The sequence below is a fragment of the Niveispirillum sp. genome (assembly GCF_017996735.1).
GTDB lineage: Bacteria > Pseudomonadota > Alphaproteobacteria > Azospirillales > Azospirillaceae > Niveispirillum.
Window position 1 is genome coordinate 57,672 of record NZ_JAGOGJ010000002.1, and the last position, 57,671, is coordinate 115,342.

Annotated in this window: 43 protein-coding genes (2 of these 43 cut by a window edge); 19 read left to right on the plus strand and 24 right to left on the minus strand. The window is 65.8% G+C overall.

Annotated features, from left to right (window positions below):
* On the minus strand, positions 1 to 95 hold the start of the coding sequence (gene greB / locus KBA48_RS01215) for a transcription elongation factor GreB (RefSeq protein ID WP_292902955.1). 496 nt of this gene lie to the left of the window's left edge; the window shows 95 of its 591 coding nt (coding positions 1-95); it begins with the start codon at positions 93 to 95; the stop codon falls past the left edge of the window.
* Between the two features lie 73 nt (positions 96 to 168).
* The gene (locus KBA48_RS01220; protein WP_292902957.1) at positions 169 to 666 is read right to left on the minus strand and encodes an arsenate reductase ArsC; all 498 of its coding nucleotides are present in this window, start codon (positions 664 to 666) and stop codon (positions 169 to 171) included.
* Between the two features lie 476 nt (positions 667 to 1,142).
* Between KBA48_RS01220 and KBA48_RS01225 the strand changes: the two genes are divergently transcribed.
* Positions 1,143 to 3,395: a TonB-dependent receptor gene (locus tag KBA48_RS01225; RefSeq protein WP_292902959.1), complete on the plus strand. Its 2,253-nt coding sequence runs from the start codon at positions 1,143 to 1,145 to the stop codon at positions 3,393 to 3,395.
* 204 nt (positions 3,396 to 3,599) lie between these two features.
* Here the strand turns inward: KBA48_RS01225 and KBA48_RS01230 are convergent, their stop codons facing one another.
* Both KBA48_RS01230 and KBA48_RS01235 read right to left on the minus strand, forming a co-directional pair.
* Complete coding sequence (locus KBA48_RS01230; protein WP_292902961.1) at positions 3,600 to 4,229, minus strand: hydrolase; 630 nt, start codon at positions 4,227 to 4,229, stop codon at positions 3,600 to 3,602.
* Positions 4,230 to 4,288: 59 nt separating this feature from the next.
* Positions 4,289 to 5,341 (minus strand): LacI family DNA-binding transcriptional regulator, encoded by a 1,053-nt coding sequence (locus KBA48_RS01235; protein ID WP_292902963.1) that lies wholly within the window; start codon positions 5,339 to 5,341, stop codon positions 4,289 to 4,291.
* 255 nt (positions 5,342 to 5,596) lie between these two features.
* Between KBA48_RS01235 and KBA48_RS01240 the strand changes: the two genes are divergently transcribed.
* Positions 5,597 to 7,195, plus strand: coding sequence for a carboxylesterase/lipase family protein (locus tag KBA48_RS01240; protein WP_292902965.1), 1,599 nt, complete (start codon positions 5,597 to 5,599; stop codon positions 7,193 to 7,195).
* Positions 7,196 to 7,237: 42 nt separating this feature from the next.
* Here the strand turns inward: KBA48_RS01240 and KBA48_RS01245 are convergent, their stop codons facing one another.
* The gene (locus KBA48_RS01245) at positions 7,238 to 7,645 is read right to left on the minus strand and encodes a response regulator (RefSeq protein WP_292902967.1); all 408 of its coding nucleotides are present in this window, start codon (positions 7,643 to 7,645) and stop codon (positions 7,238 to 7,240) included.
* Between the two features lie 112 nt (positions 7,646 to 7,757).
* On the opposite strand from KBA48_RS01245, the gene KBA48_RS01250 reads away from it, so the two are divergent.
* On the plus strand, positions 7,758 to 9,383 hold the full coding sequence (locus tag KBA48_RS01250; RefSeq protein WP_292902969.1) for a diguanylate cyclase: 1,626 nt from the start codon (positions 7,758 to 7,760) through the stop codon (positions 9,381 to 9,383).
* 729 nt (positions 9,384 to 10,112) lie between these two features.
* Complete coding sequence (locus KBA48_RS01255) at positions 10,113 to 11,420, plus strand: replication initiation protein (RefSeq protein ID WP_292902971.1); 1,308 nt, start codon at positions 10,113 to 10,115, stop codon at positions 11,418 to 11,420.
* Between the two features lie 59 nt (positions 11,421 to 11,479).
* On the opposite strand, the gene KBA48_RS01260 is transcribed toward KBA48_RS01255, so the two are convergent.
* Complete coding sequence (locus KBA48_RS01260; protein WP_292902972.1) at positions 11,480 to 12,418, minus strand: ParB/RepB/Spo0J family partition protein; 939 nt, start codon at positions 12,416 to 12,418, stop codon at positions 11,480 to 11,482.
* Positions 12,411 to 13,361, minus strand: a complete 951-nt coding sequence (locus KBA48_RS01265; RefSeq protein WP_292902974.1) for an AAA family ATPase — start codon at positions 13,359 to 13,361, stop codon at positions 12,411 to 12,413. Before KBA48_RS01265 ends, KBA48_RS01260 begins: the two co-directional genes overlap by 8 nt.
* Before the next feature lie 357 nt (positions 13,362 to 13,718).
* On the opposite strand from KBA48_RS01265, the gene rocD reads away from it, so the two are divergent.
* From rocD to KBA48_RS01285, 4 genes are all read left to right on the plus strand, one after another.
* Positions 13,719 to 14,945 (plus strand): ornithine--oxo-acid transaminase, encoded by a 1,227-nt coding sequence (gene rocD / locus KBA48_RS01270; protein ID WP_292902976.1) that lies wholly within the window; start codon positions 13,719 to 13,721, stop codon positions 14,943 to 14,945.
* A gap of 26 nt (positions 14,946 to 14,971) precedes the next feature.
* The gene (locus tag KBA48_RS01275; protein ID WP_292902978.1) at positions 14,972 to 15,886 is read left to right on the plus strand and encodes an arginase; all 915 of its coding nucleotides are present in this window, start codon (positions 14,972 to 14,974) and stop codon (positions 15,884 to 15,886) included.
* A 168-nt stretch (positions 15,887 to 16,054) separates the two neighbouring features.
* Positions 16,055 to 16,543 (plus strand): Lrp/AsnC family transcriptional regulator, encoded by a 489-nt coding sequence (locus KBA48_RS01280; RefSeq protein WP_292902980.1) that lies wholly within the window; start codon positions 16,055 to 16,057, stop codon positions 16,541 to 16,543.
* A 250-nt stretch (positions 16,544 to 16,793) separates the two neighbouring features.
* Positions 16,794 to 17,477: a TorF family putative porin gene (locus KBA48_RS01285; protein ID WP_292902982.1), complete on the plus strand. Its 684-nt coding sequence runs from the start codon at positions 16,794 to 16,796 to the stop codon at positions 17,475 to 17,477.
* A gap of 71 nt (positions 17,478 to 17,548) precedes the next feature.
* Here KBA48_RS01285 and KBA48_RS01290 read toward each other — a convergent pair whose 3' ends face one another.
* Entirely contained in the window at positions 17,549 to 18,946 is a 1,398-nt protein-coding gene (locus KBA48_RS01290; protein WP_292902984.1) for an META domain-containing protein, read from the minus strand.
* Between the two features lie 611 nt (positions 18,947 to 19,557).
* Between KBA48_RS01290 and KBA48_RS01295 the strand changes: the two genes are divergently transcribed.
* The 3 genes from KBA48_RS01295 (at position 19,558) to KBA48_RS01305 (ending at position 26,118) form a co-directional block, all read left to right on the plus strand.
* Complete coding sequence (locus tag KBA48_RS01295; protein WP_292902986.1) at positions 19,558 to 22,401, plus strand: TonB-dependent receptor; 2,844 nt, start codon at positions 19,558 to 19,560, stop codon at positions 22,399 to 22,401.
* A 116-nt stretch (positions 22,402 to 22,517) separates the two neighbouring features.
* Positions 22,518 to 24,023, plus strand: coding sequence for a tryptophan halogenase family protein (locus KBA48_RS01300; protein WP_292902988.1), 1,506 nt, complete (start codon positions 22,518 to 22,520; stop codon positions 24,021 to 24,023).
* A gap of 283 nt (positions 24,024 to 24,306) precedes the next feature.
* The gene (locus KBA48_RS01305; protein ID WP_292902990.1) at positions 24,307 to 26,118 is read left to right on the plus strand and encodes an alpha-amylase family glycosyl hydrolase; all 1,812 of its coding nucleotides are present in this window, start codon (positions 24,307 to 24,309) and stop codon (positions 26,116 to 26,118) included.
* A gap of 9 nt (positions 26,119 to 26,127) precedes the next feature.
* Here KBA48_RS01305 and KBA48_RS01310 read toward each other — a convergent pair whose 3' ends face one another.
* Positions 26,128 to 28,383, minus strand: a complete 2,256-nt coding sequence (locus KBA48_RS01310; protein WP_292902992.1) for a helicase-related protein — start codon at positions 28,381 to 28,383, stop codon at positions 26,128 to 26,130.
* 129 nt (positions 28,384 to 28,512) lie between these two features.
* Positions 28,513 to 30,099 (minus strand): ABC transporter substrate-binding protein, encoded by a 1,587-nt coding sequence (locus KBA48_RS01315; RefSeq protein WP_292902993.1) that lies wholly within the window; start codon positions 30,097 to 30,099, stop codon positions 28,513 to 28,515.
* 161 nt (positions 30,100 to 30,260) lie between these two features.
* Here KBA48_RS01315 and KBA48_RS01320 point away from each other — a divergent pair, with 161 nt between their 5' ends.
* From KBA48_RS01320 to KBA48_RS01330, 3 genes are all read left to right on the plus strand, one after another.
* On the plus strand, positions 30,261 to 30,668 hold the full coding sequence (locus tag KBA48_RS01320; RefSeq protein ID WP_292902994.1) for a DUF983 domain-containing protein: 408 nt from the start codon (positions 30,261 to 30,263) through the stop codon (positions 30,666 to 30,668).
* A 6-nt stretch (positions 30,669 to 30,674) separates the two neighbouring features.
* A complete protein-coding gene (locus tag KBA48_RS01325; protein WP_292902996.1) occupies positions 30,675 to 32,051 on the plus strand; it encodes a PLP-dependent aminotransferase family protein in 1,377 nt (458 codons plus the stop codon).
* Positions 32,052 to 32,168: 117 nt separating this feature from the next.
* The gene (locus tag KBA48_RS01330) at positions 32,169 to 34,187 is read left to right on the plus strand and encodes a methyl-accepting chemotaxis protein (protein WP_292902997.1); all 2,019 of its coding nucleotides are present in this window, start codon (positions 32,169 to 32,171) and stop codon (positions 34,185 to 34,187) included.
* 3 nt (positions 34,188 to 34,190) lie between these two features.
* Here KBA48_RS01330 and KBA48_RS01335 read toward each other — a convergent pair whose 3' ends face one another.
* The 6 genes from KBA48_RS01335 to uraD all read right to left on the minus strand — a co-directional run bounded on the left by KBA48_RS01335 (position 34,191) and on the right by uraD (position 39,954).
* Positions 34,191 to 35,315, minus strand: a complete 1,125-nt coding sequence (locus KBA48_RS01335; RefSeq protein WP_292902998.1) for an ABC transporter permease — start codon at positions 35,313 to 35,315, stop codon at positions 34,191 to 34,193.
* Positions 35,312 to 36,538 (minus strand): ABC transporter permease, encoded by a 1,227-nt coding sequence (locus tag KBA48_RS01340; protein ID WP_292902999.1) that lies wholly within the window; start codon positions 36,536 to 36,538, stop codon positions 35,312 to 35,314. Before KBA48_RS01340 ends, KBA48_RS01335 begins: the two co-directional genes overlap by 4 nt.
* Before the next feature lies 1 nt (position 36,539).
* On the minus strand, positions 36,540 to 37,523 hold the full coding sequence (locus tag KBA48_RS01345) for an HlyD family secretion protein (RefSeq protein WP_292903001.1): 984 nt from the start codon (positions 37,521 to 37,523) through the stop codon (positions 36,540 to 36,542).
* Positions 37,524 to 37,652: 129 nt separating this feature from the next.
* Positions 37,653 to 38,006, minus strand: coding sequence for a hydroxyisourate hydrolase (gene uraH, locus KBA48_RS01350; protein WP_292903003.1), 354 nt, complete (start codon positions 38,004 to 38,006; stop codon positions 37,653 to 37,655).
* Complete coding sequence (locus KBA48_RS01355; protein ID WP_292903005.1) at positions 37,994 to 39,418, minus strand: FAD-dependent oxidoreductase; 1,425 nt, start codon at positions 39,416 to 39,418, stop codon at positions 37,994 to 37,996. The genes uraH and KBA48_RS01355 overlap by 13 nt, the downstream gene beginning before the upstream one ends.
* Complete coding sequence (gene uraD, locus KBA48_RS01360; RefSeq protein ID WP_292903006.1) at positions 39,415 to 39,954, minus strand: 2-oxo-4-hydroxy-4-carboxy-5-ureidoimidazoline decarboxylase; 540 nt, start codon at positions 39,952 to 39,954, stop codon at positions 39,415 to 39,417. Before uraD ends, KBA48_RS01355 begins: the two co-directional genes overlap by 4 nt.
* 98 nt (positions 39,955 to 40,052) lie before the next feature.
* Here uraD and puuE point away from each other — a divergent pair, with 98 nt between their 5' ends.
* From puuE to vapC, 3 genes are all read left to right on the plus strand, one after another.
* Positions 40,053 to 40,979, plus strand: coding sequence for an allantoinase PuuE (gene puuE, locus KBA48_RS01365; protein WP_292903007.1), 927 nt, complete (start codon positions 40,053 to 40,055; stop codon positions 40,977 to 40,979).
* Positions 40,980 to 41,126: 147 nt separating this feature from the next.
* The gene (gene vapB / locus KBA48_RS01370) at positions 41,127 to 41,351 is read left to right on the plus strand and encodes a type II toxin-antitoxin system VapB family antitoxin (protein WP_292903138.1); all 225 of its coding nucleotides are present in this window, start codon (positions 41,127 to 41,129) and stop codon (positions 41,349 to 41,351) included.
* Positions 41,351 to 41,755: a tRNA(fMet)-specific endonuclease VapC gene (gene vapC / locus KBA48_RS01375; RefSeq protein WP_292903009.1), complete on the plus strand. Its 405-nt coding sequence runs from the start codon at positions 41,351 to 41,353 to the stop codon at positions 41,753 to 41,755. The genes vapB and vapC overlap by 1 nt, the downstream gene beginning before the upstream one ends.
* Positions 41,756 to 41,791: 36 nt before the next feature.
* On the opposite strand, the gene KBA48_RS01380 is transcribed toward vapC, so the two are convergent.
* Positions 41,792 to 43,090: a cation:proton antiporter gene (locus KBA48_RS01380; RefSeq protein WP_292903011.1), complete on the minus strand. Its 1,299-nt coding sequence runs from the start codon at positions 43,088 to 43,090 to the stop codon at positions 41,792 to 41,794.
* Positions 43,091 to 43,369: 279 nt separating this feature from the next.
* Here KBA48_RS01380 and KBA48_RS01385 point away from each other — a divergent pair, with 279 nt between their 5' ends.
* On the plus strand, positions 43,370 to 44,734 hold the full coding sequence (locus KBA48_RS01385; RefSeq protein ID WP_292903012.1) for an MFS transporter: 1,365 nt from the start codon (positions 43,370 to 43,372) through the stop codon (positions 44,732 to 44,734).
* Between the two features lie 278 nt (positions 44,735 to 45,012).
* Here the strand turns inward: KBA48_RS01385 and KBA48_RS01390 are convergent, their stop codons facing one another.
* From KBA48_RS01390 to KBA48_RS01420, 7 genes are all read right to left on the minus strand, one after another.
* Positions 45,013 to 47,907 (minus strand): response regulator, encoded by a 2,895-nt coding sequence (locus KBA48_RS01390; protein WP_292903014.1) that lies wholly within the window; start codon positions 47,905 to 47,907, stop codon positions 45,013 to 45,015.
* 253 nt (positions 47,908 to 48,160) lie between these two features.
* Complete coding sequence (gene cheB, locus KBA48_RS01395; protein WP_292903016.1) at positions 48,161 to 49,195, minus strand: chemotaxis-specific protein-glutamate methyltransferase CheB; 1,035 nt, start codon at positions 49,193 to 49,195, stop codon at positions 48,161 to 48,163.
* A 10-nt stretch (positions 49,196 to 49,205) separates the two neighbouring features.
* Positions 49,206 to 51,446 (minus strand): response regulator, encoded by a 2,241-nt coding sequence (locus tag KBA48_RS01400; protein WP_292903018.1) that lies wholly within the window; start codon positions 51,444 to 51,446, stop codon positions 49,206 to 49,208.
* Positions 51,447 to 51,465: 19 nt separating this feature from the next.
* Positions 51,466 to 53,076 (minus strand): CHASE3 domain-containing protein, encoded by a 1,611-nt coding sequence (locus KBA48_RS01405; RefSeq protein WP_292903020.1) that lies wholly within the window; start codon positions 53,074 to 53,076, stop codon positions 51,466 to 51,468.
* A gap of 1 nt (position 53,077) precedes the next feature.
* The gene (locus KBA48_RS01410) at positions 53,078 to 53,713 is read right to left on the minus strand and encodes a chemotaxis protein CheW (protein WP_292903022.1); all 636 of its coding nucleotides are present in this window, start codon (positions 53,711 to 53,713) and stop codon (positions 53,078 to 53,080) included.
* On the minus strand, positions 53,710 to 55,173 hold the full coding sequence (locus tag KBA48_RS01415; protein WP_292903023.1) for a CheR family methyltransferase: 1,464 nt from the start codon (positions 55,171 to 55,173) through the stop codon (positions 53,710 to 53,712). The genes KBA48_RS01410 and KBA48_RS01415 overlap by 4 nt, the downstream gene beginning before the upstream one ends.
* Entirely contained in the window at positions 55,173 to 55,673 is a 501-nt protein-coding gene (locus KBA48_RS01420; RefSeq protein ID WP_292903024.1) for a chemotaxis protein CheW, read from the minus strand. The genes KBA48_RS01415 and KBA48_RS01420 overlap by 1 nt, the downstream gene beginning before the upstream one ends.
* Before the next feature lie 160 nt (positions 55,674 to 55,833).
* On the opposite strand from KBA48_RS01420, the gene KBA48_RS01425 reads away from it, so the two are divergent.
* Positions 55,834 to 57,671, plus strand: the 5' portion of a protein-coding gene (locus tag KBA48_RS01425) for a S9 family peptidase (RefSeq protein WP_292903025.1). Its footprint extends 379 nt past the window's final position; 1,838 of the gene's 2,217 nt are visible here — the first part of the coding sequence; it begins with the start codon at positions 55,834 to 55,836; the stop codon falls past the right edge of the window.

Below are 57,671 nucleotides of genomic sequence, written 5' to 3' on the forward strand. Positions count from 1 at the left end.
TTCTGGCCGGGCGGCAGCGGACGGGGATCGTCGGGCCCGTCATCATCATCCGCCGCCGCATCACGCGCGTTCTCGTTCACCCAGGCCTTGCTCATCCCCGCACCACCGAACACCTGCAACAGGGTAGGTTTAGCGCGTCCGGCATTGGAAGGGGAAGGGTGGAACAGCCTATCCGGCCATGGCGATGTCGGAGACGTCGGACGCGGTCAGCCGGGCCAGACGGTGGTCCGGCAAGGCGCAGAGCAGCTTCACCCGCCGTTCCACCATGCCGAACACAAGGTTCAGCAAGGCCCGCCGCTCCGTCTCCGAGCCTTCCAGCGCCAGCGGATCGGGAAAGCGCCAGGTGACGATCATGGGATTGCCGGTCCAGGCCGGCTGTTTCAGGGCCGCCGACTGTTCACAGACATGGAAGACAAAATCCAGGTCGGGCGCATCCGGACCGGTGAACAGGTCCCAGTTCTTGGGACGCAGATTCTCCGTGTCGATCCCCACCTTGCTCAGCAGATCCAGGGTGATCGGATCGGCGTCCTCCCGCGGTTCCGGACCGGCGGAGAAGGTGTCGAACCGGCCCGCCCCCCATTTGCGCAGCAGACCTTCGGCCATCAGGCTGCGTGAGGCGTTGCGGCGGCAGATGAACAGCACGTTGAACGGACGGTCAGGCGACATGGGATCGGCCCCGTTGCGGTATGGAAACCGCGCGGGACTATCCGCATGATCGGCGACAGGATTGTCGCGGTTTGATGTCGTTTGCATGAAAGCAGGGAACCGCACGTGCCCCCTGCCCTTTCCCGTCCTCATGGAGGGTGTTCATGGAAACAACTGCATCGCAGCATGCGGCCCACGCATGTCATTAAACTGTAACAAATCTGTTTTTACTTGTTCTGGTGTTGTGAAACTGCATCACCGTCATGCCAACGTCACACCACCCCTTGCACGCCATCTTGAAAGCCGTGGCGGCCCTCTCCATGCTGTAGCGCAACAAACTGTTGAAACACCCGGCCGGGGCGACCTGGGCGGGTATTTCTATGTGGAGATGGGCGAACGTCCCTCGGGCAGTCAGGGAAGGGGCGGCGCCTTCGTAACGGAATCGACGCTGGCGGCACGAACCGCCGCACATATGGCTCTGAAGGGGGCATTCAATAATGCGTAAAGGCAATCCGTCATTTAACCGTCTGCTGGCCGGTGCCGCCAGCCTTCTGGCCCTGTCCATCGCGGCGCCCGCCGCCGTGCAGGCCCAGGCCGTGCTGGACGAGATCATCGTGACCGCGACCAAGCGCGCGGAAAACCAGCAGCAGGTCCCCATCTCCGTCGGCACTGTCGCCCCGGAGAAGCTGGCTGCCGTGATGTCGGGCGGTGTCGACCTGCTGGCCCTGTCGGCCCAGGTGCCCAGCCTGTATGTCGAATCCACCTTCGCCCGCACCTTCCCGCGCTTCTATATCCGCGGCCTGGGCAACAGCGATTTCGACCTGACCTCGACCCAGCCCGTGGGGCTGGTGATCGACGAGGTGGTGCAGGAAAACCCGATGCTGCGCGGTTTCCCGCTGTTCGACGTGGAACGGGTGGAAGTGCTGCGCGGTCCGCAGGGCACGCTGTTCGGCCGCAACACGCCGGCCGGCACCGTCAATTTTATCTCCAAGAAGCCGACACAGGACACGGAAGGGTATCTGTCGGCCTCCTACGGCTCAAAGAACACGATCGGGGCAGAGGGCGCCATCGGTGGCGCCCTGGTCGACGGCATCCTGTCGGCCCGCCTGTCGATGAAGTATGACCGCAAGGACGATTTCATCGACAACACCTATACGGGTGAAAACAACGCCATCGGCGGCCATAACGAGGTCGCGGCACGTCTGCAGCTCGCCTATGAAAAGGGTCCCCTGTCGGCCCTGTTCAATGTCCATGCGCGCGATCTGGACGGCTCGGCCCGTGTCTTCGTGGCCAATGCCATCAAGAAGGGCAGCAACGACCTGTCTTCCACCTTCTCCCGCAATTCCGTATTCCAGAATGGCCAGAACGACCTGTCGGTCTCCAGCCAGGGCGGCAGCCTGAAGCTGGAATATGATCTCGACGGCATCATCCTGACCTCGATCACCGGGTACGAGACGGTGGACGTCTATACGCGCGGCGACATTGATGGCGGCGTGGCGGGGGTCGGCCCCGGCTTCATTCCGTTCGACAGCGAAACGGCCGACGCCGTGCCCGACCATGCGCAATGGACGCAGGAACTGCGCCTGTCCAACGCCGAGGGCGAGCGTTTCCGCTGGCAGACGGGCCTGTTCTATTTCAACGAGGATGTGACCGCCTATGGTTACTCCTACGGCAATGCCGCCGATCCGCGCGGCATCGCGGTGTTCACCGACAGCCGGCAGGAGACAAAGACCTGGGCGCTGTTCGGCCAGGCCAGCTATGACCTGACGGAGCAGGTGACCCTGACCGGCGGCATCCGGTACAATGACGAGGAGAAGGATTTCTCCGTCGCCCGTATCCTGAAGCCCGGCGCGCCGCCCTTCCTGGGCGTGGGTGGCACCGGCGGGGCCAACGTGTCGGACGGTCAGGTGACCTGGGACGCCAGCCTGACCTACAAGGCCACGGATGATGTCAACCTGTTCGCCCGCGTCGCCAACGGCTATCGCGCGCCCTCGATCCAGAGCCGCCCGCTTTTCTATGGCGACGGCAACATCAACCGCGACGCCCTGTCCATCGCCAAGGCCGAGACGCTGATGTCGTATGAGGCCGGGGTGAAGTCGAACCTCTGGGAACGCAAGGCCCGCCTGAACGTCACCGCCTTCTATACCGATATCGAGGACCAGCAGTTCACGGCCGTCGGCGGCGCGTCCAACAACAATACCCTGATCAATGCCAAGGGCGGCGAAGGCTACGGGTTCGAGGCGGAGCTGGAACTGCTGCCCGTCGAAAACCTGATGCTGACCGGTGGCCTGTCCTACAACCACACGGAAATCAAGGACAGCACGCTGAGCATCCCCATCTGCGCCGGCGGCTGCACGGTGACCGATCCGACCAAGCAGGTCCCGGTCCTGGGCACCGTTGCCCTGGTGGATGGCAACTCCTTCCCCAACGCGCCCAAATGGATCTTCTCCGCCAGTGCGCGCTACGGCATTCCCGTGGAGAGCGGCGAGATCTATGTCTTCACCGACTGGAACTACCGCTCCAAGGTCAATTTCTTCCTGTACACGTCGAAGGAATTCTATTCCGACAGCAAGCTGGAAGGCGGCCTGAAGCTGGGTTACGTGTCGGATGATGAAAAGCTGGGCATTGCCGTGTTCGGCCGCAACATCACCAACGAAAAGTCGCTGGAAGGCGCCATCGACTTCAACAACCTGACCGGCATCGTCAACCAGGCCCCGTTCTACGGCGTGGAACTGACGTCGAAGTTCTAAACCTGCCTTCGTCAGGTTTGGGGTGTTTTGTGTTCCTTCAGGTGCCGGGCGCCGCCATCCGGCGGCTTGGCTTACGCGGCACGTGCCGCACGGCGGCGATCGCCGCCGGAGTGGTTTGCGAGAACACGCAAACCACTCTGTCCGAGATTTACGTATGATCGTTTAACGGGTCGTACCGGGTGACCGGTGCGGCCCTTTTTTCGTTCAGGCGGCGGGCACCAGCGCCCTGTACCGGTTCCACCACAGGGTCCTCGCCGCCGCCTCATCCACCACGATGATCGGGTCGGTCCACAGCTTGCCGCGATAACCGCCGCCGATGTCGCGGCGGGCCAGTTTTTCCGGCCAGCCCATCAACTGGACCGCCTCCGACACCGCGATGATGCGGTCGGCCTTCTTGATCAGGTCGGTATCGGCGGTCGACAGGGGCCAGGGCAGGCCGGCAGCCAGGAACAGCGCCCGGTCCAGTCGCGCCTTCACCTCCTTCAGGCCCGCCGTCGCGAACAGCTTGCCATAGGGGGTCACCACATCGCCCAGGCCCCCGCCCTCGTGCAGATCATGCATCAGGGCCGCCCGGCGCAGGGTGTGGCCGGCATCGGGGAGCAGCAGCGTCAGCAGCACCTGTTCCAGCAGCACCGAATGCTGCAGGACATTGTAGGCGCAGTCCCCCCGCGTCTGACCGCCCCAGCGCGCCACGCGTGAGGCGCCGGTGACCCAATCCTCCAGCACGATATCGGCAGGTGAAGGGTCGTACAGGTTGACCCAGCGCCCCGACCGCATCAGCAGGTTGGTGCGCGGTGCGTCAAGGTGGGTGGGAACGGGGCTGGGTCTGGTCATGGGGGCTCGGGGCCAGGAGCGGGATCGGCCCCTATGGCAGCATCACGGTCCCGCCGCCGTCAACCGGGAACCGGCCCCGTCGATTGCCGCACCATCAGTTCGAAGCCCAATTGCCGCACCGGCTCCCGCTCCCCGTCGCCGATCAGCAGGTCCACCGCCGCCGCCGCCATGGCCATGGTGGGCTGGCGGATGGTGGTCAGGGGCGGCCAGATGACCTGGGCGATGGGGCTGTCATCGAAACCCACGACGGACAAGTCGCGCGGCACCTGCAGCCCGTGCTTGTTGGCGGCCGCCACCGTGGCCGCCGCCATGTCGTCATTGCCGGCAAAGATGGCCGTGGGCCGGTCGGGCAGCGACAGCAGCCGTTCCGCCGCCGCGAAGCCGCCGGCAAAGCTGAAATCGCCCGGCACGATATGGTGGGGCAGCGGGGTCAGACCCCGATCGGCCGCTGCCTGCAGAAAACCGCGCTGGCGCAGTTCTGCGGCCCCATGGTCGGGATGGCCCAGGATCATGCCCAGGCGCCGATGGCCAAGATCGGCCAGATGGTCAGCCGCCAGCCGGGCCGCCGCCTGATCATCCATGCAGACATGGGCCGTACGGTCGGGATGGGTGCGGGGCGCAATGCGCACCAGCGGCACATTGGCGGCGGCCACCGCGTCCAGCACATCCTGCCGGTCGACCAGCGGTGGCGTCAGGATCAGCCCGTCCAGGCGAAAGCGCGTGGCCACGCCCACCATCAGGCGCGGCAGATTGGGATCATCCGCCTCGCACGGTTCGGTCAGCAGGTGATAGCCTTTTTCCTGACAACGCCGGATGGCCCCGCCCTTGATATCGGCCATATAATTGCTGGACGGGTTGTCATAGAACAGGCCGATCAGATAGGACCGGCGCCCGGCCAGGGAGCGTGCATTGGGATTGGGCCGGTAATCCAGGTCGGCCACGGCCGCCCGCACCCGCGCCAGCGTATCCTCCGCCACCCGCGCCTCGTTGTTCAGCACGCGCGACACGGTCTTTGTCGACACGCCCGCCCGCCGCGCCACATCGAAGATGGTGGCGGCCCGCGACGGGACCGGCGCCCGGCCATTGCCGGCGTGAAGCTGGATATCGGTCAAGGAACGCTCCCTCCTGCCCGGGCTTTCGCGCCCGGTGCCGGTTGGATGTAACATACCCGCCCGCATCTGACAACGTTGTCCAATCCAGACAGGGGCAAGACAGGGTTCCTGTCACCACACTTCTTGTGGACCGGCGATAAATACGGGCGGCAATGTTGGTACCTTGCGGTTGACACCGGTAGCAATTACTCTTTCCCGCCGAAAGCCGGGCCGTGAACCCGGTCATGGTTAAGCCGGGGGACGGAAATGCGGGCGATGGATGTAACGCGGCGGTCGCTGCTGCTGACAGCGGCGTCGGGGCTGGTGCTGGCCACGGGCGCGCAGGCGGCAACGGTGAAGGGGCCGGTGGTGAAGACCGGGGCCGGCAAGGTGCGGGGCCGCACCATCAATGGTGTCCATGTCTTCAAGGGCGTGCGCTATGGCGCCGATACGGCTGGCCGCCGTTTCCAGGCCCCGCTGCCGCCAGCCCCCTGGAAAGGGGTGGTGGAGGCCGCCGAGTATGGTCATGCCAGCCCGCAGGGATCGAACGAGGCGGACCAGTCGGAAGATTGCCTGTTCCTGAATGTCTGGACCCGGGGATTGAACGACGGGGTCAGGCGACCGGTCATGGTCTATATCCATGGCGGCGCCTATGCCAACGGCTCCGGGTCCGACCCGCTTTATGACGGCACGCGGCTGGCATTGCGCGGGGATGTGGTGGTGGTGACGGTGAACCACCGTCTGAACCTGTTCGGTTATCTCTATCTGGCCCGGCTGGCGGGGATGGAGGATGAACGGTTCGCCGACAGCGGCAATGCAGGCCAACTGGACCTGATCCTGGCGCTGCGCTGGGTGCGCGACAATATCGCGGCGTTCGGCGGCGATCCCGGCAATGTCATGTTGTTCGGGCAGTCGGGCGGCGGGGCCAAGATCGCCACCCTGATGGCCATGCCCGCCGCGCGCGGCCTGTTCCACAAGGTGGCGACCATGAGCGGGCAGCAGGTGACGGCCGGCGGCCCCCGCAATGCCACCGCGCGGGCCGTGGCGGTGCTGAAACAGTTGGACCTGTCCCTCGACCGCGCAGGGGCGCAGGGGCTGCTGTCGCTGCCCGTGGACCGGCTGAAGGCAGGGTTGAAGGCCATCGACCCCATTGCGGGATCGGGCGGGGTCTATGCCGGCCCGGTGCTGGATACAATCAACCTGCCGCGCCATCCCTTTTTCCCCGATGCCCCTGCCCTGTCGGCCGATATCCCGATGATCATCGGCAATACGCATGACGAGACGCGCAACCTGATCGGCGGCGGCGATCCCGGCACCTTCGCCCTGACCTGGGAGACGCTGCCCGAGAAGCTGTTCCCCGCCATGCGGGTGGATATCGCACCGGAGGTGGTGATCGCCGAATATCGCCGCCTCTACCCCCATTACAGCGCCAGCGACGTGTTCTTTGCCGCCACCACGGCGGGCCGGTCCTGGCGCGGGGCGGTGGAGGAACTGGAAGCCCGCGCCAGACAGCCGGCAGGTTCCGCCCCCACCTGGGCCTATCAGTTGGATTTCCGGTCGCCGCGCGACGGCGGCAAATGGGGCGCGCACCATATGCTGGATATCCCGCTGGCCTTCGACAATGCCGAAATGGCGGGCAGCCCCACGGGCGACGGGGCGGAAGCCCGCCGGATGGCCGGCCGCCTGGCCGATGCCTTCATCGCCCTGGCCCGCACCGGCACCCCCAACCATCCCGGCCTGCCGGAATGGGACCCCTATGAACTGACACCGCGGCGGACCATGGTGCTGAACACGGAATGCCGGGTGGAGGATGATCCACGCGGGGCCGAACGCCGCCTGTTCGCGCGGGTGCCATTCATCCAGTTCGGGACGTGACCTCCGGGCCGCCGAAGCCGATAAGTTAAGATGGGTCGGAACTTATCGGCACTGGTATGAAACATGCCGGAGCATCGCCCAGGCCGCGCGTACCTGCTGTGCCATGGCCATCAGGTTCAGCGGTTTGGGGATGATGCCGGCAGCCCCCAGCGCCAGCAGAGCGGCCCTGTCGTCGGCCCCGTCCAGGGCCGTCACGAAAAGGACGGGCAGGGCCCGCGTATCCGGATCGGCGCGCAGGGCCGATAATGCCGCGGGACCGTCCATACCGGGCATCAGCACATCCAGCAACACAAGCTGCGCGCCCGTCCGGCGGGCTGTTTCCACGGCCATTTCCCCATCGGCGCAAAGGGCAACCTGAAGGCCACCGACCGCGCCCAAGGCCAGTTCCGCCAGGGCCCGCAGGTCGGCATCGTCATCGACGTAAAGGACGCGGCTAAGCCCCTCCATCATCCTTTTCCTGGTTTGCCGACCTAACCATTCTGGCAGGTTCACCGCCTCGACAGAGTCGTTGCAGACAGCATAGAATGCAAATGCAATTCGCCCCAAATATCCGGTTCCGTGGATGACCGACCAGCACCCCGCCGTTTCCGTTGCCGCACGGCACCGCGAAATCCGTGAACAATATCTGCTGCTCCTGCCCGAAAGATTGGCCATCCTTGCCCAATCGGCACAGGATGCGGACGAGATGCTGCGTCTGGCCCATGGTCTTGTCGGATCGGCCAGCACCTTTGGTTATTCACAATTGGCCTGTGCTGCCCGGGACCTGGAACAGTCTCTGCGCGACCAGCGGACCAGCACGGCGGGCACGAATGACACGCTGGACACGGCTTTGGCTGCCGTCCTGCGCGCGGGTGAACTTGCGATTGCCATTCCCCTGCCCTTCAGCGAATACGAGGAAACAATATCCCGGGCTGAGGAGGTGTCGGTCTATCTGCTGGAGGATGACGGCGAACAGGCTGATGAGCTTGTCGCGCAGATGCGGCCCTATGGTTATCGGCTGCAACCCTTCGCCCATCCCGTCGGTTTCGCCGCCGCCGTGCGCGGCGCGCATCCGGCGGCCATGGTGATCGATGTCATTTGCGGCGACGATCAGGATGCCGGCAGCACGGTTCTGGCCGCCCTGACGGAAGATGGCCGGCCGCTGCCCCCCGCCATCTTCCTGTCGGGCAGGGACGATTTCCAGGCACGGCTGGATGCGGTGCGCGCCGGCGGGTCCGGCTATTTGACCAAGCCCGTGGACCCCGCCACGCTTGCCGAGCGGCTGGATCAGGTGATCGGGCGGGAAACCGTGCGCCCATACCGCGTGTTGCTGATCGACGATGATCCGCTGGTGGCGGCGGAATGCGCCAGGGCGCTGGGTACCGCTGGGATGGAGGTGGAGGTGCTGGAGGAGCCGGCCTATGCTATCGGCCATATCCGCCGTTTCCTGCCGGATCTGGTGGTGCTGGACCAGATGATGCCAGGCTGCACGGGGCTGGAACTGGCCGCGGTGCTGCGTCAGCAGGAAGGGATGCTCTCCCTGCCCATCCTGTTCCTGACCGCCGACCACGGTCTTGGCGACAAGAACCTCATCCTGGAATTGGGGGCGGAGGACCTGTTGCTGAAGCCGGTCAGCCCGACCCAGTTGGTCACGCAGGTGCGGGCGCGGGTGCGGCGTGCCCGGCAACTACAGGCCATGATGGCGCGCGACAGCCTGACCGGCGCCCTGAACCATGCCATGGTTCAGGAACATCTGGCGACGGAGGTCGCCCGCGCCCGCCGTGACGGCACGTCCCTGTCCTTTGTCATGATCGATCTGGACCGGTTCAAGCGGGTGAATGACGATCACGGGCACGCGGCCGGTGACCGTGTGCTTCGTTCGCTGTCCCGCCTCCTGCGCCAACGGCTGCGGCGCAGCGATATTGTCGGCCGTTATGGTGGGGAGGAGTTTGCCGTCATCCTGCCGCGCACGGACCCGGGCGAAGCCCTTGTGATCCTGGATGCCTTGCGCAAGGATTTTAACGCCGTCAGCTTCCGTGGAGCCAATGACGGCCTGTTCCATGTCAGTTTCAGCGCTGGCATCGCTGGCCTGCCGGAAGTCGGTGATGTTGCCGCCCTCAATCTTGCCGCTGACGCAGCGCTTTATTATGCCAAACGTGCCGGCCGTGATCGGGTGCATCTGGCGGGATCGCTGTCAAAGCAGGGCTAAGGCTGTCTATAGCGGCCTTGTCCTGGTTTTTCCATCATTGCCTCAAATTACCCTCAACCTCTCTGTTCGTTAGATTCCATCCTTTCAGGATTCTATGTTCATCCCCCATTTTCCTTAGTGATAACAAGCTATTGACCCGCGTCTCTGTGCCATGGTGTACGGCTTTCTGTGCCAGTTTATGCGAGTCCTTGTGCCGGTTGGCCCGGCTTCTTGTGCCAAGATGGCCGGGTCCATGCGCCAAATCTCACGCATCCTGTCCGATCCTGTGCCGGAATGCACGGATACGTTCTCAAGTTTCTTTGATAATCAAGTCATTATAGGGTGTTGCGGGTCACTCTGTGCCATATCTCACGGCATCCACCCCCATCCCGCCCCCGCTGCCGGGCGGGTGTATGGTTCCATGTGCCGGATATCACGGGTGCCGTTTGATACTGTGCCGGATGTCACGGTTCCGAGTCCTGGCCGATTCTGTGCCTTGAAGCCTTGTTGAGCCGGAAAGGACGGTTGCCTCCACCCTCAACCCCTGTCAATGTGCCAAAATGCACGGATGGGAATCGGTGTTTGCGCCCGTCTCTATGCCATCTTGCACGGGTCGGGTGATTCCCGCTTGATCTGTGTGCCCCCCTGGTGATGCTGTGTCACAGTGACATGGGTTGCAGGCACTTTGGCACTGAAACAGGGCCAGCGGGGGGATTGATGGCGGCGCAGGCGAACGCGGTTAAACCGGACATGATCCGGCCGCGCATCACGGGCAATGTCCTGGACCTTTCGACCGACCCGACCCTGCCCAAGCCGCGCACCCAGATTGAGGTGATGGAGACCGGAAACGGCCTGACCCTTGCCGATCGCAAACTTTTCAACGTCTTGCTGGCCTATAGCTGGGACAAGCTGGCCGATCCCGACGCGCCGCTCCCCCCCTTCCGGGCCTCCACGGCGGATTTGCGGCGTGCCATTGGCGATGATACCGAAAGCAACAATGTCCGTCTGCGACAATCCTTTGACCGGCTGATGCAGACCCTGGTGCGTTTCCCTTATTGGAGCGAGGCGGACCAGCAATTGAAGGAGGGCGGTTCGCCGCTTCTGTCGTTCCGGGCGCTGCCGCGCGGCTCCGGCTATGCCGAATGGGAGTTTCCGCCGAAGCTGCGGCCGCTGTTGGCTAAACCGGGGGCCTGGGCGCGCATCCATCTGGCCATCTGTGCGCAATTTTCCTCCAAATACTCCCTGGCGCTGTATGAATTGCTGAGCCTGCGGGCCAACCTGCGGGAACCCCGGTGGGAAGTGGCGCTGGATGATCTGCGGGAAAGCCTGGGCTGTTCGGACAAGATGCCGAACTATGCGCATTTCCAGCGCCGGGTGCTTGATCCCGCCGTGGGGGAGATCAACGAACTGTCCGGCCTTGTCATCGCCTATCAGGAACTCCGGTCCAACGGGCGCGGACGCAAGGTGGAAAAGCTGCTGTTCGATGTGAAGAAGAAGTCGAACAGCGAACTGGTTGCCACGGCCCGCATCACTGAATTCGCCAAGGCGCCGGTTGGACGGGGGGCCTCGGCCGCGACGGGCCGCGATCGGGATACGCCCGATCTGGAGGATGGCCGCACCGACCGCGAACGTGGGCCCGCCGGCACTCTGGGGCTGATTCAGCGTGTGTCACTGGCCGTGATCGAGGAACTGGTGGCGCAGTATCCCGACATGGATATGCAGGCCGCCATCTTTAGCTGGGCTGAATGGGCGATGCGCCAGAAGGAGCCTTGCCGAAACCCATCGGCGGCCTTCCGGGCTTGGCTGGAAAAGCTGCACCCTGCGGCGTCCGCACCCGTAAGGCTGACGCCGGAGGGGGCGGAGCCCCCTGCCCTCACCCAGACGGCCCAACGGGCGCTGCAGTTCCTGACGGGTGAACCCTATGCCGTGCGGGCCAAATGGTTCCGGCGGGCGCAGGCGGCCGGCGCGGCTGAGATGCGGGCCGCGACGGCGCCGGAAAATATCGTCCGCTGGATTTCGCTGGTCGCCGACGATGTGGTGAAGGCACTGCGGGCCTGACCGCCTGACCCCGCCAACCGGCGGGAATGGGGCCTCTCAGCCCCACTCTGTGCCAAATCTCACGCTTCCAAAATCCCGTCCAGCCGACCGGTCATCTGGCTCAATGTCTCGCGCAGGGCGATGAGGCGCGCCCGTTCTTCGGGCTTCAATTTGGCTGTTCCCTTCTCCGCAACCGCATCAAGGCCGACGGAAAGGCTCTCTTCCAGCTTGCCGAGGCTGGCGATGAACTTTCTTGCTGTGACAGGCTTCACGGGGGGAACGCCCTTGGCGTCCATTGCGGGACGCTGCAATCGGGCGCGATATTCGCGTGCCTCCCGCGCGGTCAGCTCCCCCTTCTTGACCTTGAGCCATAGGCTCAATTGGTCAACCTCCTCCATGCGCGCCAGTTCCAGCAGGACGGCCTTGGGCACGTCATTGTGTGACGTCACACATTCATTGCGGATGGTCGGGTGCAGTTTCAACAGCGTCAGGGTTGTATTCACCTCCGTCCGCGACCGGCCCAGCAGGTCGCCCACGGCTTCCTGATTATAATCGTGGGTTTCGATAAGACGGCGGATGCCCTCGGCCTCTTCCACGGGCGACAGGTCCACGCGCTGCAAATTCTCGATCAGGGCGATCTGATCGGTATTGGCATCGGTGGGCAGGATATGGGCCATGATCTTGGTCAGGCCAGCCATGCCGGCGGCCCGCCAGCGCCGCTCGCCGGCCACCAGCATGAACCGCTTCGGCTCGGTCGGATGGGCCTGCACCAGAATGGGCGATAGCTGACCCACCTCGCGCAGGGAGAAGGACAGGGCCTGCAGCTCCTCCTCGTCAAAATGGCGGCGCGGTTGGTTGGGGTTTGGCTCAACGTCCGTCAGACGCAGCAGCACGGTATCCCGCAGCCCGTCCGCCGTACCGAAAATCAGATCGGCGCCCGGCCGTTCCAGGCTTTCTCCGATGGATTTTGCCACCACCGCCGGCGGCTGGCCGGCCGGCTTGCGCCAATTCTTAACCATTGACGATCTCCTTCGCCAGGGTGCGGTAAACCCCGATCGGGTGGTTCTTGGGCAGCATCTTCAACGGCACGGCCCCGGCATAGGTGGCCTGGTCGATCTCCGTCGATCGCGGTACGGGCTGGAAGATGCGCGACTTGTCACCCAGGCTTTCCTGCAGGTCGGACAAGACCTGCTGTTCCACAGCGAAGTTACGGTTGAACATGGTGGGCAGAACGCCCAGCACTTTCAGGCTGGGATTCTGCCGGCGCTGGATTTTCGACACTGTGTCAAAAATCAAGGGGATGCCGCGAACATCGTAGCGGCTGGCCTTGGTGGGGATCAGCAGATAGTCAGCGGCAATCAGGGCGGTGACGGTGATCAGTGCCAGTTCGGGCGGGCAGTCGATGACGATGAAATCGTAATCCCGCAGCACCTCCGACAACCGCTCCCGCAGCACATAGCGCCCGTCATCGGGGTCCAGCAGGATCTTGATCTGCGCCTCGGCCAGCGCGATGGTGCAGGGTAGCAGATCGTAACCTTCGCACTTCACGATGGCGTCGTGGATGTCGGTCTGCCCGAACAGCACATCCTCCAGCCCGCCCTTGCGGTCCTGTACCTCCAGCGGGTCGATCCCGGACCCTTCGGTCGCGGTCGCCTGTTGGTCGGCATCGACGATCAGCACCTTCTTGCCCAGTTCACCCAATGCGTAGCCCAGGTTCAGGGTTGTTGTGGTCTTGCCCACCCCGCCCTTCTGGTTGGCGACGGCGATGATGGTGGCCGTGCGCTGGCTGGCCGCGGCCAGGAACTCCGCCACGCGCACGGGCAGGCGTTCCGCACCGGATTCCCAGCGACTGATGGTGGCGTTGTCATATTTCCGGCCCAGCTTGGCATTCACCCAGGTGGCAAAGGCGGCCTGGCTCTCGCCACGGCTTTCACGGAAATTGCGCAGTTCATCGGGCGTCATGGCACCGGTCCGTGGGAGGGGGTATTTGAGGTTTTGAGAATTGTCTCAAATCTCAGCCGGCGTCAATGACGAAGGCGTACAGGCCCGTGAATTCCGTCACTGAGACGCATCGCACGGGATGTGTCCGAGCCTCTCACGGGCGCGCATGAAGCGCACAGGCATGCTGTGTGACATCACACAGTGATCTTATTGTGCCGGATTGCACGCCAACCAACGCGCTGTGTGACGTCACACAGGTTCGGCTGCCCCACCCCCATTGGCCGCCCCATTCCTGTCGTTTGCCGGTCGAACTTCAACCGTTTCGGCTGCTCCCGCCTGCCATGCTGAAGGTGGAACGCGGAAAACGGGGAGACGACCATGGATATGCGGACCAGCATCAACGCCGATGCCATCGCAGTCGAAAAGCGCTGGTGTGCGCAGAACTACAAGCCGCTGCCGGTGGTGATCACCCGGGCCGAGGGTGCCTGGATGTGGGATGGCGATGGCAGACGCTATCTGGACATGATGGCCGCCTATTCCGCCGTGAATACCGGCCATGGGCATCCGCGCATTCTGGCGGCCCTGACGGAACAGGCGTCGAAGGTCGCCGTCATTTCCCGCGCCTTCCATTCGGACAAGCTGGGCCCGTTCCTGGAGCGTCTGTGCCGACTGACCGGGTTGGATGGTGCCTGCCCCATGAATACCGGGGCGGAAGCGGTGGAGACCGCGATCAAGGCGGCCCGCCGCTGGGCCTACCGCGTCAAGGGCGTGACCCCCGACAAGGCGGAGATCCTGGTGGCCGATGGCAATTTCCATGGCCGCACCACCACCATTGTCGGCTTCTCTTCCGAACCGGCCTATCGCGACGGCTTCGGTCCCTTCGCGCCCGGCTTCCGCATCGTGTCCTTCGGCGATGCCGATGCGATGGAAGCGGCCATTACCCCGGACACCGCCGCCATCCTGGTGGAACCGATCCAGGGAGAGGCCGGCATCATCGTGCCACCCGACGGTTATTTGCGACGGCTGCGCAGCATCTGCGACCGTCACAATGTGCTGCTGATCCTGGATGAGATCCAGTCGGGCCTGGGCCGCACGGGCCATTGGTTCGCACACCAGCATGAGGGTATCCGCCCCGACGGGCTGTGCCTGGGCAAGGCGCTGGGGGGCGGTGTCATGCCGGTATCGGCCTTTGTGGCGCGGCGTGACGTCATCGACATGTTCGGTCCCGGCAGCCATGGCTCCACCTTCGGCGGCAGCCCCCTGGCGGCGGCGGTCGGCCTGGCGGCGCTGGATACCATTGCCGATGAGGGGCTGGTGCAGCGCTCGGCCGAGCTGGGCGCCCATATGCTGACGCGTCTGCGGGCCATCGACAGCCCCGCCATCACGGCGGTTCGTGGCCGTGGCCTGTGGGTGGGGGTGGAGATCGACCCGGCCGTGGCCAGCGCCCGGCATGTCTGCGAATTGCTGATGGAACAGGGGGTGTTGTCCAAGGAGACGCACGACACCACCATCCGCTTCGCCCCGCCGCTGGTGATCGACCGCGTGGATCTGGACTGGGCCCTGGATCGGTTCGCCGACACCCTGTCCCGTCTCACCAACCGTTGATAAGAACAAGGCAGCAAGGAGCGCACATGAGCGGCTGGTACGGTTTCATCGGGGTGCCCACGGATGTGGGGAACAAGGCCTGTGGCGCGGCGGAGGGTCCGGCGGCCTTGCGTGCCATCGGTCTGGTGCCCCGCATGGGCATGGTGGATCGCGGCGATGTCCGTGGTCCCACCTATGACGGCGCCCGCGATGACACCGGCAGCCGGTCTGTGCGCGAAACCGCCGCCTGGTGTACCGGCGTGCGCAACGCTGTGGCGGGTGTGCTGGCCGATGGCGGCACGCCCGTGATGGTGGGGGGGGACCATGCCATGGCGCTGGGTTCCGTGGCGGCGGCGGCCGAACATGCCCGTCGTCGGGGGCGCAATTTTTTCGTGCTGTGGTTCGATGCCCACCCCGATTTCAACACGCCGGAAACCTCGCCGTCGGGCAACACCCATGGTTACCCGGCGGCATTGGCCTGTGGCATCGGTCACCCGGCTTTGCTGCGCGTCGGGGCCTTCACGCCACTGCTGCGCCCGGACCGGTTGATCCAGTTTGGCATCCGCGATATCGACGCGGGCGAACGGGACAATCTGCGTCGGTCGGGGATCGAGTTCCACGAGATGCCGGCCGTGCGGGAACGCGGTCTGGCGGCTTTGGTCGCCCATACGATCAACCGGATCCAGGCCGCCGGTGGTGGTCATGTCCATGTCAGCTTCGATATCGACGCCCTGGACCCGTCGGTGGCGCCCGGCGTGGGCACGCCCGTGCCCGATGGCCTGCTGCTGGATGAATGTGTGGATAGCCTGCGCCTGCTGGGGGCGTCCGGTCTGGTCCAGTCGCTGGACATTGTCGAATATGCCGCGACCCGGGATCAGGGCAACCGCACAGCCCATCTGGTCGAGCATCTTCTGGCCGGCTTCATGGCGGGAACGGAAGGGAAGGCGGCCATGGTGGCCTGATGCCAATCCGACAAGGGCGCGGACGCGCCCGCCCGGCCAATAAGGAAACAGGAGTTCCGCCTGGAACTGTCACGGTCATGGCGGATTGGTGTAAGATGCGGCTAACCCCCTCCACCCCGACGCCGGTTTCCTGTTACGCTGGCGACCCCGCCACCAGCCGGACCCATCATGCGTCGCCGTCTTGATCAAATCGATCTGCGTATCCTGGCCGAACTCCAGGCCGATGGCCGGATCACCAATCAGGCCCTTTCGGAGCGTGTGGGCCTTTCGGCACGGCCCTGCCTGGAACGGGTGCGCCGTCTGGAACGCGAAGGCTTGATCACCGGCTATCGGGCCGTACTGGATATCCGCAAGCTGCAAAGCTGCATCACGGTGCTGGCCCAGATCGCCATGGAACATCATGGGCGGCACGGACGGCAATTGTTCGAACGCCGTCTGGCCAACACGCCGGAAGTGGTGGAATGTTTCGAGGTCAGTGGCGAGTTCGATTACATCGCCAAGCTGATCTGTCCCGATGTCGATGCCTATCAGGAACTGACCCAGGGATGGATCGACGATACCGAACTGGGCATCAGCCGCCTCACCTCCAACATCGTCCTGCGCCCCGTCCGTGATCAGGCCCCGACACCACTCTTCGGGGCAGATCAGGATGGGTGAAGGATGATGCCAGGGGCCATGGCAATCCCCCTCGTAGGCCGGCAACAAGTGCATAGGGGAGCAAGCATTACGGGCAGTCATTAACAATGGCTCTGGGTGTTATTATTGATAATCACAATCAATAACGAACTGCCTGCCGATATATCCCAATGAACGGCATGAAATTCTTGGAACACCGCTTATCTTTTATGCGGGTCATCCGTGCCCAAAGCTATGTTATCAGGTGCTCAGAAAGAAAAAGGTTGGCAGGATGGTTGCACGTTTTGCAGCGTTGGCGCTGGTGGCGGGCCTGTGTGCGGCTCCGGCCTGGGCCGATATCGAAGGCTCGGTAAGCCTCATCAGCGACTATATCGACAAGGGCATCTCCCAATCCGACGGCAAGGCCGCCTTTCAGGGCGGGCTGACCTGGACCCAGGAAAGCGGCCTGTTCCTGGGTGTCGATGCGTCCACTGTCGATTTCAACGATAGCACCGACGCAGAGGTGAATCTGGTCGGCGGCTATCAATGGGAATGGGACAAATGGGCCCTGGTGGCGGGTGTCAGCCGCACCCATTATGCCGGCGCGCCCAAGGGCTCCGGCATGGACCTGTGGGAATTCGCCCTGGCGGCGGCGCTGGACCTGGAAACCCATCAGTGGGAAGCCGAATTTGTCTATAGCCCCGATGATGGCGGGGCCGGCGACGCACTGTATCAGCGGTTGGGCGTCACCATCCCGTTTGCGGAGCGTTTTGCCATCGCCCCCCATATCGGTCACCAATGGTATGACCGCCGGGATGTGGGCGGCCCGGCCTTCTGGGAATGGGGGCTGGAACTGTCCTACGCCCTGGCCCCGGCCACTGTCGGCATCGCCTATACCGATACCAGCCTGAAGAACGAATCCGGCTGCAAATGCGGCGGGCGCGTCGCGGCCTTTGTGTCGGTCAGCTTTCCGTAAGGGAAGGGGAGGTGGGTATGCGGCACCCACCCTCATTGGCCCCGCGAAATCCATGAGGGCCTGCCGCCCCCTTATCGCCGCAGCCTGATTTCCGTATCGTCCAGGCCCGTCAGGACTAGGGTGCCGTCTTCCTCGACACTGTGCGTCTGTACGCTGCGCAGGGCCGACAGGAAGGCCTGTTCGCGCAGCATTACCTCACGCGGGCAGGCCATCAGGGTGCTGGCCCCGCTGCGCCCCGCGATGGTCAGGCCGTTGGCATCGGCGCGGTAGCGGGCCATGAAGCGGTTGCAGCCGGCGCTGCCGCTGATCTCCCCCTGGCTGGTGAAGCGCATGGACAGGCCGGCATCGGCCACGGGATCACCATTCAGCATGGTGACCGTCCATTGATCCACCTGTGCCAGGAAAGCCGCCGCCGACCCGCCGCAGCCGGTCAATTCCTGGCTGCCCACCTCCACTGTCACCCGGTCGGGAAAGGGCACGCCGGTGCGTTTATCCAAGCACAGGCCGGGGTTGATGGTCACCCTCAACTCCCCCGTCCCCAGCCGGGCGACATAGCGATGGCCATCGGCCAGCAATTGGCGCTCGGGCACGGGGACCTGCGCGATCTGGGACGTTCCTGTAACAGATCTCACGAGGTCCAGACGCTCCGGACCGATGCGCAGGGTCCAGTCGGGGGCGCGTCCGCGCGCCTCATACTGGCTGGCCGGCGGGGGATCGTCGGGGAATTCCGACTGGGCACAGGAAGCCTCGGCCTCGCCCGTGATGGTCAGGCGGGCATTGCGCCCCTTGTTCCAGAATTCGATATCCCGCCCGTCTGCCATCGCCCCGCCATAGCGGGCGCCGCTGGCGGACAGGCGCTGGTCCAGCCGGTGCGTGACCCCGTCCAGGGTCAGGTCCAGGCTGTCTTCCCCCGCCAGCACCGTCACCTGTCGCTCCCCGCACAGAAACGGGATGCCGGGCGGGCGGGGGGAGGGGAGTTCGGTTGCCGCCGCCGGGGTCGCCGCGCGTGTCAGCCACAGCATGCCCAGATCGTGCAGGGGCTGGTCGGGATCAATGACATGCGCGCTCTGGATGGACCAGAGCGGCTGGCCCGCCTTGTCCTGGATAAGCGCGCGCAGGGCATAGCGTTCCCCTGCCTTCAGCTTGGCCTTGGCGGCGGTCAGGCGGAAATTCAGGGGCACCTGCTGTCCGGCCAGATCGATGCTCTGCCGGGCCAGCGCCGGGCCGGCCGGGTCGCCGCCGCCCGCCTGTTCGGCCAGGGTAACCAGCAGGGTGGCGCCCGGCGGCAGGGCCATGCGCTCGCGATAGCTCAATTCACCGATGATGGTGACAAGGGCGCGGGCGGTCGAGCCATTGGCGGCTCCATTGCTGCCCTGCGGCTGCGGGGCGATGGCCAGACCCGGTCCGGCCGCCGCCAGCAGCGCCAGCCCCGCCGTCAGACATGTCGCCACCCAACCCGTTCTGCGCATCGCGTTCCTTGTTCCCAGGGGTCCTGTCCGGGCGCCGATGATGCCGCCCCCGCGTCGGCGGTGCCAGTTTGAAATGCAGCGGCAGCGCATTTTTCGGGCGGGGCAGGGGGCCGGAACGGGCGGTTCAGTGCGCGCGATCACCCACCCGTCAAGCTTTTGCATCTGAATACGTATGCGTCGCAACGCAGCAATCCACTGCATACGTATTTTCGCGCTCTCTGTTTTCGGGGTTTGTAACTAAATTCGGAATGCAACATGCCGGAACAACGGGCCCTGAAATGGGGTCGGTTGCAAACGCCGCCGGTGGGTACATTGGTTCTGCACAGGAATCGTGCACTCATTTATTTGCCGCCCAAATAATCAAGGGCGACAAGGGCCGGCCAATAAAGATCAGGGCTGTTGCGGGTGAGGGTAGTCGTCGCGTCCGCTTGTTATGGTTGTTGCGCGTTCGGATGAAGCGAAAAGCAGGCTCGTGGCCGTAACCGGCGGCGGGCAATGGGAAATGCTGGGCTGATCCGGACGGAATTCGCTCGCGGTTTGAAACTGCGCCCCGAACGGGGTCAACAAAAAACAATGGCGTCGGTGACGCTAGTCGATGGGGAGTGAGAGGAATGTCCAAGGTTCATCCAATGCGTTTCGCGTTGCTGGCGACGGTTGCCAGCGCCGCCATGCTGCCGGCCGCCGCGTTCGCCGCCGATGACAGCATCGTGACCCAGCGTGGCGAGACCCAGGTGGCGCAGGCCGCCCCGGCCGCCGCCCCCGCCGGTGGCGATGGCATGCTGGAAGAGATCATCGTCTCCGGCTTCCGCCAGTCGATCCAGGCGTCGCTGGAGCAGAAAAAGAACGCCACGCAGGTCGTGGAAGTGATCACCGCGGAAGATATCGGCAAGCTGCCCGATAACTCCATCGCGGAATCGATCGCCCGTCTGCCCGGCATCGCGGCCCAGCGTATCGACGGCCGCGCCCAGTCGATCAGCCTGCGCGGCCTTGGCCCCGACTTCACCACCACGCTGCTGAACGGGCGCGAGCAGGTGACGACGGGCAACAACCGCTCCGTGGAATTCGACCAGTATCCGGCCGAAATCTCCAGCGGCGTCGCCGTCTACAAGACGTCCCAGTCCAACGTCATCGGCCAGGGCCTGGCCGGTACCGTCGACCTGAAGACCATCCGTCCGCTGGATTACAAGGAGCGGGTGCTGTCGGTTTCGGCCCGTACCGAATATGTGACCAACGGCAAGCTGAACAGCGACAGCGACGAATATGGCTATCGCTTCTCCGGCACCTATGTCGATCATTTCGCCAACGATACGATGGGCATCTCCATCGGCGTTTCGCACCTGATGCAGCCGACGCAGATCAAGTCGGCCCGCTTCTGGGGCGATGGCAATTATCCGCGCATCAATGACAGCCAGCCGCTGAGCGATACGGCCCCCTACATCATCGGCGGTGGTGAGTTCCGTTCGAACTCCCAGACCCTGAAGCGCACGGGCGTTGTCGCCACCTGGCAGTGGCAGCCCAGCGACAATTTCACCAGCACGACCGACTTCTATTACTCGAAGTTCGACGATGTGCAGTATCAGCGCGGCGTGGAACTGCCGCTCTGGTGGTCGGGCGCGCAATTGTCGCCGGCCAGCGTGAAGGTGGAAGACGCACTGGTCACGGCCGGCAGCTTCTCTGGCGTGAAGGGTGTGGGCCGTTCGGATATCCGCACCACCAAGGCCGACCTGTACTCCGCCGGCTGGAACGGCCAGTACAACAAGGACGAATGGACGGTCACGGCCGATCTGGGCTACAGCTCGGCCGATCGTAAGTCCTCGCGCTTCGAAGCCTATTTCGGCACGGGCCGCAATGGCGTGGGCGCCACCGACACGGTGGGCTTCACCTCCAAGCCCGACGATTTCGGCTGGCAGTTGACGCACAATCTGAACTATGCCGACCCGAACCTGATGCTGCTGACCGATCCGGGCGGGTGGTCGGGCGGTTCCATCGGTCCGCTGGACCAGAATGGCTATCTGAACACTCCCAGCATCAATGACGAGCTGTACTCGGCCCGTTTCGATGTGCGGCGCGAGATCGAAAGCAACGCGTTCAGCGCCATTGATGTCGGCGTGAACTACACCGACCGCAAGAAGGAATACACGCAGCCGGAATGGTACGTGGTGACCACGGCCAATGTGCAGAACCCGACGGCGCAGCGTTCCATCGCCGTTCCGACCTCCTCGCTGCTGAAGCCAACGGATCTGTCCTGGATCGGGTTGGGCGACACGCTGGCCTTCGATCCGCGTGACCTGCTGGCCAATGGCACCTATTCGCTGGTCAAGTGCCCGCGCGACAATTGCCAGAACGACAGCGGTTACGACATCGTCGAGAAGGTGTGGACTGCCTTTGCCAAGATCGACCTGGATGCACAGCTCGGCTCCGTCGGCCTGACCGGCAATATCGGCGCCCAGTATATCCATACCGACCAGTCTTCCACGGGGCCGGCCATCACCAAGGACCCGGTGACGAACATCCCCAAATTCACGCTGCAGACGGGCGGGGCGAAATATTCCAACTTCCTGCCCAGCGTCAATCTGATCTTCACGATGCCGAACGACGATCACAAGATCCGTCTGTCCGGCTCGCGTCAGATGGCCCGCGCCCGTCCCGACCAGTTGTCGGCCCTGTCGACCTACAATTACAACGCCGCGCGGTACAATCAGACGGACATCGAATTCTCGCCCTGGAGTGCCGGCGGCGACAATAACGGTAATCCGAAGCTGAAGCCCTGGGTCGCCGATGCCCTGGATGCGACGTATGAGTATTACTTCGCTGACGCCGGTTACATGGCCATCAACGGCTATTACAAGTGGCTGAAGACCTATATCTACAAGGAAAAGCAGATCATGGACTTCACCGGCTTCCCGGTGACCGGTCCGCAGCCCACCTTGTGGCAGGGTTATTCCGAGCGTCAGGCCAACGGCAATGGCGGCGACATCTATGGTGCCGAATTTGCCCTGGCGCTGCCATTCGATCTGCTCAGCGAGGCGCTGGACGGGTTCGGCATGACCGGCAATGTCGGCTACACCAAGACCACCATCCAGCCGAACCCCGGCGATCCGGCTCAGCCGATCCCCGGCTTCTCCAAGTACACGGCCGCCGGTACGCTCTATTACGACAAGAACGGCTTCCAGGCCCGTATCTCGGCCAATTACCGCTCCAAGTTCCTGGCGGAGGTCACTGGCTTCGGCCAGGGCCGTGCCCTGCGCATGGGCAAGGGCGAGACCATCTACGACGCCCAGGTGTCGTATGAGTTCCAGGAAGGGTCGCAGCTCCAGGGCCTGACGGTCATGCTCCAGGGCTACAACCTGTCCAACGAGCCCTTCATCGCCTATGGCCGTGGCGACACGCGTCTGGTGGAGCGTTACGAGGATTACGGCAGCCGTTATCTGCTGGGCGTTTCCTACAAGTTCTGATCCTGCCTCCCTCTGCCCCCGCCGGTTTGCTGCCGGCGGGGGTTTTTCTTTCCTGGGGCGGCACATATAACTCGTGCCTGCGCTATCCTTTCTCCCCAAACCAATCGGGGAACGCCATGCACAAACCCATCCGCAGCATCGTGATCGTGGGCGGTGGCACCGCCGGCTGGATGTCGGCGGCGGCCCTGGCCCGTGTGGCCGGCAAGACGCATAAGCTGCATCTGGTGGAATCGGAGGAGATCGGCACCGTCGGGGTGGGTGAGGCGACAATTCCGCCGATCGCCACCTTCAACCGCGTGCTGGGCATCGACGAGGATGAATTCCTGCGGGCCACCAACGGCACCATCAAGCTGGGCATCGAATTCAAGGACTGGTACCGGCCGGGCCACCGCTACATGCATGCTTTCGGTGCCTTGGGCCGTCCGCTGGGCATGACCCAATTCCACCATGTCTGGCGCCGGGCCAACGCGCTGGGGCTGGATGGCGACTGGGAACAGTATGTCTACAATACCGTGGCCGCCCGCGCCCTGCGCTATGGAAGGCCGGGGCCGCAGCGGCGCACGCCGCTGGAACCGCTGACCCATGCCTTCCATTTCGATGCAGGCCTCTATGCCGCCTTCCTGCGCCGCTTCGCCACCGAACGCGGGGTCGTGCGTACCGAAGGCAAGATCCGCCGCACCCTGCTGAACGCCTTCAACGGCCATGTAGAGGCCGTGGAGATGGAGAACGGGACGAAGATCGAGGGCGACCTGTTCATCGATTGCTCGGGCTTCCGGGGCCTGCTGATCGAACAGGCGCTGGGCACGGGGTTCGAGGACTGGTCACACTGGCTGCCCTGCGACCGGGCCTGGGCCGTGCCCTGCGCCAATGGCGGCGAATTCACGCCCTATACCCGTTCCACGGCCCATGGTGCCGGCTGGCAATGGCGCATCCCGTTGCAGCACCGCATCGGCAACGGCCATGTCTTCGCCAGCCGCTACATGGGGGAGGAACAGGCCCGCGACATCCTGATGGCCAATCTGGATGGGCAGCCCCAGGCCGACCCCCGTCTGCTGCGCTTTACGGCCGGGCGTCGCAGGAAGATGTGGAACCGCAACGTCATCGCCGTGGGCCTGTCCAGCGGCTTCCTGGAACCGCTGGAAAGCACCTCCATCCATCTGGTGCAGTCTGCCATCACCCGCATCCTGATGGCCCTGCCAAATGACGGGATCGACGCCGTGGAAGTGGATGATTTTAATGAGAAGGCGCGCGTCGAGTATGAACGCATCCGCGACTTCATCATCCTGCATTACAAGGCCACCGAACGTGACGACAGCCCGTTCTGGCGCGATTGCCGGTCCATGGAGGTTCCGGACGAACTGGCGCGGCGCATGCGCTATTTCGCCTCCCATGGCCGCGTCTCCCGCGTCTATGACGAGCTGTTCCTGGATGTAAGCTGGATCCAGGTGTTTCTGGGCCAGGGCGTGATCCCACGGAGCTGGCATCCGCTGGCCGATCAGTTGAGCGAAACGGAGTTGAGGGAGTTCCTGGACGAGGTGAAGGGCATGATCCGGCATGAAATGGCAGTCCTGCCGACCCATGCCGATTTTATCGCCCGCCACTGTGCCGCCCGCCCCTCCTGACCCCCAAAACCCGGCGGTTCCCATCCGCCGGGCCGGCCCGGTCGCGTTGACCGGGTTCTTGCTCCCTCAAGGGAAACTGCGGCCGGCGGGGCGCCCCGCCGGCCGGACTTTTCCGGGGGGAGATAGAGTTCCCGTCGCTCCCTCACCCTCCCATTGGCTGACGCCAACGGGCCCCTCCCTCTCCCGCAAGCGGGCGAGGGGCAACGTTTCCCGGCCCTCGCCCACGACGGTGGGAGGGTGAGGGAACAACGCCCCCAACCACCCCCACTGACAAGGACCCGCCATGACCCGCCTGCTGACGACCGCCGCCACCCTGCTGGCCCTGGCCGCCCCCGCGCTGGCCGACGGCCCTGCACCTTATCGCGAGCGGCCTTTTACCGATGATGTGGTCTATTTTGTCGTCACCGACCGCATGGCCAATGGCGATGCGTCCAACGACAAGGGCGGGCTTTCCGGCGGGCCGGAGCAGACGGGTTTCGATCCCACCGATATCGGCATGTTCCATGGCGGGGATTTCCAGGGGCTGGCGCAGAAGCTGGACTATATCCAGGGGCTGGGCGTCACGGCCATCTGGGTCACGCCGCCCGTCGTGAACAAGGTGGTACACAAATATGATGGCGGCCTGTCGGCAGGCTATCACGGGTACTGGGGCCTGGATTTCCTGAATGTCGATCCGCATCTGGGAGGCAACGCGGCCTTCAAGGCCTTTGTCCAGGCCGCCCATGCCCGCAATATCAAGGTCATCATGGATATCGTGGTGAACCATACGGGCGACGTGATCCAGTACCGGGAATGCGACGGCACCAGCATGTCCAAGCCCTGTGCCTATCGGTCCAAGGGCGATTATCCCACCGCCCGCCGCGCGTCGGACGGCGCCGCCATCAATCCGGGATTCAAGGGTGACGGCCCGGCCTTCCAGACCGTGCCCAACTATCAGGCGCTGACCGACATTACCTATGCCTACACGCCCTATGTGCCGGCAGCGGAAACAACCGTGAAGAACCCCGCCTGGATGAATGATCCGCGCCATTACCATAATCGCGGTGACAGTCATTTCAGCGGGGAGGACAGCACCTTCGGCGACTTCTCCCGCCTGGACGATCTTTACACCGAACAGCCCGTCGTGGTGGACGGGATGATCGATATCTACAAGCACTGGATCCGGGAATATGGCATCGACGGCTATCGCCTCGACACCGCCAAACATGTGAACCCGGAATTCTGGCACCGTTTCGTGCCAGAGATCACCTCCTTCGCCAAGGCGCAGGGCATCCCCCATTTCATCATTTTCGGGGAGGTGGCGAACGACAAGCCCGCCGATCTGGCCGCCTATACCGATATTCTGGGGCTGCCGTCGGTGCTGGATTTCGGGCTGGCCGCTGCTACGCTGGACACACTGGGCAAGGGCGCGGACCTGGATCAGTGGGACGGCCTGTTCCGCGCCGACCGGCTCTATCCCGGCGGTGACGACACCGCGCGGCAGTTGGCCACCTTCATCTCCAACCATGACCAGGGCCGCCTGGCCTTCAAGATCCGCAGGGCCAACCCGAAGATGAAGGCGGACGAGCTGCAGGCCCGCGTCGCGCTGGGCCATGCCATCATGTTCTTCGCGCGCGGCGTGCCCGTGCTCTATTACGGCGATGAACAGGGGTTCGTGGGGCTGGCCGATGACAAGGCCTCGCGTCAGCCCCTGTTCGCCAGCGCGTCCAGGCAGTTCAACACGGAGGAACGGTTGGGCACTGTCGGCCCCCGCGCCGGCGACGCCTATCAGCCGGCCCACGCCCTGTATCGTGCCTTCGCCGAGATGGCGGCGATCCGTCAGGCCCATCCCGGCCTGCGCCAGGGCCGTACATTGATGCGTTACTTCGAACGCAAGGGGCCGGGCCTGCTGGCCTTTTCCCGCATCGACGACACGCGCGGCGAACAGTTCCTGATCGTTGCCAACACTGACACCAAACCCCGCTCCATCACCGTCGATACAGAAGGCCCCGGCACGGCCTGGACCGCCCTGCGCGGTGCCTGCGGGGCAGGGCAGGGCAGTGCCTACAGCGTCACCGTCCCGGCACTGGATTATGTGGTGTGCCGGCGGTCCTGACGCCTCCTTCTACGCCTTGCGCGGTCCATAACGCTTCTTGGGCGCCCCCCGGAACCCCTGGGGGGGCTTCGGCTTGCCGCCGCCGCCCGGCCGGCCGCCGCCACCGGGCTTGCCCATGCGCTGCCGCCGGGCCGTGCTGGCCAGCAGTTCCGACAGGCGGCCCGCCACCTCGGCCCGGCGTTCCTCCACCGCCTTGCGGTCGGGGAACAGGCGGGGGAATTTGCGGCTGGCCCAGTAATAGAGGTCGCAGGACCGCGACAACTCCTCCAGCCCGTAATCGTCCAGCCGTTCCATGCGCGCCGGCACGACCAGACCCAACGGCACCGGCTCATCCTTCTCCACAGCGCGCAGCATCAGGGTGAAGAAGCGGGAATCCACCTCCTTGTCCGGATCGCAGGGCATGAACAGCAAGGACAGTTTCTGTTCGAAGCCGATATCGCGTTCGTCCAGCGACTGGGCCAGCCGGCGCAGGGCCGACAGGTCGGCCACGCGATAGGGGCTGCCCGTGGTGCGGGCGGCGGCGAAACAATCGACCAGCAGCATCATGCTGTCCCGGCCGATCCGTCCGGCCAGCCGGTCCACCATGGCGCGGGTGGGCCGCACCGTCAGGGCGCGGCGGGGACCGAAGGACGGGTCGGGCCTTGTCCAGATGGTGCGCAACTGCTGCGCCGTGCCCTTGCCGACCACCCCGAATTCGCCCTCCTCGTGATGACCGTAGCGCCCGGCGCGGCCCGCGATCTGTTTCAGTTCGGCGGGCGCCAGCTCGCGCTGTTCGACCCCGTCGAACTTTTCCAGCGTCGTGAACAGCACGCGGCGGATGGGCAGGTTCAGGCCCATGCCGATGGCGTCGGTGGCCACCACCACATCGGCCTCGCCGCCCGTGAAGCGCTCGGCCTCTCTGCGCCGCACCTCCGGCGCCAGGGCGCCATAGATCACGGCCGCCGTCAGGCCCTTGGCCTGCACGATGTCGCGGACCAGATGCACATTGCGCCGGGAAAAGGCGATCAGGGCATCGCCCTTGCGCACATCCTCATATTCCAGCCGCTGGTCGATCATGTGCAGCGGTTGCTTGCGCTCCAGCCGCACCACTTCCAGCGGCTCGTTCAGGTGCGCCGCCACCCGCTCGATCAGGGGCAGCGCCTCCGGCGCGCCCAGCAGATAGACGGTGCGGGCGGCCACGCCCATCAACGCCGCCGTCCAGGCCCAGCCGCGATCCTTGTCGGCCAGCATCTGGATCTCGTCGATGACGGCGACATCCACGATCTGCTCGGGGTCCAGCATCTCGATGGTGGAGGCCAGGTGCCGGGCGCCGGGCACACGGATCTCCTCCTCCCCCGTCAGCAGGGTGGTGGCCGTGCCCTCCCGGTTCAGCCGGTCCATCACTTCCAGGGCCAGCAGCCGCAGGGGGGCCAGATACACGCCCTGTTCGGCCTCGTGCAGGGCCGCCATGGCGCGATGCGTCTTGCCGGAATTGGTGGGGCCGACAATAGCCACCAGCTTGCGTCCCATGGATCGGGCCGTCGGGAACAGCCGTTCGAACTTCGCGAAGTCGAACTCCGTATTCACGAAGGTGCGGCCGCGCGCCACGGCGCGCTCGCGCAGCCAGGTGTCCGCCACCTCTTCCCAACGGCGCAGGATGTCGTTGGGCTGATGGTTGGTGCGGGCGATACGGTGCAGGCGCTGGGCCAGATTCTCGAAGGTCCAGCTATCGTCGGCCTCCCCCACCAGCCCATGCAACTGCCACAGCCGGGCCGCCACATCCTCCATCGCGGCTTCCAGCATCTGGCGAAGCTGCGGGTCTTCCACCAGGCGCTGGCGCAGGGTGGCGTCGTCCAGGCCGGTCAGTTCATCGATATCGAAGCTGCGCGACACTTCCAGCCGGATGGGGCCGGGCATGTCGGGAAAGGACAGTTCGTCATGGGTGCGGGCGCGTACCCGGCTTTTTGCTTCTGCCGCCAGCAGGGCGACAGGGCTGCCCTCCAGTGCGCGGCGCCCCTGTTCCAGCAGTTCGGCGCGCCGGACCAGACGGGCGACCAGCCCCTCGATCTCCAGCGCCACGGCGTCGCGCCGCTCGGCCAGCACCACCAGATCGCGCCGCCCCTGCGGCAGGGGCAGGCCAAGCGGCACCATGCCGTAGGCGGCGGCCTGTTCGACCCGATCCAGGCCCAGGCGACCGGCCGTGGTCACCTCCGGATGGTGACGGGCGACGGAGAAGACGAGGTCCGGATCCATCGGGCTGGACGGTTCCGGGGGTAATGTATCCATGGGGCGGGCAACTCGGTACGGGATGATTTCGCAAGCGCACAATATGCGCTCGAAACGCCCTTTTGCCCAGGGGGCTGGTCATGCCGGGACCAAGGCCCCCCTGTGCGCGCCGTCAGCGGGGCCGCCCCCCTACCTCACATCCACCCCATAGAAATCCAGGCGCGTGGAGGGGGAGGGGCGGAAATCGACCACTTCCGGGCGGGTGGCGGTGAAGACCTGCGGATGGGCCACCGGTATCCAGGGCAGACCCTGTCGGAAGATTGCCTGCGCCTTGAAATAATAGGCTTTCCTTGCCTCCTGGTCCGATGTGCGCCGGGCGGCCGTGATCAGGCGGTCAAGCTCCGGGTCGCACCAGCGGGCAAGATTGCCATTGCCGGGTTTGGCGGCCTCGCAGGACAGAAGGTCGGACCAGAACCGGTCCACCTCGTCATTGGACCAGCCATACTGGGCCATCGGCGCCTCCCCGAACCGCACGCGGCGCACATACTCGCCCCATTCATAGGTGACGATCTTTGCCTTGATCCCCACCTTGGCCAGATCGGCCTGGATCATTTCCGCGATACGCCGGGGCGCCGGGTTGTACGGGCGGACGACCGGCATGGTCCATAATTCCGTCTCGAACCCGTCCTTGAACCCGGCCTCTGCCAGCAGGGCCCGGGCCTTTGCGGGATCGGGGGCCAGGTCGCGGATGCTGTCATCGTGGGCCCAGTGGCCGGGGGGAATGGGGGTCACGGCGGCCCGCCCCGTCCCCATATAGGCCTGATCCAGAATGGATTTCTTATCGACCGCCAGATTGATGGCCAGCCGCACGCGGACATCGTCGAAGGGCTTCCTGGCCATGTTCATGGCGACATAACCCACCGACATGGCGTCCACCCCCAGCAGCCGCACATCCTTGTCCTGGCGCATGCGGTCCAGGTCGGCGGGGTTGGGATAGGTCATGGTGTGGCATTCGCCGGCTTTCAGCTTGGCGTAACGCACCGTCGCGTCGGGCGCGATGACAAAGACCAACTGGTCCAGCGGCGCCACCCCGCGCCAATAATCCTTGTTGGCGCGCATGCGCACCTCGGTATCCAGCAGGTGGCGCACCAGTTGGAAGGGACCGGTCCCGATGGGCTCCAGATCCACCTTTTCCGGCGTGCCGGCCTTCAGCATGGCGGCGCCATAGTCGGCGGACTGGATCGACATGGCGTGGCTGGCCAGCGCATAGAAGATGCCGGCATCCGGTTCCTTCAGGCGGAAGCGGACCTTGTAGGGGTCGAGCTTTTCTACCGCGATCAGGTTGGTGGCTAGGCCCAGATTGTGGAAGGCCGGATAGATCTTGCCTCCCGCCACGGCGAAATAGGGATGGGTCTTTTCCATCTGCCGGGCGAAGGAGAAGACGACATCGTCGGCATTGAAATCGCGGCTGGGTGTGAACAGCTTGGACCGGTGCCATTTCACCCCCTGGCGCAGGGTGAAGATGATGCTCCGCCCCTCATCCGCCAGTTCCCAGCCCGTGGCCAGTTGCGGCTCCAGCTCCAGGGTGCCGCGCTTCACATTCACCAGCTTTTCATAGATCTGCTGGGCGATGTCATAGGAATTGCCGGAGGTGGAATATTGCGGGTTCAGGCTGTCCGGCGCCGCCTCGGCGCAATGGACCAGGGTTTTGGCCGGGGCGGACGCCGCACCCAGGGCCAACGCCGCTCCCAGCAGCCACATGCCCGCAACCCGCATCACCCGCCTCCATTCCGACCCATGACAGATCAACATGGGTGGCATGGGGGCCGCAAGCGGGGCCTGCGACAAGCTGGACCAGGACAAGGGGCGGGCAGCGGTGTATGGACCATACAATCTCCATGCAATGTCATTGTATGGTCCATACAGTGGAGGGCCCCATGGCCGGCAAGCAGAAGATCGATTTTTCGACGACACCCTTCGGGATCGGCATCAAGGGCAAGTGTCCGCGCTGCCGGGAGGGGTCGATCTTTTCGGGCTATCTGGCACTGGCGTCGCACTGCCCGGCCTGCGGGCTGGACCTGTCCTTCGCCGATCCGGCGGACGGCCCGGCCTTCTTCACCATGTCGATCGTCAGCTTCCCGCTGACCGGTTTTGCGGTCTGGCAGGAGATGATGTTCCAGGCGCCTTATTGGGTGCATCTGTTCACGACCCTGCCCGTCACCATCCTGTCCGTCCTGGCCCTGTTGCGGCCGTTGAAGGGCTGGCTGGTCTGTGCCCAGTATATGAACAAGGCAGAGCAGGGGCGGCTGGATGAAGGTGGGGATGAAGGCGGTGGGCAGGGGTAGGCGCGGATGAGCGGCTGGACACCCCCCGCCCTGCCGCCCGGCGTGCCCCTGTACCGGGCCATCGCCGATGCCATGGCAACCGACATCGCATCGGGGGCCCTGCCGCCCGGCGCACGCCTGCCCACGCACCGGGCGCTGGCCGAGGCCATGGGGGTCGACCTGACCACCGTCACCCGCGCCTATGCGGAGGCACGGGCGCGCGGGCTGGTGGAGGCGGCGACGGGGCGCGGCACCTTCGTGGCCGACGATGCACGCCGGCCGCCGCCGCACGTGGAACTGGACCTGTCCATGAACCTGCCACCGCAGCCGGCCAGCGCCAATCTGGCCGCCCGGCTGGGCCGGGCCATGGCGGGGCTGACGCGGCGGCCCGACCTGTCGCGGCTGCTGAACTATCAGCCCAGCGGCGGGGGCGAGGCCGACCGGCGGGCGGGTGCCCGCTGGCTGTCGGGGCGCATCCCCGACCTGGATGCCGGCAGGGTGCTGGTGACGGGCGGGGCGCAGGCCTGTCTGACCTCCCTGCTCAGCCTGCTGGTGGGTTGGGGGGAGGAGGTGCTGACCGATCCCTTCACCTATACCGGCTTCCGCAACGCGGCCAGCATGCGCGGGCTGTACGCCACACCGGTGGAAAATGACGCGCTGGGCATGCGGCCGGACTCGCTGGGGCTGGTGGCCCGCGACACGCGGGCGCGCGTCGTCTATCTGACGCCCACCATCCATAATCCGACCGGCGTCACCATGCCGCTGGACCGGCGGCAGGCCATTGTGGAGGTGGCGCGGCGGGAGAACCTGACCATCATCGAGGATGACGCCTATGGCATGCTGGCCGATCCCGGCCCGCCGCCGCTGGCGGCCCTGGCGCCGGAACGGGTCTGGCACGTCTCCACCCTGTCCAAATGCCTGACGCCGGGCCTGCGCGTTGCCTATCTGGTGGTGCCGCCGGGCAGCGATCTGGTCATGGTGCGCACGCAGCTTCGCGCCACGGCCCAGATGGCCCCGCCCCTGTCGGTGGCCGTGGCCACAGGCTGGATCGAGGATGGCACGGCGCATGAGATCCTGGCCGCCATCCGCCGGGAAGCCATGGAACGGCAGCGGATCGCACAGCGCCTGCTGCCGCTGGGCTCCATGGCGGCGCATCCGCAGGCGCATCATATCTGGCTGACCCTTCCCCCCTCCTGGACCGACCGCAATTTTGCCCAGGCCGCGCGGCGGGCCGGTGCCACCGTCATCCCCGGCTATGCCTTCGCCATGGCCCCGGAACCGCCGCCCAAATATGTGCGCGTCGGCCTGGGGGCGGCGCCGGACCAGCCGGCCCTGATCCATGCGCTGGAAAAGCTGGCGACCCTGATGCGGCATGGCCCGGCGATGGAGGAGGATGTGGTGTAGGGGCCGGCCGGCGCAGGCCTGCATCAACCGACGACGCGCGCCCATTTCTTTCAATCGCAAGACGCTTATGTTACCTCCCCCTTAACCATTTTTTGCAGCGCGACACGGGGGCCTTCCATGCGTCTCAACCTGTCCATGAAAATCCTGCTATCCAACCTGGCCATCCTGGCGCTGCTGTTGATTGCGGCGGTGGTCATGGCGGTGGGGACCAGCCAGCAGCGCGCCCAGGTGGCGGTTGCCCGCACGGCGGCGGAGCGGGCGGCGGACCAGGCTTTGACGCTGGTGACGCTGGTCAAGGATATACGCGGTGACGTGATGCGGGTGCAGCTCTGGCTGACCGACGTATCGGCCACGCGCGGGCTGGAAGGGCTGGATACGGGGTTCGCGGAAGCGGAAAAGGCCATGGCCGATCTGCAGCGCAACATGAAGGCCGCCCGTGCCCATGCCAAGGCCATGGGCCTGCCGGAGGTGGAGGAGGCGCTGGGCCGGGTGGAAGGGTTCTTCGCGAATTTCCACACCAAGGGCACGGCCATGGCCAAGGCCTATGTCAATAGCGGGCCGGAAGTGGGCAACATGCTGATGGGCGCCTTTGTCGGCGAAACCGATGGCATGTCGGCGGAACTGGAGGCCGTGGCGGAGGATGTGCGCAAGGTGGCGGACACGGCCCGGACCCGGATGCAGGCCGAACTGGCCGCCGCCGATGCCATCGCCGCCCGCCTGACCTGGCTGATCCTGGGGCTGGCCGGTGCCGGCGTGGCCATTGCCTTTGTCGTGCTGCTGGTGCTGCGCGGCAATGTGGTGATGCCGCTGTCCAGCCTGACCGGGTCGCTGACCCGGATCGGGCGCGGCGACCTGGACGTCACCGTGCCCGCATTCGCCGACCGGCATGACGAACTGGCCGACATGGCGCATGCCATCGTGGCCCTGCGCGACCGCGCGGCGGAAAATGCCCGCCTGCGCGCCGAACAGCAGGCGGCCGAGGCGGAGGCCGAACAGGGCCGCCGTACCGCGCTGCGCAACATGGCTGAGACGGTGGAGGCCGAAAGCCGAGCCAGTGTCGATGGCATTGCGGTGGAAACCCGCGAGATGGACGAGGCCGCCGCCGCCATGGCCGACAGCGCGTCCCAGGTGCGCGACAGCGCCGCCAACGTGGCCAGTGCCGCCATGCATGCCCTGGCCAATGCCCAGGCCGTGGCCGGCGCCACGGAGCAGCTTACCGCGTCGATCAACGAGATCAGCGCCCAGGTGGCCCATGCCACCAGCCTGTCGGGTCAGGCCGTGGAGCGCAGCCGGCGCACCCGCGGCACCATCGACAGCCTGTCGGAAGTGGTGGAACAGATCGGCGGCGTGGCCAACCTGATCCGCGAGATCGCCGAGCAGACCAACCTTCTGGCATTGAACGCCACCATCGAGGCGGCGCGGGCCGGCGATGCCGGCAAGGGCTTTGCCGTCGTGGCGTCGGAGGTGAAGAACCTGGCGACCCAGACCACACGGTCGACCGAAGAGATCACGGCCAAGATCCAGCTTATCCAGAGCGTGACCGCCGATGCGGTGATGGCCGTGGAGGGCATCGCCGATGCCATCCGCGCCATGGACGAGGTGTCGGCCGGCATCGCGGAGGCCATGGAGGAACAGGCCGCCGCCACCGGCGAAATCTCCCGCAATGTCACCGAAACGGCGGAAGCCGCCCAGGAAGTGGCCAGCCGCATCGACACCGTGTCGCAGGAGGCCGGCAGCACGGGCGAAAAGGCCGCCGCCATGCGGACCGTGGCCATGCGCATCGTGGGATCGGTCAGCGATCTGCGCCAGACCCTGGTGCGTGTGGTGCGCACCGCCACGGCCGACGTGGACCGCCGCCACGGCGCCCGCCATCCGGTGGATATGGAGGCCGCCGTGCAGATCGCCGGTACCACGCGCCAGGGCCGCCTGATCAATATTTCCGCCGGCGGCGCCCTGATGGACGGCCTGGCCCTGACCGAGGGCACCCAGGGCAGCCTGACCGTGCCGGGCCTGGACGGGGTGTTGCCCTTCCGAGTGAAGACCCGCGACGGCACCCAGAACGGCCTAGCCTTCGTGCTTGACGATGGCCAGAAACTGTCGCTGGGCATGAAGCTGGTGGACCGGTTCGCGGCGTGAGCGTCACGGTTGCCGGCGGCGTTCCAGCATGATGGCCAGAAGGCCGTAGAACCCCGCCAGCCCCCAAAGCATCAGGAAGGGCGTGCGCACATCCGTCAGGCCGGCGCCAAGCTGTCCCACCCCCACCAGCGCCTCGATGGCGGAGGTGGAGGGCACCAGTTCGGCCAGCAGGCGCAGCGGCGCCGGCATGGCTTCCGCAGGCCAGGCGAAACCGGCCAGGAAGAAGAAGGGCAGGCCGATGGAGGCCGCGGCGAGCTGTACCAGCAGCGGCTGGCGGAACAGGCCCGCCACCACCTGCCCCAGCGCCCCCACGGCCAGCACGAAGGGCAGGGCAACCGCCAGGATCAGCAGCGGCGAGCCCAGGCGGGGGATGTCATAGATCCAGGGCAGCACCACCAGATAGAAGGGCACGACCAGCACCTGCAGGCACAGATAGGCCAGCAGCCTTCCCCCCACCCGCGTCGCCGGCCCGGCCGCCACCCCGGGGGTCGGACGGGGCAGGGTGCCCAGCAGGCCGGTACCGATCAGCAGCAATTGCTGCAGGATCAGCACCAGGGCCGCCGGTAACAGATAGGTGGCGTAGCCGCTCTGGGGATTGAACAGGGGCACGGCGGTCAGGGGCATGGGATCGACCGCCGCCCCGGCCAGGGCAGGATCGACGCCGATACCGACCAGCCGTGCGGTTTCCACCTCCGCCCCGAAGGCGCGGGCGACGGCGGAAACCCCGCTCGACATGCGCTGATACATCAGGAGGTAGCTGGCATCGGCATAAAGCGCCAGGGGCGAGGCACGGCCATGCAGCAATTCCTGTTCAAAATCGCGGGGGATCAGCAGGATGCCGTAAAGGTCGCGGGCCAGGATGGCGCGTTCCGCACTGGGCACGTCCGGCAGGACGGCGGCCACGGACAGATCGGGCGAGGCATCAAGGCGCCGGGCGAATTCCAGGCTGGATGTCGATCCGTCCTGGTCGACCAGGGCGATGGGCACATCGTGCAGCGCTTCGTTCAGATAGGGCTGCGGATAGAAGGCGGCGTAGAGCAGCATGCCCATGATCAGCACGGACCGGGCCGGCTTCAGCGTCAGGATGCGGCCCAGTTCTTCCGCGCAGACGGCCAGTATGGGGGTCATGGCACGGCCTCAGCTGTCACCGGCAGTCGGGGGGCACGGGCAGCATCCGTGCGCCGCCGCATGATTTCCAGCCGCGCCGCCGACAGCAATCCCAGGGCCAGCACGAAACCCAACAGCACCAGGCAGGGGCGCCAGGACAGTTCCGGCGGTGTGCCGCGCACGGTCTGATCGATACGGGCCATCAGAAACCAGGTGCCCGGCAGCAGCGCCCCCCAGAACTGAGCGAAGCCGCCCATGGCCAGACGGGGAAAGCCGATGCCCATGAAGCCGAAGGCCGGACCGGTCAGCAGGGACGCGACACTGACCGCCCCGGCCGTGGGCCGCAGCAGCAGGGCCAGCAGCAGGCCCGCCATCTGACAGGCAAGGATGAACAGGATATCGGCCAGCAACAGCAGCCAGGGCATCCCGCGCAGCGGCAGGCCCAGCAGGCCGAACAGCACCGCATCGGCCAGCCCCAGGACCAGCAGGAAGAGCAGCGTATAGGGCAGTACCTTGCCCGCCATCGCCGGCCAGAGCCCGCCGCCCAGGCGGCGCAGGATGCGCAGCCGGTGCGTCGTCTCCACATCCAGGCCCACGGCATAGGCCATGCCCGTCATCATGGTGACCTGCAACAGGGCCGGCAACAATGCCGCCAGCAGGAAATGCGTATAGTTCAGCGTGGGATTGAACAGGGCATGGGTCTGCACGGGCACGGGCACGGGCGCCAGCGAGGACTGGGCGTCGTCCATCGGCTGGCCCCGCGCGGTACGCAGCGACAGGCGGATGCCGGCGGCTGCCGTCTGGACGGCGGCGGCAACCCCGCGCAGCACCAGATTGCCGGTCGTCAGCGTCTGGGCATTGTAGAAGAACACGACCTCCGGCCGGCGCCCCGCCTGTACATCGCGCTCCAGATCGCGCGGCAGCATCAGCAGGCCGTGGATGCGGCCGGACAGGATCAGCCGCCGTCCCTCCGCCAGATCGCCCACGCGCAGCGAAACGGCGGCGTCGGGCGTGGCATCCACCATGCGCACGATGGTGCGCGACAGGTCCGACCCGTCCAGGTCCAGCACGCCGATGGGCAGGCGCGTGGCCAGGCCCGCGCTGAAAATCCCGGTCAGCAGGGCCATCAGGGCCAGCGGCACCAGCGTGGTCAGGGCCAGCAGGAAGGGCCGGCGACGCAGCCGGGCGAATTCGCGCCCGAACACCAGGGGGAAGCCGGGCGTGAAGCCGCCGCGCCGCGTCATCTCAGCGATCCCGCGCGGCCCAGGCGGCGATGGCGCTCATCCCCGGTCGCAGTCCCTGGATGGGTTCAACCGGCTTTGCCCGCACCTCGAAGGTGCGCAGGTCAAAATCGCCCGTGGCGCGTGTGGCGCGCCAGGTGGCGTATTGTCCCTGGACATTGATCAGGGAGACCTGCACGGGCACCTCCCTGCCCTTGAAGGCGGGAATGGTGACCGTGAACCGGTCGCCCACCTTCAGCCCGCCCAGCAGATCCTCGCGCAGGTTGAAGGTGAACCAGACATCGTTCAGGTCGATCAGCGAGAAGATGGGGGCACCGGCGCTGAAATTCTCGCCCACTCCGGCCACGCGCGTCGTGATCTGGCCGCTGATCGGCGCATGCACCGTCAGTTCCGCTACATCCACCTCGCGCTGGTGCAGGGCTGCCTCGGCCTGTTTCACCTGGGCGGCGACCAGGGCCTTCTCCTCGGGGCTTGCACCCTCGGTGGCCAGTTTCAGGGCGGCATTGGCCGTTTCGCGCTTGCGCGTCGCGGCCTCCAGATTGCGGGTGGCCTCGTCCAGGCGGGCCTGGGGGCTGAAGCCGGACTTGATCAGCTTGCTCTGCCGGTCATAGGTTTCGGCATAGAGCCGGACATCGGCGTCGGCCGCCGACAGTTCGGCCCGCCGCGCGGCGATGGTTTCCGGCCTTGTGCTGGAAATGCGGGCCAGATCGGCCTGTGCCACGGCCAGGGCCGCGCGGGCGGCCAGCAGCGACGCCTCCAACTGCGGACTCTCCAGGGTGGCGATGACAGCGCCCTTTTCGACGGTGTCGCCGACATCGGCGGCAAGGCCGACCACGCGGCCGGCGGCACGCGGGCTGATATCGACACGATCGGACGAGACCTCCCCCTGGATGGTCAGCGGCGGCGGTCGTGTCGCCAGCCAGAGCACAAGGGCGAGGGTCAGCGCGACCATGGCGCCAGCGAGCATCCGTGTCCGCTTCACAGCCATGTTCCTTTCTGATCCTGAGGCTTCGTGTTGTTGATGTATTCGTGTTCGCGGTCAAGTAGTGAGAGGAGATATTTCCAATGGAGACAAGGCGGGAATAGCAATGATGCGGATGCAATCGCGGCCGCCAGATCAACTTCCCCGATAGGTCGCATAGCTCCAGGGGCTGAGCAGCAGGGGGACGTGGTAATGGCCGGACGCCTCGGCAATCGCGAAGCGGAGGGGGATCTCGTCGAGGAAGGGCGGGTCCGGCAGGGATACGCTGGTTGCCCGGAAATAATCCCCCGCCTGGAACAGCAGCTCATAGCGGCCGGTGGGGATCGTGTCGCCGGACAGGAGCGGCGTGTCCGTGCGGCCATCGTCGTTGGTCCGGTCGGTGCGGACCAGGGTGCGGTGATCACCGTCGAGCCGGTAGAGGGCCAGCGTCACCCCCGCCGCCGGGCGGCCCGTGCTGGTGTCCAGGACATGGGTGCTCAGGCGGGCCATGTCGTGCTCACCAGTTCGGGTTGGTCATATTCTTTCAGGTCTTTCAGGAACTGATCCTGATCGGCCAGCCAGAGATCGCGGATGATGCCCTGCACCAGCCGCTGCACCCCGTATTTCATGCCGCTGATGGACGCGCCCGACAGGCCCATGGACAGCGTGGCGCCGAAGGTGAAGTTGTGGATATTGGCCAGATGCGGGGCGCTGCCCGGCACGCGTTCGGTGAACTGGAAGGCGTCGCCCAGATAGGGATAGCGGATCAGCAACGGGTTGCCCTCCCCCCGGGGCGGGGTGAAACGGTCGGCCCAGGTGGCGATATCCTTGGCAAAGGCCGCCACTTCCGGCCGGAAGGCGGCTTCCACGATGAAGCCCGTGCCCACCACCAGGAAATCGAATTTCATCACGCCCTTGGGCGTGCCGACATGGATCTCGTCCCCCTCCATCCGCAGCCATTCCCAGGGGCAGGCGGTGTGGAAGGTGAAAGTGGGGTGCATGGCGCAACGGTGGAACGTGTCCTGCGGCGGTGGCTGGTTCAGGTCGAAGATATGGCGCATGTAGCGCCAGCGGTTCAGATCGCCCATCGCCGCGAAATGGCCGAGGAAACCGGAAAATTCCATCCAGCGATACGGGTTGACGCGCGGGATGTCGGGCCGGCGCAGGCAGAGATCGACCGATGCCACGCCGGCCTCCAGCGCCGTGCCGGCATTGTCGAAGGCCGAAGCCCCGGCGCCCAGCACGCCAATGCGCTTGCCCTTCCACTGTGTGAAATCGATGAACTCCGACGTGTGGGCGTAGCGGCTTTCCGGCACGACACCCCGGATGAAGTCCGGCACATGCCAGCGCCCGGCCCCGTCAATGCCCGTGGCCAGCACCAGCTTGCGCGCCAGCAGCAGTTTTTCACCATCGGGCGTGTCGACCGTCAGGCGCAGGATGCCCGTTTCCTCCTCCGGATCGATGCGGATCAGGTCATGGTTGTTGCGCACGGGGATGGCGAGCGTGTGGCGGTACCAGTTCAGGTAATCCTGCCAGATCTCCTTGGGCAGCTTGCCCAGATTGGCCCAGGCGTCCGCCCCGTACTTGGCCTCAAACCAGGCGCGGGGCGTCAGGCTGGGCACACCCAGGTCGGGGCCGGTCAGATGTTTGGGCGTGCGCAGGGTGATCATGCGGGCGAAAGTCACCCACGGCCCTTCCTGTCCGGCCGGGTTGCGGTCGATCACCAGGATATTGCCGACCTTTTCCCGCATCAGGCCAAAGGCGGTCGCCAGCCCCGCCTGACCACCGCCGACGATGACCACGTCAAACACGTGCCCGTCGGCATGGCTGCGCGCCGGCACCCAGGGCCGGGCGGGATAGTCCAGCAGGGTTAGGTCGCGGGCAACCTGGGCAGCCAGCGCTGCCAAACCATCATCACTCATGTCCCAAAAAGCCCCTCCAGGCGGAATTTGGCTATTTTGGCGACTTCTCCCAATGCTGTTTTCATTTCCACGGCGGGATCATTGTCCAGCCGGGTTGCCAGGGCGGCTTTGATACTGTCCCTGGTATGTTCCTTCACCGCGATGATGAAGGGAAATCCAAAACGGTCGCGATAGGCGGCGTTGTGGCGGTCGAACCAGTCGAACTCCCCATCGCTCAACCGGTCCAGGCCCAGACCCGCCTGTTCCGCCGTGCTGTGTGCCGTCAGCCCGCCACCGCGCGCCAGCTTGCCCGCAAGGTCGGGATGGGCGCGCAGCAGGGCAAGCTGGGCCGCGTGGCCGGCATTGCGCACGGCCCGCACCATGGCGTTGTGCAGTGCAACAATATCGGCGAAGGGCCGCGCCTCGAATGCCGCCTCCGCCACCCAGGGGCTGTCCTCCCACACAGCACGCAGCAGATGCACAAAATCGGCGTGCGCCAAGGTGTTCAGCGTGTCGGGCGCGGGACGGGCGGGGGTGGGGTCTTTGTCATCGGCCATGTCTCATGGTGCCACGGATTTTCTTGTGCGCAAGCGAAACGATGCGCAACATCATTGCAACGAGACGCTGGTTTTTGTGGGTGCTCAGGAGGTGAGGCATGCAGCAGGACTATCCCCGCGACCTGATCGGCTATGGCGCCCATCCGCCGCATCCGCACTGGCCCGGCGGCGCCCGCATCGCGGTGCAGATCGTGATGAATTACGAGGAGGGCGGGGAGAATTGCCTGCTGCATGGCGATGGCCAGTCGGAGGCGTATTTGCAGGAGGTGGTGGGGACCCAGCCCCTGGCCGGGCAGCGCAACCTGTCGGTGGAATCGGTGTATGAATATGGCAGCCGCGCCGGCTTCTGGCGGCTGATGCGGCTGTTCGACCGCCATGGGATCAAGATCACCTGCTATGCGGTCGCCATGGCCCTGGCCCGGCATCCTGACGCGGCCCGGGCCATGGTGGCGGCCGGGCATGAGATCGCGTCGCATGGCTGGCGCTGGATCGATTACCAGAACGTGCCGGAGGATGTGGAGCGCGAGCATATGCGGCTTGCCATCGACACGATCCGCAACCTGACGGGGGAACGGCCGCTGGGCTGGTACACGGGCCGGCTGGGGCCCAACACAAGGCGGCTGGTGGTGGAGGAGGGCGGGTTCCTTTATGATGCCGACGCCTATAATGACGATCTGCCTTACTGGCTGCCGCCCGGAACCTATCCGGGGCAGGGAGAGCCGCATCTGGTCATCCCCTATACGCTGGACGTCAATGACATGAAGTTCGGCACGGCCCAGGGCTTCAACCAGGGGGATGATTTCTTCACCTATGCCCGCGATGCCTTCGACGCGCTTTATGCGGAGGGGGAAACGGCGCCAAAGATGATGTCGGTGGGGCTGCACACACGGCTGATCGGCCGGCCGGGGCGGGTGCGGGGACTGGAGAAGTTCCTGGACCATGTCATGGCGCATGACAAGGTCTGGGTGGCGCGGCGCGTGGATATCGCCCGGCACTGGCGGGCGGTGCATCCGTGGCGCGGGTGACAGAAGCCCCAGGATTTTGCAGGATAACCGCAATCCTATGACGAACGATGGCGAGACATGGATTTGAAGCCGTTCATCGTGGGCTTGTGTTGCTACTCACATGTACTGGATATACAATAAGGATATCCAAGAATGAGGTCAGCCCCGATGTCCGCCACGACCACCCTGTTCCTTTCCAATCGCACGCAAGCAGTCCGCCTGCCCAAGGATGTCGCCTTTCCCGATCATGTGCGGGAGGTGGTGATCCTGAAGGAAGGGGATCGCCGCGTGATCGTGCCGCGTGACCGGCTGTGGGATGATTTCTTCGACCAGCCGGGCATCGACTTTCCGGACCGGGAGCAACCGGCGATGCAGGAGCGGGAAAGCTTCTGATGCTTCGCTTCATGCTGGACACAGACACATGCATCCATGTGTTGCGGGACCGCCCGGTCTCGATGCGAGAGCGGTTCCGGTTGGCGGCGGGCGGTTTGTGTATCTCCACCGTCACCCTGTCGGAATTGCTGTTCGGCGCGCTGAATTCAGCGCAGCCGGAGGCAAAGCGGGCCCACGTGGAGGCCTTGGCCGGGCGTCTGGAAATCCTGTCCTATGATGACGCGGCGGCCGACCATTTCAGCAGTATAAAGGCGGACCTGAAACAGCGCGGGTGCCTTATCGGCCCCTACGACGTAATGATTGCCGCCCATGCCCGCAGCTTGGGCCTGATGCTGGTCACCGGTAATCTCAGGGAATTTCGGCGGGTCGAGGGCTTGCGATGCGAAAACTGGCTTGAAAACTGACAGGGCGGCCATTGCGGGCCGCCCCGTCGTTTTCCCCTACCGTGCCTCACGCATCTCCGTGAACTCGCTGTCCTGCTCGTTCAACTCCCCCAACTCGCCCCGTGCCCTGGCCTTGCGGCCATAGACCAGTTCGAACAGGGGGGAGGCCATCAGGGTGGTGACGATGGCCATCAGCACCAGCATGGAGAACAGGGCGGGGCCGATGATGCCCTTCTGCAACCCGATATTGATGATGATCAGTTCCATCAGGCCGCGTGCGTTCATCAGGGCGCCGATGCCCATGGCGGTCGCATTGTCCTGTCCGGTCAGACGCGCCGCCGCCCAGCAGGCCCCGCCCTTGGCCAGGATGGAAGCCGCCAGGATGACCAGGGTGGCCAGCAGCAGTCCCCAATTATCGACCAGCGTCAGTTGGGTGTGCAGGCCCGAATAGGTGAAGAACATGGGCAGCAGGACCACGACCGCGAAGGGTTCCAACTGTTTACGCAGTTCAGTGGCGAACAGGCCGCGCGGCATGACGGTGCCCAGCAGGAAGCCGCCGAACACGGCATGGATGCCCACCGCATCCATGGCGAAGGCCGACAGCAGGAACAGGCCCAGCGCGATGGCCAGCATCGAATGGGTGACCTTGCCCTCCCGTTCCGCCCAGCGGCCCAGAGGGGCCAGCAGGCGCGGCCCGAACATCAGGACAAAGACGGCAAAGGCCACGCCGCCACCGATGGCCTTCACCGCCACCATCGGCCCGTCGCCGAACGTGGCCAGTACGATGGCCAGCACGGTCCAGGCCCCGGCATCGTCGATGGCGCCGGCCGACAGGGAAAGCGTGCCCAGCGGCGTGCCCGACAGGCCGCGTTCATGGATGATGCGGGCCAGCATGGGAAAGGCTGTGATGGCGATGCAGGCCCCCATGAACAAGGTGGCCTGGAACTGGTTCAGCGCCTCGTTGAACAGGTTATGGCCCATCAGCCAGGGCGTGATGACGACGGCCAGCAGGAACGGGGCCGCCATGCCCGACAGGGACACGGCCGCAGCACTGCCGGCGTTGGATTTGAAATGGTCCGATTTGAAGCCCAGTCCCACCAGGAACATATAGAGCCCGACACCGAACTGCGCCCCCACAAACAGCACGCCCCTGGTTTCCTTCGGAAACAACATCGCCTGGATGTCGGGCAGCAGCAGGCCCAGCAGCGACGGCCCCAGGATCACCCCGGCGATCATCTCGCCCACCACCTGCGGCTGGCCCAGATAACGTTTGGCCAGCCAGCCGACCAGCCGGCAGGCGGCGATGATCACGGCAAGCTGCAGGAAAAAGATCACGCTGAGCTGGGCTGGCGTCATGCCCCCGTCCTCCCGATCGGACAACGTTGTCTGGCGGTGTTTAACCGCTTCTTAAGAATTGGACCTGGATGGCTATATCAGCGCTGTCATGCCAAGCAAAGCGGCAAATCGGGACCGGCATGGTTTCGGCGGGGGTGACGGGAACCGCCCGCCCGCCTGCCACCCGGGGGCGATATGGGGGTGATGCCGGTCATCCGTGACGGACAGGGGGAAGTCGTATAAGGTCCGCCGCCAAGCCCGGTGCAATCCGGGCGCGGGAGGCGTCGGTCGGACATGGGAATGTTGGGGTTTCGGGCCAGGATCGGCTATGCGGTCGGCGATTTCGGCCTTAATCTCTATTGGCAATCGCTGCTGCTGTTCATCCTGTTTTTTCAAATGGATGCGCTGGGCCTGTCAGCCGTGGATGCCGGCCTGTCCTATCTGGTGGCCTCGATCTGGGATGCGGGCATGGACCCGCTGATGGGTGTCATTTCCGACAGGACGCGCACCCGGATGGGGCGGTACCGGCCCTTCATCCTGTTCGGCACGGTGCCGCTGGCCGTGTCGTTCTGGTTGTGCTTTTCCCCGCCCGGCTTCCTGGTGCCGGGATCGGCCGGCATGCTGGTCTTTGCCACCCTCACGCATATGGGGCTGCGCACCTGTTACGCGGTCGTGGCCATCCCCTATTCGTCGCTGACCGCCGCCATGACACGGGACAGTGATGAACGGGCCAGCCTGACCGGCTGGCGCATGCTGCTGGCCTTTGCCGGGTCGACATCGGTGTCGGCGCTGTTGCCGCTGCTGGCGGGCTGGTTCGACAGTTACAGCCCTGCGGCGGCCTGTATCGGGGGGCTGGCCGTGCTGGCGCATCTGGCCTGTGTCGCTTGCGTGCGCGAACTGCCGCCGCCGGCCACGGACCATGGGGCGTCGCCGATGGGTCTGCGGGCCGACCTGGGCGGGTTCATGCGCGGGGTTCTGCGCAACGGGCCGCTGTTGCGCCTGCTGGCCGCCACCGTGGCGCTGCATTTGTCGCTGGGCATCCTGATGCGCAACGTGCCCTATCTGCTGAAATACGACCTGGGCGGGGACGCCACCCTGACGGCGCAGGTCCTGACATGGTTCTCGGCGGTGGGGGTGCTGGCCGTGCCGCTCTGGGTCTGGGTCGCGCGCCGCTGGTCCAAGGGCGTGGCCTGGCAGGGGGGCAGCGCCCTGGTGATCATAGGCTGTATCGCCCTGGTCTTCGCGCCGGCCGGCGGCCTGTGGGACACGCTGGCCTGCCTCACCCTGATCTCCTTCGGTCATGCGGCGCATGCGGTCGCCATGTGGTCCATGCTGCCCGATGCCGTCGATTATGCCCATTGGCGCCATCGCCGCCGGGACGAGGCCAAAGTCTATGGTCTGGCCTCCCTGATCCTGAAGCTGGCGCTGGGCGGGTCTGCCTTCCTGGGGGGATTGGCCCTGGATGGGGTGGGATATGTGCCGGGGGTCGCCCAGACCGAGGCGACGCTGAGCGGTTTCCGCCTTCTGGCCGGGCTGGCGTCGGCCCTGGGCCTGGGCCTCTCCATGCTGGCCGTGGCGGGATACAAGCTGACGGCGCAACGGCATGGCCGTATCCAGCGGTTCCTGGGCCGGCGGGCCGTCACCCGGTCCGGTCCGGGCGGCTGAAGCGCCCACATCCGTGGGCTCGCGCGCGCCGCACGAGCGGCGCGGCGCCAGTCGGCACCGTACCGACGGTCAAGATTTCCTGACCTTGGGATTTATACTATCGGTCAAAACTCTTGACCGATAGTACGGCGGCGACTGCCGCCGCGCGGCCCATGCCGCGTAGCCAAGGGCGCGGATGCGCCCGCCGGCGATTGAGGCGCACGAAAGCTTGACCATCGGTCATGATTTCGTGCCGATGGGATTAGCTGCTCCCGCAAGCGCCTGCAGGCCAGCGGTCGCTATCCCCGCATCGCCGTTGCCAGCTTCTCCCAGGTTCCCGGTGCCATCCGCAGCAGATTTGCCCCCAGCCGGGCCGTGGTTTCCGCGTCATCCTCACGCAGGGCCTGTTCCAGGTCACGGCCCAGGCGTACCAGGGCGCGGCAGCCGAAGCCGCCCGATGTGCTGATCATGTCATGCACATCGCGGGTCAGGGCATTGTGGTCACCGCCGGCCAGGGCCGTTTCGATACGGGCCAGACGGGCGCGGGAATTGTCCAGGAACTGGCCCAGAAGCCGGTCGAAGGGCTGTGCCCCCATCATGTCGCGCAATTGCCGCACGGGCACCAGATCCAGTTCCACCGGCTCCGCCGGCGGCGGTGGCGGGGTGCTGTCCGCACGGCTGCGATCCAGCCAGTGGCGCACCTTGCCCAGGAATTCCTGATGCTCCACGGGCTTGGAGATATAGTCATCCATGCCGGCGGCGCGATATTCCGCCTCCACACCCGTCATGGCATTGGCCGTCATGGCGATGATGGGAATGGCGGAACGCGCACCGCCCATGGCCCGGATGCGTCGCGTAGCCTCCAGCCCGTCCACCACGGGCATCTGCACGTCCATCAGCACCAGATCATAATCGGCCGCCTCCAGCGCCTCCACCGCCTCTCCGCCATGGTTGGCGATGTCGACGCTGTGTCCGGCCCCGATCAGCATATGCAGGGCCACCTGCTGGTTCACATAATTGTCCTCGGCCAGCAGGATGCGCGCCCCGCTGGCGGCGGGGACGGGGTTGGCGGCCAGGGGCTGCTGCGGCGTGCGGGCCGCGTTCACCGCCGGTTTCCAGCCGCGCAGCACGGACAGCAACTCGGGGCGCAGCACGGGCTTGTCCAGCACGGCATCGATACCGGCCGGAGCGGTCCCCGCCCCGGTCATGGGGCGCAGCATGATCAGCCGGGCCCGGGGCAGCCAGCGACGCAGGCGCCCCACCAGATCGGCCTCTCCATCGGCGACCAGGGCCATGTCCAGCAGCACGGCATCCGGTGACAGGCGGCCGCCCGCCACCTCCGCCAGCGCGTCCTCGGCCTCCTCCACCCGCACCGACAGGCCCAGCCGTGACAGTTCGCGGACCAGCGGCGCCCGGACGAGACCATCGGGAACCAGCAGCAGCGCCTGACGCCCGGCAAGGTCGGGTGGCGGGCCGGCGGGCGGCTCACCCTCTCCCGCCGTCAGGCCGGCCGTGAACCAGAAGGTGGAGCCCGTGCCCACGGTGCTTTCCACCCCGATGCGGCCGCCCAGCAGGCCCACCGTCTCGCGGCAGATGGCAAGGCCCAGGCCCGTGCCGCCGAAGCGGCGGCTGACGGAACTGTCGGCCTGCACGAATTTTTCGAACAGGCGGTTCACGGCGTCGGGCGGGATGCCGATGCCCGTATCGATCACCTGTACATCCAGGGTAAGCGCGCCGCCCGCCCCCTCATGCACGGCCACGGCCACGGTGACCCCGCCGCGCGAGGTGAACTTGATGGCATTGCCGATCAGGTTCAGCGCCACCTGCCGGATGCGGGTCGGGTCGCTGATGGCCGTGCGCCGGGCCGAGGGCAGCAGGTCCAGCACCAGCTCGATCCCATGCTCCGCCGCCTTGGGCGCCATCAGCAGGGCCGTTTCCTCGAACAGTCGGGCCAGATCGAATTCGATCTGTTCCAGCGTGACCTGATTTGCCTCCAGCTTGGAGATGTCCAGGATGTCGTTCAGCAGGCTGAGCAACAGTTTGGCCGACGATCCCACCAGTTCGGCGGAATGGCGCTGGGCCGGGGTCAGGGGGGTGGCCAGGAGCAGCGTGTTCATGCCGATGATGCCGTTCATCGGTGTCCGCAACTCGTGGCTCATATTGGCCAGGAATTCGGATTTGGCGCGGTTCGCCGCCTCTGCCTGATCCTTGGCGCGGGTCAGTTCGACCTGCGCCTGGGTCAGGCGCGCGTTGGTTTCCGCCAGTTCGCGGTTGGATTTTTCCAGCGCGTCGGCCAGCGAAGCCCGGGCTTCGGCCAGCCGCTTCTCCTCTTGCGCCCGCAGAAGCTCCCCCTCCTTGCGGCGGAACTCGGTGGAGATGCGCAGATTTTCCTCATGCAGCAGCTTGCGCCGCAGCAGGGCGCGGATGCGGGCCTTGATGATCTCGATATCGTTGGCCTTGGTGACATAATCGTCGGCCCCGGCCTCCAGCCCGCGCATCAGGTCGGTCTTGCTGTCGGATGCCGTCAGCATGACGATCTGGAACAGTTCCTCCCGCCGCCGGCGCACGGCGTCCAGGCGGGCGCACAGTTCCACCCCGTCGATTTCCGGCATGTTCAGGTCGACGATGACGCAGTCGAAGCTTTCATGCTCGGCCCGTTCCAGCGCCTCCAGGCCCGACAGCAGGGCCATGACATCGTGCCCCTCCTCCTCCAGCAGGCCGCGCAGGAATTCCAGGAAGGTCGGGCTGTCATCGACGATCAGCAACTGACAGCGGCGCAGTGCCTGGGTCGAGGCGTGAAAGCCCGACCCGCCGCCACCGCGTTTCAGCAGGGCATTGATGCGGGCCGGCAGCAGCTCGCTGTCGGCGGATTTCGGCACATAGGCGTCGGCCCCGCTCTCGATTCCGCGGAACTCGGCCTCCGCCGTCGCCTCGTCGGTCAGCATGATGATCGGTAGCTGACGCGTGCGCACATTCAGCCGGACCCGGCGGATCAGCTCATCCCCGCTCATCCGGGGCAGATGGTAATCAACCAGCAGCAGATCGGGCAGGGTGCCGTTCAGCTTTTCCAGCGCATCCTCTGCCGTCGCGCAGACATCCGCCGTCCAGCCCTGGGCCGCCAGCGTGATTTCCATCTGCAATGCCTGCGTGGGGCTGTCCTCCACGATCAGCAGATGCGGCGTCTGCGTGCTCATCCGGTTCCCTGCCGTGGGGATTTCGTACCCCGCCGCACGGACGGGCATTCCCTATCCTTTTAAGCACTTCCAATTGCAGATACCAGAGGTCAGGCGGCAGGCACCCCATGCGCGGTGGCCGACAGTGCGGTTTTTTGGTCGGGCGGGGCCGTTTCATAGCAGTGCCGATAAATTCCGACCCATCGGAATTTATCGGCTTCGGCGGCAGGGGCCGCCGCCGCCATCCACCGGTCATGAATGATGGCCGGTGGTATCAGCCGGTCAGTTCGACCAGTTTTCCCGCGATGGCGGCCGGTGTCAGGATATGCATGGCGCCGCCGCGTTCGATGGCCACGCCCGGCATGCCATGCACCACGGAGCTGGCCGCGTCCTGGGCGATGGTCACGGCACCCAGGGTGCGCAGCAGGCACAGGCCGTCGGCCCCGTCCGCCCCCATGCCGGTCAGCAGCACGCCGATGGCACGCGCCCCGTAATGGGCCGCGACGGAGCGGAACATATAGCCCACGGCGGGCCGCAGGCCGGCTTCCAGCGGACCATCATCCAGATGGATGCGCCCCACCGTGTCGACCCCCAGATGCCGGTCGTCGGGCGCCACATAGACATGACCGGGCCGCACCTCTTCCCCATGCCGGGCCACGGTGACGGGCATGGCGCAGCCCGACGCCAGCCAGTCGGCGAAACCCTGCACGAAGCCGGTGGCGATATGCTGTACCACCAGCACGGGCAGCGGAAAATTCATCGGCAGCGCGCCCAGCAGCGTCTGCAGCGCCAGCGGGCCGCCCGTGCTGGCGCCGATGGCCACCACCCGCGCCCGCTCGTCCGTCCCTTCCGCCGGCGGATGTGCCGCCATGCGCTGCACGATGGCGGGCGGGCGTTTCCAGCGCCGCACCACCTTCACCTCCGACATCAGCCGGACCGAGGTGACCAGTGCGTCCGCCTCCTGCTCGTGATCGTCATGGCCCAGGCCGGCGGGGCGGCGGATGAAGGCCAGGGCCCCCGCCTCCACCGCCTTGAACGTGGCCGCCACCTCATCCTGGACCGCGCCGCTGACGATGACGATGGGAACGGGCACGGTCTCCATGATCTCCCGCGTCGCGGAAAACCCATCCAGGCCGGGCATATGGATATCCATGGTCACGACGTCGGGCCGCAGGCGCTGCACGGCCTCCACGGCGGCGGCCCCGTCGGAAACAGCGGCCACGACGGTAATGTCGGGCTCGCTTTCCAGGATGGCGGTCAGGAAGGCCCGGATAGTGGGCGAATCCTCGGCGACGAGTACCTTGATCACGAAACGATCCTTAGATCAGGCGACCGATGATGTCCAGAAGGTCGCTCTGGTCGAAACTCCTTTTAACAATATAGGCGCTGGCCCCGACATCAACCCCACGCTCCCTATCCTCTCGCGTCTCCAGAGAGGTGATCAGGATGACGGGGATGTCCGACAGGCGGGGTTCCTGGCGGATACGCTCGGTCAGTTCGAAACCGCCCATGCGGGGCATTTCCACGTCCGACACCACCAGATCAAACAGTTCCCCCGCCAGAACGTTCCAGGCCTCCATCCCGTCCACGCAGGTGCGCACCCGGAACCCGGCCGCTTCCAGCACATGTTTGAACAGGGTGCGGGCCGTGATGCTGTCCTCGGCGATCAGGATGGATTTGCGCGCATTGGCCGTTGCATTCGTGACCGGTCGCGCCGCCATGGCCTGGAAATCGGGTCGCAGCGCCGCGCGCAGCACTTCATGCACGTTCAGCACGAACCCCAGCCGCCCCGAGGGCAGGGCCACGGCGCCCGCCACGGCCGGCACCCGTGTCAGGGGCCAGCCCAGCGGCTTCATCAGGATCTCGCTCTCTCCGACCACATGCTCGACCTCCACCGCCAGGCGCTGCCCGGCGGCGGCCAGCACGATGTAGGACCGGAAGTCCCCCGCCGGCCCCGCCGCGCCCAGGCGCAAAAGGTCGCACAGGCGGACCAGCGCCAGGGGCCGGCCGTCGATGCGCAGCATCTCGCGCCCCTCGACGGTCATGACCTCACCGCTGGCCACCCGGCCCACGCGTTCGATGCGGTTGGTGGGCATGGCGTAGCAGCCGCCGCAGACATCGGCCATCACCACCCGGAACGCGGCCATGGTGACGGGCAGCAGCAGGCGGAAGGTCGTCCCCCGGCCCGGCAGGGATTCCACCGTGACCGTGCCGCCCAGCCGTTCCACCTTTTCCTGCACGATGGCCAGGCCCAGTCCGCGCCCGGAAATATCGGTGATGGCGTTGCTGGTTGACAGGCCGGATTGGAAGGCCAGGGCCATGACCTGATCGGACGCGAGGCCGGCGGCCTGTTCGGCCTCCAGCAGGCCCTGCGCGACGGCTTCGGAGGCCAGACGGCCCAGATCCATGCCCTTGCCGTCATCGGCGATGGCGATTTCCGCCCGGCCACCCTCACGCTGGCTGACGGACAGGGTGACGGTGGCGTGGGCGGGCTTGCCGGCGGCCAGCCGGTCGGCCGGCAGTTCGATGCCATGGTCGATGGCGTTGCGGGCCAGATGCAGCAGCGCTTCGCGCAGTTCCTCCTGCACCCGGCGATCCAGTTCCAGCTCCTGTCCCGCCAGCACCAGATGCACATCCTTGCCCTGACGGCGTGACAGGTCACGCAAATCCTGGGCTACCGGTTCCAGCAGGGTGGCGGCAGGCAGCATCAGCACCTGTTTGGTGCCCGACAGAAGACTGTCCACGCCCTTGGACAGGCCGCGCACATCCTGGTCGGCCTCCAGCGCCAGCCGGCCCAGCTTCGCCCCGATCCAGGCCAGCGTCTGCGCGTCATGGTCGGCCTGCTGCGCGGCGTCCAGGCGCTGACGGGTGCGCATGCGCTCGGTCAGGCCATGGCCCAGCGCCCTGATCTCCGCCACCCGTTCCCCGCCCGACAGTTTGGCGGTGATCAGTTCCTCTGCCTGATGCAGCAGGAAGTCCAGCCGCTCGATCGGCACACGCAGGGTCTGCCGCGCCGCCGGTCGTGCGCCTTCATCCCTTGCCGGTTTCGGCGGCGGCGGGGGCGGCTGGACGGGCGGTGGGGGTGGGGTGGGGGCAAGGGCCACGGGCGGTGCTGTGGGCGGCGGTGGCAGTGGCGGAGGGGATGAACCCAAGCGGGCCGCCCCCTCCAGCCGCTGCACCAGCATATCCAGCCTGTCCACCGGGGGCGGGCTGGTGCCGTTCACCTCGTTCGGCACCATCTGGCGCAGGGCCGCGAAACCGTCGGACAGAACGGCAACGACGGCCGGAGCCAGCCGCAGGTCGCCGCGCTTCAGCAGCGCCAGCAGCGATTCCATGGCATGGCACAGGGCCACCAGATGCGTCAGGTTGACGGTGCGGGCCGCCCCCTTCAGCGTGTGTACCTCGCGGAAGGTCTTTTCGATCAGTTCCCGCGCCCGCTGTTCGGAAACCCCCTGTTCCAGTTCGCGCAACGATACCGCCAGCGAACCGACATGTTCCTCCGCCTCGACCGTGAACATGGCGAGCAGGCGTTGGAAAAGCTGTTCGTTGCGGCTGTTCATCGCGCTGGCTCCGGACCGGTCACGCCTTGTACTGGCCAACCAGCGATTTCAGCCGATGGCCGAGCGCGTTCAGGTTATGGGCCGCCGTCTCCGCCTGCTTGGTGGCGATGGTGTTCTGGCTGCTGGCCTGACGGATGCTGTCCATGGCCAGCGCCACCTGATCGATGCCCACCTGCTGCTGCTGGTTCGACGCCACGATCTGGGTACTGGCCTGGGTGGCCAATGCGATATTCTGGGCCAGCCGCTCGATGGCTTGCCCCGCCTCCTGCGCCTGTTTCACGCCGGCATCGACGGCCTTGCTGCCCTGTTCTGCGGCCAGGACGGCGGTGGCCGTGGCCTTCTGGATGTCGCCCAGGATGGCGCGCACCTGCGCCGTGGCCTGCTTGGACTGTTCGGCCAGGCTTTTCACCTCGGCCGCCACGACCACGAAGCCCTTGCCCTGTTCGCCGGCGCGCGCCGCCTCGATAGCGGCATTGACGGCCAGCAGGTTGGACTGTTCGGCCAGATCATTGACCGAGGCCACGATGGTACCGATGGCCTGGCTCTGTTCGGACAGTTTGATCACCGCCTCGGCGATCGACCCGATCTGTTCGCGTACCAGCCCGATACCGGCAATTGACTGTTCCACCGACCGTTTGCCGGTGGCAGAGATCTGGGCCGTGGCCTGCGCCGTGTCCGCCACATGGCGGGCCTTCTCGGTGGAAAGCTGCGAGGTCTTGCGTACCTCTTCCATGGTGGAACTGGTTTCGGCCAGGGCCGTCGCCGTTTCCGCCGCCGAGGCCGAAACCTGGGCCGTGGTGGATACGATCTGGCTGCCGGCCGTGCCCAGCACATTCACCCCTTCCGACAGTTCCTGGATCAATTGGCGCAGGGCGCGGGTCATGTCGCGGAAGGTGTTGTTCAGGATGCCGACCTCGTCCTCGCGATGGGACGGGGCGATATCGGTGGTCAGGTCGCCCTTGCCGATCCGTTCCGCCGTGGCCGTGATGTCCCGCAGCGGCGTCACGATATTGGCCGACAGGAAGATGCCCGACAGCAGCACGATGATCGAGGCCAGCAGTGCGCCGCCGATGACCGTCATGTTGGCCAGCCGGGTGCTTTCTTCCTTGGCGTCGTCGCGTTCCTTCAGCAGGCGGGTTTCGATATCCTGCATATGCTGGATGGCGTTGCGGAACTCCACCATGGCCTTGCGGCCGGTGTCGCTTTTGATCTCACGCTGGGCCGCCTCGAACCCTTCGTTACGGCGCAGATCGATGCGTTTCTGCGCCTCTGCCAGCCGGTTGCGCGCCGTCTGTTCCACCCGGTTCAGATTTTTCTGCTGTTCGGCATTGTCGCCGGTCATGCTGCGGATATCGGTGATGATCGTGTCCAGCGACTGGCGCGCGGCCTCATAGGGTTCCAGGAAGGGCTCGTCGCCGGTGATGACAAAGCCGCGCTGCCCCGCCTCGATATCCTGCACGGCCGATAACAGGTCGCCCAGCCGGTTCTGGACCAGATGGGTATGTTCGCTCCACCGCGCCGCCTCTGTCAGGCGGGCCGTCGTGTCCAGCGACACCCAGCCCACGCCCAGCACCACCAGCAGCAGCAGGCCCAGACAGCCCCAGATCTTCTTGCCAACCGTGATCTTCATTTCAGTTCCCCCGCGTCCCGGCCGAACCGTCCGCTGCCACGATGCCCGTCAGGGCACCATCCTCGAAAAATGCGCCGGCATCCAGCACCAGCGCACCCTGTTCCGTCACGCCCAGATAGAAACGGCGATGGCCATGCACGGTCGCCGGCACCGGGTCCAGCGACGACCGGGCCACCGGATGCAGACCCTGCACCGCGCTGCTGGCCAGGGCCAGCACCCGCCCACCCTGATGCAGGACCACCAGCGGCCCGTCATCCGGTTCCGCCCCGGCACATCCGGTCAGGGCGGAAAAATCCAGGACCGTCACGATCTCGCCCCGCAGATGCACAACACCGGCGGCCCAGGCCGGGGCCTGCGGCACCCGTGTGGGCGGCGGGCTGGGCGTCACTTCACGCACCAGCCGGCTGTCCACGGCATGCCGGCGCCCGCCAATATCGAATTCCAGGATGCGGATCTCGTCGCGCGGTACGGCCGGGGCCTGGGTGGCGCGCGCCAGCCGCTCGGCCCGTTCGCGCAGGCGCCGGTCCACCTCTGCCTGATCGGGTTCGAACCCACGTTCCAGCCCGTCCATGGCAGCCCGGATGCGGGCATGCATGGCGTTCCAGTCGATGTCCCGATCCGGTGTCCCTGTGCTCATGCCCCCACCTCCGCACTGGCCACCCGCACGATCTCGATCAGGCGGCCCACCGTCAATCCGTCGCTTTCGGCCAGGGTTTCGGCCGGGTCATGCGCGGCCAGCAGGGTAAGGGCGTTGCGGTAGCAGCGCCTGGCCTCCGCCCGCCGCCCCTCCGCCACGGCCAGCCCGGCCAGCGCCACATGGGCCAGGATATAGTCGGGGTCCAGGAACAGGGCGCGTTTCAACGCCTCCGCCGCCCCGCGCGCATCCCCGCATTCCTGGCGGATCATGGCCAGCAGGTAATGGCGCTCCGGCGCCAGCCGGTCCACGGCGAGTGCGCGGCGGCAGCATTCATCGGCCAGATCCAGCCGCCCCTCATTGGCATAGAGCCGCGCCAGCAGGGTCAGGGCCTTGCCATCGGCCGCCAGATAGGGATCGGACAGCAGCAGGGCGATCGCCTCGGCATTCTCGCCCCGCTGATAAAGCACCAGCGCCCGGTCCAGCGGCGCCACCGCTTCCGGCTCCACCACGGCCACCACCGGTGGTGGGGGAGGCAGCGGGACCGACAGCAGCGGCAGGACCGGCGCCGGCTCCTCCGGCAGCGGCGGCAGGGTGAAGGGCATCAGCGGCGGGGCCGACGGCTTGCGATAGATGGTGGCGTTGGACAGGCCGATATTGACCAGTGGCGCGAACAGTTCCGACGATCCTTCCACCGACGCCGCGACCAGCCAGCCGCCTTCGACCAGCGAATGCTGCAGGTTGCCCACTACCTGCCGCGCCCGCGCCGTGCTGAAATACATCAGCACATTGCGGCAGAAGATGATGTCCATGCCGTTGGTGTTGTTATGCACCGACGGGTACAGATCCTCGGCCAGATTGTGATAGGCGAAGCTGACCATGCGCCTTATATGGGGCGCGATTTCCCAGCGCCCGCCGCGCGGGGTGAAATAGGTGCGGCGGATTTCCGGATCGATACCCCGGAATGACCATTCACTATAAACGCCATCGATGGCCTTGCGCAGCGAGCGCGGATTGATGTCCGTCGCCAGGATGGTGATGTTCCAGGACTGAATGTCGGGGATCAGCCGGTGCAGCAGGATGGCCATCGTATAGGCCTCCTCCCCCGTCGAGCAGGCCGCACTCCAGATCCGCAGATAACGGCTGTTCGCGAGGCGGCGCTGATCGATCAGGCCGGGCAGGATCCGGGTGGCCAACGCCTCGAAACTGGCCGGTTCCCGGAAAAAATAGGTCTCGCCGATGGTCAGATGGCTGGCCAGCGTCTCGATCTCCGCCCGGTCGACGGGCGTGGACAGGAAATGACGCATGCAGGCGCCGGCATCCGCATAGCCCAGTTCGGCCGCCATCTGTGCCACGGCCCGGTCCAGGTCGGCCCAGCGTTCGGGCGGGTAATGGAGGCCCATACGGGTACCCAGGAAAATACTGAACTCTTCCAGCAGCGAATGCACAACAGGTGCCTGCATCACGATGCGGCCCCCTGTGCCAGCGCGGCATCCAGTTCCGTTTCCTCCGCCATCGACAGGAAGCGGTCGGCATCATGGATGAAGACGGGCCCGTCGGGCAGCGCCGTCACGGCATCGAACCAGCCGCCCGCCGGCACCACCCGTTCGGTGGGCACCAGCGACGCCGCCGGCAGATGGATGGTGCCTTCCACATGGTCGATCCACAGGGCCACCGACCGGTTGGCCAGACGCACCACGACCAGCCCATCATCCAGCCGCGGCGCGCGCGGCACCAGACCCAGCCGTGCCCGCACATCCAGCACGGGCAGGAAACGCCCGCCGACATTGATGACCCCCGCCACGACGGGCGGCGCCCCCGGCAGCGGCGTAAAGGCGGCCATGGCGGTCACCCTTTCCACCTGGCCCAGGCGCACGGCAAAGGGCCTGCCGTCCAGCAGGAACAGCAGCAGATCGACCATGGCATCGGCGGTCGCCGCCTCGGCGGCCCGCACGGCATCCATTCCATCCTCCCGGGTGGCAATCGTTTCCATCTCTTATTGGCCGAAAACAGGGTGTTTCCGCCAGTCCCTTTCACTGTCCATGCGCATAGTTGTACTGCCCATTGCCTTTCCACCGCCATGGCGCGACAAAGATTACAAAGTCCAATCAAGAAAGCGAACCATGCGCCACCGCCTTCCGGCCCTTCTGCTGGCCTGTCTTTCCGCCCTTCCCGCCACAGCCGAACAATTGACCATCGAACGGGTGGTCGCCAGCCCCGCCCTGGCGGGGGCGGCCCCGCGCGGGGTGGAATTCTCCCCCGATGGCACCCGCGTCACCTATCTGGAGCGCGCGGCCAGCGATGCCAGCCGCCGCGATCTCTGGGCCTATGACCTGAAACAGGGCAAGCCCGTGCTGCTGCTGGACAGCGCCGAATTCGCCGCTGTCCCCGAAAGCGAGGAAGAGCGGGCGCGGCGCGAGCGGCAGCGCATCCCGGAGACGGGTGTCACCGAATATGTCTGGGACAGCCAGGGCAAGGCCGTTCTGGTGCCGAAATCGGGCGATATCTGGCTGAAGCCGCTGGATGGTGCCGTGCGCCGCCTGACCCGCACGGAGGAGGCCGAGACCGATCCCAAATTCAGCCCCGACGGCAGCCATGTCGCCTATGTCCGGGCCGGTAACCTGTATATCCAGAACCTGTCCACCGGCGTGGAGCGCGCCATCACGACGGATGGCGGCAAGGATGCCATCCTGAACGGCATGGCGGAGTTCGTGGCGCAGGAGGAGATGGACCGCGACACCGGCTATTGGTGGTCGCCCGATGGCAAATCCATCGCCTATGCCCGCGTCGATGAAAGCAAGGTGCCGCTGGTCAACCGCTATGATTACGGTGCCGACGGGGTGAAGGTGATCCCGCAGCGCTATCCGTTCGCGGGCGGGCCGAACGTGGCCATCCAGCTTCTGGTGGCGCCCATCGACGGGTCGGCCCCGCCGGTCGCCATCGATCTGGGCCCCGATCCCGACATCTATCTGGCGCGCGTCAACTGGAAACCCGATGGCGGGCTGGCGGTGCAGCGCATCAGCCGTGATCAGAAGCGCCTGGACCTTCTGTTCGCCGATGTGAAGACGGGCCGCACGCGGCTGGCCCTGTCCGACACCAAATCCACCTGGGTCGATCTGCACAAGGACCTGTATTTCCTGGCGGATGGACGCTTCATCTGGTCGTCCGAACAGTCGGGCTGGCGCCATCTCTACCTGCATGACCGGTATGGCAAGCGGCTGCACGCCATCACGCGCGGCAAATGGCCGGTGCATGGACTGGCCGGGGTCGATGTCAAGGCGGGCACCGTGGTGTTCACGGCCCTGAAGGACGGGCCGCTGGAACGCCATGTCTTTACGGCCCGGCTGGATGGCCGCGATGCCGGCAGCCCGCGCCGCATCAGCCAGGGCGAGGGCTGGCACGGCGCCGTCCTGGCCGATGCCGGCGGCGCCTGGCTGGACGCGTTTTCCAGCCCCTCGCAGCCGCCGCAGCTATCCTTGCGCGACCGCGACGGCAAGGTGCTGACCTGGCTGCAGGAAAACAAGGTGGAGGGGACGCATCCCTACGCCCCCTATATGGCGAACCATATCCTGCCCACCTATGGCACCCTGAAGGCCCCGGATGGGGAAACGCTGTACTGGTCGATGCTGAAGCCGCCGGGCGTGGATGCGGCCCATCCGGCGCCGGCCATCATCTATACCTATGGCGGCCCCACCTCCCGCGTTGTCACCAAGGGCTGGGGCGGCCGCACCAGCCTGTTCCTGCAGGCGCTGGCCCAGTCGGGCTATGTGGTCTTCATGCTGGATAATCGCGGTACGCCGGGCCAGGGCAAGGACTTCCTGGACCAGATCCACAATGGCTTTGGCACCGTGGAGCCCGACGATCAGGCCCTGGGGGCCAAATATCTGAAGACCCTGCCCTTCATCAAGGGTGACCGGATTGGCATCTATGGCCATTCCTATGGCGGCTACAACAGTTTGAT

Bases quoted from the DNA above. Each gene is read 5' to 3' on its own strand.
- KBA48_RS01220 (WP_292902957.1), bottom strand. From the start codon at position 666: ATGTCGCCTGACCGTCCGTTCAACGTGCTGTTCATCTGCCGCCGCAAC.
- KBA48_RS01225 (WP_292902959.1), top strand. From the start codon at position 1,143: ATGCGTAAAGGCAATCCGTCATTTAACCGTCTGCTGGCCGGTGCCGCC.
- KBA48_RS01230 (WP_292902961.1), bottom strand. From the start codon at position 4,229: ATGACCAGACCCAGCCCCGTTCCCACCCACCTTGACGCACCGCGCACC.
- KBA48_RS01240 (WP_292902965.1), top strand. From the start codon at position 5,597: ATGGATGTAACGCGGCGGTCGCTGCTGCTGACAGCGGCGTCGGGGCTG.
- KBA48_RS01245 (WP_292902967.1), bottom strand. From the start codon at position 7,645: ATGATGGAGGGGCTTAGCCGCGTCCTTTACGTCGATGACGATGCCGAC.
- KBA48_RS01250 (WP_292902969.1), top strand. From the start codon at position 7,758: ATGACCGACCAGCACCCCGCCGTTTCCGTTGCCGCACGGCACCGCGAA.
- KBA48_RS01255 (WP_292902971.1), top strand. From the start codon at position 10,113: ATGATCCGGCCGCGCATCACGGGCAATGTCCTGGACCTTTCGACCGAC.
- KBA48_RS01260 (WP_292902972.1), bottom strand. From the start codon at position 12,418: ATGGTTAAGAATTGGCGCAAGCCGGCCGGCCAGCCGCCGGCGGTGGTG.
- KBA48_RS01265 (WP_292902974.1), bottom strand. From the start codon at position 13,361: ATGACGCCCGATGAACTGCGCAATTTCCGTGAAAGCCGTGGCGAGAGC.
- rocD (WP_292902976.1), top strand. From the start codon at position 13,719: ATGGATATGCGGACCAGCATCAACGCCGATGCCATCGCAGTCGAAAAG.
- KBA48_RS01275 (WP_292902978.1), top strand. From the start codon at position 14,972: ATGAGCGGCTGGTACGGTTTCATCGGGGTGCCCACGGATGTGGGGAAC.
- KBA48_RS01280 (WP_292902980.1), top strand. From the start codon at position 16,055: ATGCGTCGCCGTCTTGATCAAATCGATCTGCGTATCCTGGCCGAACTC.
- KBA48_RS01285 (WP_292902982.1), top strand. From the start codon at position 16,794: ATGGTTGCACGTTTTGCAGCGTTGGCGCTGGTGGCGGGCCTGTGTGCG.
- KBA48_RS01290 (WP_292902984.1), bottom strand. From the start codon at position 18,946: ATGCGCAGAACGGGTTGGGTGGCGACATGTCTGACGGCGGGGCTGGCG.
- KBA48_RS01295 (WP_292902986.1), top strand. From the start codon at position 19,558: ATGTCCAAGGTTCATCCAATGCGTTTCGCGTTGCTGGCGACGGTTGCC.
- KBA48_RS01300 (WP_292902988.1), top strand. From the start codon at position 22,518: ATGCACAAACCCATCCGCAGCATCGTGATCGTGGGCGGTGGCACCGCC.
- KBA48_RS01305 (WP_292902990.1), top strand. From the start codon at position 24,307: ATGACCCGCCTGCTGACGACCGCCGCCACCCTGCTGGCCCTGGCCGCC.
- KBA48_RS01310 (WP_292902992.1), bottom strand. From the start codon at position 28,383: ATGGATACATTACCCCCGGAACCGTCCAGCCCGATGGATCCGGACCTC.
- KBA48_RS01315 (WP_292902993.1), bottom strand. From the start codon at position 30,099: ATGCGGGTTGCGGGCATGTGGCTGCTGGGAGCGGCGTTGGCCCTGGGT.
- KBA48_RS01320 (WP_292902994.1), top strand. From the start codon at position 30,261: ATGGCCGGCAAGCAGAAGATCGATTTTTCGACGACACCCTTCGGGATC.
- KBA48_RS01325 (WP_292902996.1), top strand. From the start codon at position 30,675: ATGAGCGGCTGGACACCCCCCGCCCTGCCGCCCGGCGTGCCCCTGTAC.
- KBA48_RS01330 (WP_292902997.1), top strand. From the start codon at position 32,169: ATGCGTCTCAACCTGTCCATGAAAATCCTGCTATCCAACCTGGCCATC.
- KBA48_RS01335 (WP_292902998.1), bottom strand. From the start codon at position 35,315: ATGACCCCCATACTGGCCGTCTGCGCGGAAGAACTGGGCCGCATCCTG.
- KBA48_RS01340 (WP_292902999.1), bottom strand. From the start codon at position 36,538: ATGACGCGGCGCGGCGGCTTCACGCCCGGCTTCCCCCTGGTGTTCGGG.
- KBA48_RS01345 (WP_292903001.1), bottom strand. From the start codon at position 37,523: ATGGCTGTGAAGCGGACACGGATGCTCGCTGGCGCCATGGTCGCGCTG.
- uraH (WP_292903003.1), bottom strand. From the start codon at position 38,006: ATGGCCCGCCTGAGCACCCATGTCCTGGACACCAGCACGGGCCGCCCG.
- KBA48_RS01355 (WP_292903005.1), bottom strand. From the start codon at position 39,418: ATGAGTGATGATGGTTTGGCAGCGCTGGCTGCCCAGGTTGCCCGCGAC.
- uraD (WP_292903006.1), bottom strand. From the start codon at position 39,954: ATGGCCGATGACAAAGACCCCACCCCCGCCCGTCCCGCGCCCGACACG.
- puuE (WP_292903007.1), top strand. From the start codon at position 40,053: ATGCAGCAGGACTATCCCCGCGACCTGATCGGCTATGGCGCCCATCCG.
- vapB (WP_292903138.1), top strand. From the start codon at position 41,127: ATGTCCGCCACGACCACCCTGTTCCTTTCCAATCGCACGCAAGCAGTC.
- vapC (WP_292903009.1), top strand. From the start codon at position 41,351: ATGCTTCGCTTCATGCTGGACACAGACACATGCATCCATGTGTTGCGG.
- KBA48_RS01380 (WP_292903011.1), bottom strand. From the start codon at position 43,090: ATGACGCCAGCCCAGCTCAGCGTGATCTTTTTCCTGCAGCTTGCCGTG.
- KBA48_RS01385 (WP_292903012.1), top strand. From the start codon at position 43,370: ATGTTGGGGTTTCGGGCCAGGATCGGCTATGCGGTCGGCGATTTCGGC.
- KBA48_RS01390 (WP_292903014.1), bottom strand. From the start codon at position 47,907: ATGAGCACGCAGACGCCGCATCTGCTGATCGTGGAGGACAGCCCCACG.
- KBA48_RS01400 (WP_292903018.1), bottom strand. From the start codon at position 51,446: ATGAACAGCCGCAACGAACAGCTTTTCCAACGCCTGCTCGCCATGTTC.
- KBA48_RS01405 (WP_292903020.1), bottom strand. From the start codon at position 53,076: ATGAAGATCACGGTTGGCAAGAAGATCTGGGGCTGTCTGGGCCTGCTG.
- KBA48_RS01410 (WP_292903022.1), bottom strand. From the start codon at position 53,713: ATGAGCACAGGGACACCGGATCGGGACATCGACTGGAACGCCATGCAT.
- KBA48_RS01415 (WP_292903023.1), bottom strand. From the start codon at position 55,173: ATGCAGGCACCTGTTGTGCATTCGCTGCTGGAAGAGTTCAGTATTTTC.
- KBA48_RS01420 (WP_292903024.1), bottom strand. From the start codon at position 55,673: ATGGATGCCGTGCGGGCCGCCGAGGCGGCGACCGCCGATGCCATGGTC.